The 57,671-nt window shown below is 72.9% G+C and carries 49 protein-coding genes, 2 tRNA genes and 1 pseudogene (1 of these 52 only partly in view); 25 read left to right on the top strand and 27 right to left on the bottom strand.

Annotated features, from left to right (window positions below; translation table 11 throughout):
* Positions 1-95 precede the first annotated feature (95 nt).
* Both LBW97_RS19100 and LBW97_RS19105 read left to right on the top strand, forming a co-directional pair.
* Positions 96-320 carry an AlpA family transcriptional regulator gene (locus tag LBW97_RS19100; RefSeq protein WP_224500960.1) on the top strand — a complete coding sequence of 75 codons (225 nt, stop codon included), beginning with the start codon at positions 96-98 and terminating at the stop codon, positions 318-320.
* 162 nt (positions 321-482) lie between these two features.
* Positions 483-1,430: pseudogene (locus LBW97_RS19105) on the top strand (tyrosine-type recombinase/integrase); the annotation flags it as partial.
* A gap of 205 nt (positions 1,431-1,635) precedes the next feature.
* On the opposite strand, the gene LBW97_RS19110 reads toward LBW97_RS19105, so the two are convergent.
* The 6 genes from LBW97_RS19110 to gyrB all read right to left on the bottom strand — a co-directional run bounded on the left by LBW97_RS19110 (position 1,636) and on the right by gyrB (position 7,485).
* A tRNA-Ala gene (locus tag LBW97_RS19110) sits at positions 1,636-1,708 on the bottom strand.
* 26 nt (positions 1,709-1,734) lie between these two features.
* Complete coding sequence (locus LBW97_RS19115) at positions 1,735-1,875, bottom strand: DLW-39 family protein (RefSeq protein WP_224500961.1); 141 nt, start codon at positions 1,873-1,875, stop codon at positions 1,735-1,737.
* 83 nt (positions 1,876-1,958) lie between these two features.
* Positions 1,959-2,032: transfer RNA gene (locus LBW97_RS19120), tRNA-Ile, on the bottom strand.
* 60 nt (positions 2,033-2,092) lie between these two features.
* Positions 2,093-2,758, bottom strand: coding sequence for a DUF3566 domain-containing protein (locus LBW97_RS19125; protein ID WP_224500962.1), 666 nt, complete (start codon positions 2,756-2,758; stop codon positions 2,093-2,095).
* Positions 2,759-2,863: 105 nt separating this feature from the next.
* A complete protein-coding gene (gene gyrA, locus LBW97_RS19130) occupies positions 2,864-5,332 on the bottom strand; it encodes a DNA gyrase subunit A (protein ID WP_224500963.1) in 2,469 nt (822 codons plus the stop codon).
* A 122-nt stretch (positions 5,333-5,454) separates the two neighbouring features.
* Positions 5,455-7,485, bottom strand: coding sequence for a DNA topoisomerase (ATP-hydrolyzing) subunit B (gyrB, locus tag LBW97_RS19135; protein WP_224500964.1), 2,031 nt, complete (start codon positions 7,483-7,485; stop codon positions 5,455-5,457).
* A gap of 283 nt (positions 7,486-7,768) precedes the next feature.
* Between gyrB and LBW97_RS19140 the strand changes: the two genes are divergently transcribed.
* Positions 7,769-9,283, top strand: a complete 1,515-nt coding sequence (locus tag LBW97_RS19140; protein ID WP_224500965.1) for an SDR family oxidoreductase — start codon at positions 7,769-7,771, stop codon at positions 9,281-9,283.
* Positions 9,284-9,374: 91 nt separating this feature from the next.
* Here LBW97_RS19140 and LBW97_RS19145 read toward each other — a convergent pair whose 3' ends face one another.
* The 7 genes from LBW97_RS19145 to dnaA all read right to left on the bottom strand — a co-directional run bounded on the left by LBW97_RS19145 (position 9,375) and on the right by dnaA (position 18,847).
* On the bottom strand, positions 9,375-11,060 hold the full coding sequence (locus LBW97_RS19145) for an ABC transporter ATP-binding protein (RefSeq protein ID WP_224500966.1): 1,686 nt from the start codon (positions 11,058-11,060) through the stop codon (positions 9,375-9,377).
* Between the two features lie 86 nt (positions 11,061-11,146).
* Positions 11,147-12,103 (bottom strand): hypothetical protein, encoded by a 957-nt coding sequence (locus LBW97_RS19150; RefSeq protein WP_224500967.1) that lies wholly within the window; start codon positions 12,101-12,103, stop codon positions 11,147-11,149.
* A gap of 43 nt (positions 12,104-12,146) precedes the next feature.
* On the bottom strand, positions 12,147-12,647 hold the full coding sequence (locus LBW97_RS19155; RefSeq protein WP_224500968.1) for a DUF721 domain-containing protein: 501 nt from the start codon (positions 12,645-12,647) through the stop codon (positions 12,147-12,149).
* A complete protein-coding gene (gene recF / locus LBW97_RS19160) occupies positions 12,644-13,816 on the bottom strand; it encodes a DNA replication/repair protein RecF (RefSeq protein WP_308010511.1) in 1,173 nt (390 codons plus the stop codon). The genes LBW97_RS19155 and recF overlap by 4 nt, the downstream gene beginning before the upstream one ends.
* Before the next feature lie 13 nt (positions 13,817-13,829).
* Positions 13,830-14,849, bottom strand: a complete 1,020-nt coding sequence (gene gnd / locus LBW97_RS19165; protein WP_224500970.1) for a phosphogluconate dehydrogenase (NAD(+)-dependent, decarboxylating) — start codon at positions 14,847-14,849, stop codon at positions 13,830-13,832.
* The gene (dnaN, locus tag LBW97_RS19170; protein ID WP_308010512.1) at positions 14,849-15,994 is read right to left on the bottom strand and encodes a DNA polymerase III subunit beta; all 1,146 of its coding nucleotides are present in this window, start codon (positions 15,992-15,994) and stop codon (positions 14,849-14,851) included. The genes gnd and dnaN overlap by 1 nt, the downstream gene beginning before the upstream one ends.
* 1,095 nt (positions 15,995-17,089) lie before the next feature.
* Positions 17,090-18,847: a chromosomal replication initiator protein DnaA gene (gene dnaA / locus LBW97_RS19175; RefSeq protein ID WP_304505476.1), complete on the bottom strand. Its 1,758-nt coding sequence runs from the start codon at positions 18,845-18,847 to the stop codon at positions 17,090-17,092.
* 667 nt (positions 18,848-19,514) lie between these two features.
* On the opposite strand from dnaA, the gene rpmH reads away from it, so the two are divergent.
* From rpmH to LBW97_RS19215, 8 genes are all read left to right on the top strand, one after another.
* On the top strand, positions 19,515-19,652 hold the full coding sequence (gene rpmH, locus LBW97_RS19180; RefSeq protein ID WP_091930872.1) for a 50S ribosomal protein L34: 138 nt from the start codon (positions 19,515-19,517) through the stop codon (positions 19,650-19,652).
* 1 nt (position 19,653) lies between these two features.
* Positions 19,654-20,034 carry a ribonuclease P protein component gene (gene rnpA / locus LBW97_RS19185; protein ID WP_224500972.1) on the top strand — a complete coding sequence of 127 codons (381 nt, stop codon included), beginning with the start codon at positions 19,654-19,656 and terminating at the stop codon, positions 20,032-20,034.
* Positions 20,031-20,417 carry a membrane protein insertion efficiency factor YidD gene (yidD, locus tag LBW97_RS20640; protein ID WP_224500973.1) on the top strand — a complete coding sequence of 129 codons (387 nt, stop codon included), beginning with the start codon at positions 20,031-20,033 and terminating at the stop codon, positions 20,415-20,417. The genes rnpA and yidD overlap by 4 nt, the downstream gene beginning before the upstream one ends.
* The gene (gene yidC / locus LBW97_RS19195; protein ID WP_224500974.1) at positions 20,410-21,483 is read left to right on the top strand and encodes a membrane protein insertase YidC; all 1,074 of its coding nucleotides are present in this window, start codon (positions 20,410-20,412) and stop codon (positions 21,481-21,483) included. Before yidD ends, yidC begins: the two co-directional genes overlap by 8 nt.
* Positions 21,484-21,568: 85 nt before the next feature.
* A complete protein-coding gene (locus tag LBW97_RS19200) occupies positions 21,569-22,183 on the top strand; it encodes a protein jag (protein ID WP_224500975.1) in 615 nt (204 codons plus the stop codon).
* Positions 22,180-22,872, top strand: a complete 693-nt coding sequence (gene rsmG, locus LBW97_RS19205; RefSeq protein ID WP_224500976.1) for a 16S rRNA (guanine(527)-N(7))-methyltransferase RsmG — start codon at positions 22,180-22,182, stop codon at positions 22,870-22,872. Before LBW97_RS19200 ends, rsmG begins: the two co-directional genes overlap by 4 nt.
* Positions 22,873-23,014: 142 nt before the next feature.
* Positions 23,015-24,067, top strand: a complete 1,053-nt coding sequence (locus LBW97_RS19210; RefSeq protein ID WP_255601565.1) for a ParA family protein — start codon at positions 23,015-23,017, stop codon at positions 24,065-24,067.
* A gap of 25 nt (positions 24,068-24,092) precedes the next feature.
* On the top strand, positions 24,093-25,145 hold the full coding sequence (locus LBW97_RS19215; protein ID WP_304505477.1) for a ParB/RepB/Spo0J family partition protein: 1,053 nt from the start codon (positions 24,093-24,095) through the stop codon (positions 25,143-25,145).
* 71 nt (positions 25,146-25,216) lie between these two features.
* Here the strand turns inward: LBW97_RS19215 and LBW97_RS19220 are convergent, their stop codons facing one another.
* The 9 genes from LBW97_RS19220 to LBW97_RS19260 form a co-directional block, all read right to left on the bottom strand.
* A complete protein-coding gene (locus tag LBW97_RS19220) occupies positions 25,217-26,212 on the bottom strand; it encodes a D-alanine--D-alanine ligase (protein ID WP_224500977.1) in 996 nt (331 codons plus the stop codon).
* Positions 26,209-27,633, bottom strand: coding sequence for a PLP-dependent aminotransferase family protein (locus LBW97_RS19225; RefSeq protein WP_224500978.1), 1,425 nt, complete (start codon positions 27,631-27,633; stop codon positions 26,209-26,211). The genes LBW97_RS19220 and LBW97_RS19225 overlap by 4 nt, the downstream gene beginning before the upstream one ends.
* Before the next feature lie 31 nt (positions 27,634-27,664).
* Positions 27,665-28,765 carry an N-acetylmuramoyl-L-alanine amidase gene (locus LBW97_RS19230; RefSeq protein ID WP_308010513.1) on the bottom strand — a complete coding sequence of 367 codons (1,101 nt, stop codon included), beginning with the start codon at positions 28,763-28,765 and terminating at the stop codon, positions 27,665-27,667.
* A gap of 200 nt (positions 28,766-28,965) precedes the next feature.
* Positions 28,966-29,292, bottom strand: a complete 327-nt coding sequence (gene trxA, locus LBW97_RS19235; RefSeq protein WP_224500980.1) for a thioredoxin — start codon at positions 29,290-29,292, stop codon at positions 28,966-28,968.
* A 93-nt stretch (positions 29,293-29,385) separates the two neighbouring features.
* Positions 29,386-30,366, bottom strand: coding sequence for a thioredoxin-disulfide reductase (gene trxB, locus LBW97_RS19240; RefSeq protein ID WP_308010517.1), 981 nt, complete (start codon positions 30,364-30,366; stop codon positions 29,386-29,388).
* A gap of 96 nt (positions 30,367-30,462) precedes the next feature.
* The gene (locus tag LBW97_RS19245) at positions 30,463-32,088 is read right to left on the bottom strand and encodes a hypothetical protein (protein ID WP_224500982.1); all 1,626 of its coding nucleotides are present in this window, start codon (positions 32,086-32,088) and stop codon (positions 30,463-30,465) included.
* A gap of 74 nt (positions 32,089-32,162) precedes the next feature.
* Entirely contained in the window at positions 32,163-34,274 is a 2,112-nt protein-coding gene (murJ, locus tag LBW97_RS19250) for a murein biosynthesis integral membrane protein MurJ (RefSeq protein WP_224500983.1), read from the bottom strand.
* The gene (locus LBW97_RS19255; RefSeq protein WP_224500984.1) at positions 34,271-36,640 is read right to left on the bottom strand and encodes a DUF6049 family protein; all 2,370 of its coding nucleotides are present in this window, start codon (positions 36,638-36,640) and stop codon (positions 34,271-34,273) included. The genes murJ and LBW97_RS19255 overlap by 4 nt, the downstream gene beginning before the upstream one ends.
* Entirely contained in the window at positions 36,637-37,113 is a 477-nt protein-coding gene (locus tag LBW97_RS19260; protein WP_224500985.1) for an NUDIX hydrolase, read from the bottom strand. Before LBW97_RS19260 ends, LBW97_RS19255 begins: the two co-directional genes overlap by 4 nt.
* A gap of 141 nt (positions 37,114-37,254) precedes the next feature.
* Here LBW97_RS19260 and LBW97_RS19265 point away from each other — a divergent pair, with 141 nt between their 5' ends.
* Both LBW97_RS19265 and LBW97_RS19270 read left to right on the top strand, forming a co-directional pair.
* Positions 37,255-38,703 (top strand): CCA tRNA nucleotidyltransferase, encoded by a 1,449-nt coding sequence (locus LBW97_RS19265; protein WP_224500986.1) that lies wholly within the window; start codon positions 37,255-37,257, stop codon positions 38,701-38,703.
* A gap of 59 nt (positions 38,704-38,762) precedes the next feature.
* Positions 38,763-39,722, top strand: coding sequence for a matrixin family metalloprotease (locus LBW97_RS19270; protein WP_224500987.1), 960 nt, complete (start codon positions 38,763-38,765; stop codon positions 39,720-39,722).
* On the opposite strand, the gene LBW97_RS19275 is transcribed toward LBW97_RS19270, so the two are convergent.
* Positions 39,719-41,026, bottom strand: coding sequence for an MFS transporter (locus LBW97_RS19275; protein WP_224500988.1), 1,308 nt, complete (start codon positions 41,024-41,026; stop codon positions 39,719-39,721). The two genes, LBW97_RS19270 and LBW97_RS19275, sit on opposite strands and share 4 nt — an antisense overlap.
* Positions 41,027-41,092: 66 nt before the next feature.
* On the opposite strand from LBW97_RS19275, the gene LBW97_RS19280 reads away from it, so the two are divergent.
* Complete coding sequence (locus LBW97_RS19280) at positions 41,093-41,755, top strand: YqgE/AlgH family protein (RefSeq protein WP_224500989.1); 663 nt, start codon at positions 41,093-41,095, stop codon at positions 41,753-41,755.
* Positions 41,756-41,881: 126 nt separating this feature from the next.
* On the opposite strand, the gene LBW97_RS19285 is transcribed toward LBW97_RS19280, so the two are convergent.
* From LBW97_RS19285 to LBW97_RS19295, 3 genes are all read right to left on the bottom strand, one after another.
* Positions 41,882-42,643, bottom strand: a complete 762-nt coding sequence (locus tag LBW97_RS19285) for a hypothetical protein (RefSeq protein WP_224500990.1) — start codon at positions 42,641-42,643, stop codon at positions 41,882-41,884.
* A 155-nt stretch (positions 42,644-42,798) separates the two neighbouring features.
* Entirely contained in the window at positions 42,799-43,878 is a 1,080-nt protein-coding gene (locus LBW97_RS19290; RefSeq protein ID WP_224500991.1) for an inositol-3-phosphate synthase, read from the bottom strand.
* Between the two features lie 93 nt (positions 43,879-43,971).
* Positions 43,972-44,559, bottom strand: a complete 588-nt coding sequence (locus tag LBW97_RS19295) for a PadR family transcriptional regulator (RefSeq protein ID WP_224500992.1) — start codon at positions 44,557-44,559, stop codon at positions 43,972-43,974.
* 158 nt (positions 44,560-44,717) lie between these two features.
* Here LBW97_RS19295 and LBW97_RS19300 point away from each other — a divergent pair, with 158 nt between their 5' ends.
* The 3 genes from LBW97_RS19300 to LBW97_RS19310 all read left to right on the top strand — a co-directional run bounded on the left by LBW97_RS19300 (position 44,718) and on the right by LBW97_RS19310 (position 49,454).
* On the top strand, positions 44,718-45,134 hold the full coding sequence (locus LBW97_RS19300; RefSeq protein ID WP_224500993.1) for a DUF5318 family protein: 417 nt from the start codon (positions 44,718-44,720) through the stop codon (positions 45,132-45,134).
* Positions 45,135-45,413: 279 nt separating this feature from the next.
* Positions 45,414-47,876: a transglycosylase domain-containing protein gene (locus LBW97_RS19305; RefSeq protein ID WP_224500994.1), complete on the top strand. Its 2,463-nt coding sequence runs from the start codon at positions 45,414-45,416 to the stop codon at positions 47,874-47,876.
* A gap of 21 nt (positions 47,877-47,897) precedes the next feature.
* On the top strand, positions 47,898-49,454 hold the full coding sequence (locus tag LBW97_RS19310; protein ID WP_224500995.1) for a glycosyltransferase family 87 protein: 1,557 nt from the start codon (positions 47,898-47,900) through the stop codon (positions 49,452-49,454).
* A gap of 11 nt (positions 49,455-49,465) precedes the next feature.
* On the opposite strand, the gene LBW97_RS19315 is transcribed toward LBW97_RS19310, so the two are convergent.
* The gene (locus LBW97_RS19315; protein ID WP_224500996.1) at positions 49,466-50,278 is read right to left on the bottom strand and encodes a deoxyribonuclease IV; all 813 of its coding nucleotides are present in this window, start codon (positions 50,276-50,278) and stop codon (positions 49,466-49,468) included.
* A gap of 122 nt (positions 50,279-50,400) precedes the next feature.
* Between LBW97_RS19315 and LBW97_RS19320 the strand changes: the two genes are divergently transcribed.
* The 8 genes from LBW97_RS19320 to LBW97_RS19355 all read left to right on the top strand — a co-directional run.
* Positions 50,401-51,456, top strand: coding sequence for a hypothetical protein (locus tag LBW97_RS19320; protein ID WP_224500997.1), 1,056 nt, complete (start codon positions 50,401-50,403; stop codon positions 51,454-51,456).
* A 223-nt stretch (positions 51,457-51,679) separates the two neighbouring features.
* Positions 51,680-51,967: a 30S ribosomal protein S6 gene (gene rpsF / locus LBW97_RS19325; RefSeq protein WP_224500998.1), complete on the top strand. Its 288-nt coding sequence runs from the start codon at positions 51,680-51,682 to the stop codon at positions 51,965-51,967.
* A 2-nt stretch (positions 51,968-51,969) separates the two neighbouring features.
* On the top strand, positions 51,970-52,467 hold the full coding sequence (locus LBW97_RS19330) for a single-stranded DNA-binding protein (protein WP_224500999.1): 498 nt from the start codon (positions 51,970-51,972) through the stop codon (positions 52,465-52,467).
* A gap of 27 nt (positions 52,468-52,494) precedes the next feature.
* Positions 52,495-52,731: a 30S ribosomal protein S18 gene (gene rpsR, locus LBW97_RS19335; protein ID WP_166526904.1), complete on the top strand. Its 237-nt coding sequence runs from the start codon at positions 52,495-52,497 to the stop codon at positions 52,729-52,731.
* A gap of 11 nt (positions 52,732-52,742) precedes the next feature.
* Positions 52,743-53,189, top strand: a complete 447-nt coding sequence (rplI, locus tag LBW97_RS19340; protein WP_224501000.1) for a 50S ribosomal protein L9 — start codon at positions 52,743-52,745, stop codon at positions 53,187-53,189.
* Between the two features lie 547 nt (positions 53,190-53,736).
* Positions 53,737-55,107, top strand: a complete 1,371-nt coding sequence (gene dnaB / locus LBW97_RS19345) for a replicative DNA helicase (protein ID WP_224501001.1) — start codon at positions 53,737-53,739, stop codon at positions 55,105-55,107.
* A 157-nt stretch (positions 55,108-55,264) separates the two neighbouring features.
* Positions 55,265-57,196: an Ig-like domain-containing protein gene (locus LBW97_RS19350; protein ID WP_224501002.1), complete on the top strand. Its 1,932-nt coding sequence runs from the start codon at positions 55,265-55,267 to the stop codon at positions 57,194-57,196.
* A 39-nt stretch (positions 57,197-57,235) separates the two neighbouring features.
* On the top strand, positions 57,236-57,671 hold the 5' end (the start) of the coding sequence (locus tag LBW97_RS19355) for a DUF2804 domain-containing protein (protein WP_224501003.1). The gene runs 551 nt beyond the window's last position; the window shows 436 of its 987 coding nt (coding positions 1-436); it begins with the start codon at positions 57,236-57,238; its stop codon lies beyond the right edge, outside the window.

The following is a 57,671-nucleotide window of genomic DNA, read 5'->3' on the forward strand; positions in this document are numbered from 1 at the left end:
TCGGCAGCATCTTGCGGTCGGCTGTCAGTACGAGCTCCGAATCGGCGCCTTCTCTGGTGACGGAGCCAGTCCACCCGACCAGACCGGAGCCAGCCATGCCCGACCATCCCGCCAGCCACGAGCCCGAACTGCTCACCATCACCGAGGCCGCCGAGCTCCTCCGCGCCCCGGTCGCCACCCTGCGGTACTGGCGCCACCTGGGCACCGGCCCCCGCAGCTTCCGCCTCGGCCGCCGCGTCCTCTACCGCCACGACGACCTCCGCAGCTGGATCGACGCCCAGCACGGCCAGGTCGCCCCTGGCCCACGGAACAGGCAGTGAGCTGCCACCACTCGGCGCCCACAGCAATCCACAGAATGCCGGTGCACCCACCGAAGGACAGGCGACCGACGGCAAGCTTGGCTCGGCAGATGCTCGCGTCAGCGGTAGAACCCCTCGTGCGCACGCCGTGGCCGGGGATCGAGGAGAGGCAGGTGGCCGGCGATGGTGTCGATCGCGAGAAGACCTGACGGTACGTACCGGCCGCGGTACCGCGACGAACAAGGCAAGGAGCACGCCCGCCACTTCAAGCGCAAGGTCGACGCCCAGCGGTGGCTCGACGAGGTCACCGCGGCCGTGCAGACGGGCACCTACGTCGACCCCAAACGGGCCAGGACGACCGTGGGCGAGCTGGCGCCCGTATGGCTCGCCGGGAAGATCAACCTCAAGCCCACCAGTCGGGCCCGCTACGCCGACGTCCTCAAGACCCACGTCCTGCCGCGCTGGGGGAACGTCCCGCTGATCCGGGTGACCCACGGCGACGTGCAGGCCTGGCTGTCCGAGCTGTCCGACCGGAGCTTGGCGGGGGCCTCTGTCCGCAAGGCGCAGGGCGTCCTGTCGGGCGTCCTCGGCCTCGCGGTGCGCGACCGGTGCCTGGCCGTCAACCCCGCGCTCGGCGTGGCCCTTCCCCCGATGCAGGAGAAGCGCCGCCGGTACCTGACCGCTGAGCAGCTCGACGCGCTCGCTGAGGCCGCCGGGCCCGGCCGGGTCGCCGTCTTGGTGCTCGGCTACTGCGGACTGCGCTGGTCAGAGCTGGCGGCGCTGAGGGTGCGGCACTTCGACTTGCTGCGGCGGCGGGTCCTGGTGGAGGAGGCCGTCACCGAGGTCGACGGCTCGCGCCTGGTATGGGGTACGCCCAAGACCCACGGCCGCCGCTCGGTGCCGCTGCCGCGGTTCCTCGTCGACGAGCTCGCCCGGGCGGTCGTGACCCGCCCTGCCGACGAGCTGGCCTTCCCCTCGCCGCAGGGCGCGGTGCTGCGCAACCGGAACGCCCGGTCCGCCTGGTTCGACGCCGCGGCCCGGGCCATCGGGGAGCCCGGGCTCACGCCGCACGAACTCCGGCACACCGCGGCCTCGCTGGCGATCAAGGCCGGGGCCAACGTCAAGGCTGTGCAGCGGATGCTCGGGCACGCCTCGGCGGCCATGACCCTGGACCGCTACGCCGACCTGTTCGACGACGACCTGGACGACGTGGCCGACCGGCTGGACGCGCTGCGGGCCGCATCCCGCGGACGAGTTGCGGACTTTTTGCGGACTGAGACCCCGTCGGAGGGCTCGCCCGAGCCCCCGACGGAGGTGAATACGCAGGTCAGACGAGTGGAGACGAGGGGAATCGAACCCCTAACCCCCGCCTTGCAAAGGCGGTGCTCTGCCAATTGAGCTACGTCCCCCGGAGTGGCCCCGAGGGGCCGGCCGCTCAGCGGGTGGGAGTGCTGACTGCCCCCGGTCCGCTCGTGGCCTCGTGCCAGAGATCGGCCTCGCCCTTGCCGGCCGACCGCTTGCGGACGGCGGCGAGAGCCCCGGCCGCGACGGCGGCGAGCGCCAGCTTCTTCAGCACGTGGAGAACCTCCTCGAGCGCCTCGCCCGCCGCGGAACGACGACCGGAGGAACCACGGAGCCGTGGGGCTCCGGGTACACGGGTGGGCCTGGGAGGACTTGAACCTCCGGCCTCATCCTTATCAGGGATGCGCTCTAACCGCCTGAGCTACAGGCCCGTGAACCTCGGAAAGCTTACCTGGCCCCCGAACCACACCGAACAGGGGGTGGGGCCTCCCTCAGTCGCGCTCGGAGAGCGTGACCTCGAGCCCGCCGACCAGGTCGGAGCAGAGGTTGTAGATGTAGGTGCCGACGGTGCACAGCGCAGTCAGGAGCACCACGTTGATGGCGCCGATGATCGCCGCGCCACCGAACACCACGCCCGGCGTGAGCACCTCGCCCCCGCCGCCGGACTCGGAACCACTGCCGAGCTGGCCGACCAGGCCGTTGATGGTGTCGAAGACGCCGAGGCCGTTCAGCACCAGGTACAGCAGTCCGACGGCCACCATCCAGATGAAGAACAGCGCGATCGACAGGACCAGCGAGATCTTGAGCGCCGACCAGGTGTCGATGTGGCGGAGCTGCAGCCGCGCCCGCCGGGGACCGCGGCCGGCGGACTTCGACGCCGGCCGGGCGGACGTGGAGGTGAGGGCGGGGCCGCTCCCGGTCGCCGGCCCAGTGGCGGACGGAGCGCCGGCGACGACCGCGTGCCCCTCGCCGGTGACCGGCTGCGGCACGACGGGGACCGCCGGCGCCGAACCCGTGGCCGGGCCGACCGCGTGGTGGGCGCCCGTCGTGGGGATGGCCTGCGTGGAGGAGGCCGATGCCTGACCCGCAGGGACAGCCGCGGGTTCCGCCTCGGCCCGGGAGTCGGTGCGCACCGAACCCTGCGTCCGGTCGCTCATGCCAGTCTCCCGTTCCGCAGCGGCCATACCGCTCCCTCAGTGCCTGGCCCCGCGGCGGCCAGGGGCCGCCGCGGGACGCATCTCGTGCGTGACTAGCTGCTCACACTAGGCCGCGGGCTCGTCGTTGTCCGTCGTACGCGCGATCGCCACGATCGACACGTCCTCAGGCAAGTTCATGAGCTTGACACCCATGGTGGCCCGGTCCTTGTTGTGCCGCACCCCGTTCACCGGCGTGCGGATCACGCCGCCGCCGGAGGTGATGGCGTAGAGCTCGTCGCCGAGCGTCACGGCCAGCGCCCCGACCAGTGCACCCTTGCGGGCCTTGGGGTCGGCGGTGAGCACGCCCTTGCCGCCGCGACCCTGGTTCGGGTAGTTCTCGATGCCGGTCCGCTTGGCGAAGCCGCGCTCGGTGGCGACCAGGACGTCGACACCCTCCTGGACGACCATCATCGACAGCAGCCGGTCGTCGTCGGACAGCGCGATGCCGCGCACGCCCTCGGTGGCCCGGCCCATCGGCCGCAGCGCCCCGTCGTCGGCGGTGAACCGGATCGACATGGACTTGCGGGTGACCAGCAGCAGGTCGGACTCGCTGTCGATGAGCGCGGCGCCGACCAGCTCGTCGCCGTCGCGCAGGTTGATCGCGATGACGCCGCCCTGGCGGGGGGAGTCGAAGTCGGTCAGCCGCGTCTTCTTGACCTGACCCTTGGCCGTGGCGAGGACCAGGTACGGCGCCACGCCGTAGTCCTTGATCTGCATGACCTGGGCGATCTTCTCGTCCGGCTGGAACGCCAGGATGTTCGCCACGTGCTGGCCGCGGGCGGTGCGGTTGGCCTCGGGCAGCTCGTAGGCCTTGGACCGGTAGACCCGGCCCTTGTTCGTGAAGAAGAGGATCCAGTCGTGGGTCGAACCCACGAAGAAGTGGTCGACGAGGTCGTCCTGCTTGAGCTGGGCCCCCATCACGCCCTTGCCGCCACGGCGCTGGGAGCGGTAGAGGTCGCTCTTCGTCCGCTTGGCGTACCCGGTGCGGGTGATGGTGACGACGACCTCCTCCTCCGCGATGAGGTCCTCCATCGAGACGTCGCCCTCGTTGGCGACGAACTGCGTACGACGGTCGTCGCCGTACTTCTCGACGATCTCGGCGAGCTCGTCCTTGATGATCTGCCGCTGGCGCGTGGGGGAGTCGAGGATCGCCTGAAGGTCGGCGATGCGGGCCTCGATCTCGGCCAGCTCGTCCATGATCCGCTGCCGCTCGAGGGCGGCCAGCCGGCGCAGCTGCAGGTCGAGGATCGAGACCGCCTGGATCTCGTCGACGTCCAGCAGCTCCATCAGGCCGGACCGGGCCTCGTCGGCCGACGGGCTGCTGCGGATGAGGGCGATGACCGCGTCCAGCTGGTCGAGGGCCTTGGCCCAGCCGCGCAGGATGTGCGCGCGCTCCTCCGCCTTGCGCAGCCGGTACCGGGTGCGCCGCTGGATGACCTCGATCTGGTGGTTGACGTACTCGCGGACGAGCTCGTCGAGGCGCAGCGTGCGCGGGACGCCGTCGACGATGGAGAGCATGTTGCAGCCGAAGGTGGTCTGCAGCTGCGTGTGCTTGTAGAGGTTGTTCAGCACGACCTTGGCGACGGCGTCGCGGCGCAGGGTGAAGACCAGGCGGCGGCCGACGCGGTCCGAGGACTCGTCGGCGATCTCGCTGATGCCCTGGAGCCGGCCTTCCTTGATCGACTCGGCGATCGACTCGGCCAGGTTGTCCGGGTTGACCTGGTACGGCAGCTCGGTGACGACGAGCTGGACCCGGCCCTTGGCGTCCTCCTCGACGGTGACGACGGCGCGCATGCGCACCGAGCCACGACCGGTGCGGTACGCGTCCTCGATGCCCTCGCGGCCGACGATCAGGCCCCGGGTCGGGAAGTCCGGGCCCTTGATCCGCTCCATGCACGCGGTGAGGGCCTCCTCGGCCTCCGCGTCGGGGTGGTCGAGGATCCAGAAGACCGCCTCGGCGACCTCGCGGAGGTTGTGCGGCGGCATGTTGGTGGCCATGCCGACCGCGATGCCGGCGGAGCCGTTGATCAGCAGGTTCGGGATGCGCCCGGGCAGGACCAGCGGCTCCTGGTTCTTGCCGTCGTAGTTGGGCTGGAAGTCGACGGTCTCCTCGTCGATGTCCCGCAGCATCTCCATGGCCAGCGGGGTCAGCCGCGCCTCGGTGTACCGCATGGCCGCGGCCGGGTCGTTGCCCGGCGAGCCGAAGTTGCCCTGGCCGTCGACCAGCGGGTAGCGCATCGACCAGGGCTGGGCCAGCCGCACGAGGGCGTCGTAGATCGAGCTGTCGCCGTGCGGGTGGTAGTTACCCATGACCTCACCGACGACGCGCGCGCACTTCACGTACGAGCGGTCGGGGCGGAAGCCCTGGTCGAACATCGCGTACAGCACGCGACGGTGCACCGGCTTGAGGCCGTCGCGGACCTCGGGCAGCGCACGGCCGACGATGACCGACATCGCGTAGTCGATGTAGCTGCGCTGCATCTCCTGCTGGAGGTCGACCGGCTCGACGCGGTCGCGGAAGGGGGTCTCGGTCACTGGTCAGATCTCCACAGGTGAGTGCACAGGAGTGGACGAACGCGCTGGTGACGTCCTGGAACGGCCCTGCTGCAGGGACCCACCGCGAGCGTGCGGGTGATGGGGTGCAGCGGGGTCCTTCATCAGACGTCGAGGAAGCGGACGTCCTTGGCGTTGCGGGTGATGAAGCTTCGGCGGGCCTCGACGTCCTCGCCCATGAGCACGCTGAACAGCTCGTCGGCGGTGGCGGCGTCCTCGAGGGTGACCTGCAGCAGGACCCGGGTCTCGGGGTTCATCGTGGTCTCCCACAGCTCGGTCGCGTTCATCTCGCCGAGGCCCTTGAACCGCTGGATCGCGTCGTCCTTGATCTTGCGACCGGCCTCGGCGCCGGCCTTGAGGACGGCTTCCTTCTCGCGGTCGGTGTAGACGTACTCGTCACCGACCTTGCCGCCCCACTTGATCTTGTACAGCGGCGGCTGCGCCAGGTAGACGTGCCCGGCCTCGACCAGCGGCCGCATGAAGCGGAACAGCAGGGTCAGCAGCAGCGTGCGGATGTGCTGGCCGTCGACGTCGGCGTCGGCCATCAGCACGATCTTGTGATAGCGGAGCTTCGTCAGGTCGAACTCGTCGTGGATGCCGGTGCCGAAGGCGGTGATCATCGACTGGACCTCGTTGTTCTTGAGGACCCGGTCGATGCGCGCCTTCTCGACGTTGATGATCTTGCCGCGGATCGGCAGGATCGCCTGGAACATCGAGTCGCGGCCGGACTTCGCCGAACCGCCGGCCGAGTCGCCCTCGACGATGTAGACCTCGGAGGCCCGCGGGTCGGTGGAGCGGCAGTCGGCCAGCTTCCCCGGGAGCGAGTTGTTGCTCAGCAGGCTCTTGCGGGCCAGCTTGCGCGCGTCCTGCGCGGCGCGGCGGGCACGGGCGGCCGAGGCGGCCTTGGTGATGATCGTCTTGGCCTCGGCCGGGTTCGCCTCGAACCAGTGCCCGATCTGCTCGTTGCAGATGCGCTGGACGAAGCCCTTGACCTCGGTGTTGCCGAGCTTGGTCTTCGTCTGGCCCTCGAACTGCGGGTCGCCGAGCTTGACCGAGACGATCGCGGCGAGACCCTCGCGGATGTCGTCACCGGTGAGCTTCTCGTCCTTCTCCTTGAGCAGCTTCTTCTCGACGGCGTACCGGTTCACGATCGAGGTGAGCGCCGCCCGGAAGCCCTCTTCGTGCGTGCCGCCCTCGTGGGTGTTGATGATGTTGGCGAAGGTGTGCACCGACTCGGAGTACGCGTCAGACCACTGCATCGCGACCTCGACCGACATCGCGGTGTCGTTCTTGCCGGTGCCCTCGGCGGAGAAGCCGAGGACCGTCTTGTGGATGGCCGTCTTGCGCCGGTTGATGTACGCGACGTAGTCGACCAGGCCGCCGTCGTACTTGTAGGTGACCTCGGTGGGCTCGAACGCCTCGTCCACGGCGGCCGGGTCGGTGGCCTCCAGGGCGACGGACTCCTCGCCCAGCCCGGTCTCGGCCTTGCCCTGACCCGGTCGCTCGTCGCGCAGGATGATCGTGAGGCCGGCGTTCAGGAAGGCCATCTCCTGGAGGCGCCGGTTGATCGTCTCGAACGAGTAGTGCGTCGTCTCGAAGATGCCGCCGTCGGCCCAGAAGGTGATCTGGGTGCCGCGCTTGTCGGTCGGGCCGATCTCCTGCAGCGGGCCCGGCTTGGCCTCGTTGTACTCCTGGTGCCACTCCTTGCCGCGGGTCCAGACGCGGACGTCGAGCCGAGTCGAGAGCGCGTTGACGACGGTGACGCCGACGCCGTGCAGACCACCGGAGACGCCGTAGCTCTTGCCGTCGAACTTGCCGCCCGCGTGCAGGACGGTCAGGACGACCTCGACCGTGGGCCGCTTCTCGACCGGGTGCATGTCCACCGGGATGCCGCGGCCGTTGTCCTCGACCCGCACGCCGCCGTCGGCCAGCAGGGTGACCCGGACGGTGTCGCAGTAGCCGGCCAACGCCTCGTCGACGGCGTTGTCCACGACCTCCCACACCATGTGGTGCAGACCGCGCTCACCGGTGGAGCCGATGTACATGCCCGGGCGCTTCCGGACCGCCTCGAGACCCTCGAGGACGGTGATGGAGCTGCCCGAGTACGAGGACTCGGTCTGGGGTGCTGCGACCACGTGGGGCCTTCCTCTCGAGCAACCGGCGACCTCTCGCCCCCGACACGGGACAGGGGGCGGATCGGCGCAGAAGCGCGCTGAGCCGGTTGCTGACGGTTTCCGTCGTCCACGATACCCCGAGGTCTGACAGGAACAGCGCCGCGCACGCCCTCACGTCGTGTCTGCGCCACTCTCGACACCTCCGCCACCATGGATGTTGCCCCCCGGGTACCGGCGACGTCCTCGACGCCGTGGGCGGCTCCGGCGTCGGGCGCGACCCCGCGGTGGGCCGCAGACTCGGCCCATGACCGTCCCCCACCCCGTCGCACCCCCGTCCCCGGAGCAGCCGCCGGCCGACCCGCTCGTCTGCCTCGTCACCGGCGCCACGGGCTACGTCGGGGGCCGCCTGGTCCCGGAACTCCTGGCCGCGGGGCACCGCGTCCGCGTGATGACCCGCTCCCCGGAGCGGCTGCGCGACCACCCGTGGGCCGCCGAGGTCGAGGTGGTGCGGGCCGACGCCGGCGACGCCGGGTCCGTCGCCGCGGCGTGCGAAGGGGTCGACGTCGTCTACTACCTGATCCACGCCCTGGGCAGCGGGCCCGGCTTCGAGGAGACCGACCGCCGCACGGCGCGGGTCATGGCCGGGGCCGCCCGCGACGCCGGGGTCGGCCGGCTGGTCTACCTGGGTGGTCTCGAGCCGCAGGACGAGGAGCTCTCCCCGCACCTGCGCTCGCGCGCGGAGGTCGCCGCGACCCTGCTCGACTCCGGGGTGCCGACCGTGGTGCTGCGCGCCGCCGTCGTCCTCGGCTCGGGCTCGGCGTCCTTCGAGATGCTGCGGTACCTCACCGAGCGGCTGCCGGTGATGGTGACGCCGCGCTGGGTGCACAGCCGGATCCAGCCGATCGCGATCCGCGACGTGCTGCGGTACCTGGTCGCCTGCGCCCGGCTGCCCGCCGACGTGCACCGCTGCTTCGACATCGGTGGCCCGGACCGCATGAGCTACGCCGAGATGATGCAGCGGTACGCCCGGGTCGCCGCCCTCCCGCGGCGCCGGATCCTGCCGGTGCCCCTGTTCAGCCCGTCGCTGTCCAGCCACTGGGTCGGGCTGATCACGCCGGTGCCGGCGGGGATCGCGCGCCCGCTGGTCGAGTCGCTGCGCAACACCGTCGTCTGCACCGAGCACGACATCGCCGCCTACGTGCCGGACCCGCCGGAGGGGCTGCTCGGCTTCGACGACGCCGTGGCCCTGGCGGTGCAGCGGGTCAAGGACTCCGCGGTCACCACCCGCTGGGCCTCGGCCTCCGTGCCCGGAGCCCCCTCCGACCCCCTCCCCACCGACCCGGACTGGGCCGGCGGAAGCCTGTACGTCGACGACCGGGCGCTCACCTCGACGGCGTCGCCCGACCGGCTCTGGCAGGTCGTCGAGGGCATCGGCGGGGACCGCGGCTGGTACTCGTGGCCGCTGGCCTGGCGGGTGCGCGGATGGCTGGACCGGGCTGTCGGGGGCGTGGGCCTGCGCCGCGGCCGGCGGGACCCCGACCGGCTCTACGCCGGCGACGCCCTGGACTTCTGGCGGGTGGAGGAGCGCGAGGCCGGCCGGCTGCTGCGGCTGCGGGCGGAGATGCGGGTGCCGGGCCTCGCCTGGCTCGAGTTCCACGTGGAACACGGGCCCGACGGGGGTGCCACGCTGCGGCAGCGGGCCACCTTCGCTCCGCGCGGCCTCTCCGGGCACGCCTACTGGTGGGCGGTCGCCGCGTTCCACGGCGTCGTCTTCGGCGGCATGCTGCGCGGCATCGTCCGGGCCGCGGAATCGGACTGACCGCCGTCCTGGCTCACCATGGGACGTCCTGGCTCACCACCGGTGCTGAGCCGGGACGCGGAACGATCAGGTGAGCTGATCATTCCGGGGCTCACACCAGGAGCTGCGCGGTGGCGAGCTCGCGGTAGAGCGGGCTGGTCTCGACCAGCTCGTCGTGCGTGCCACGGGCGACGACCTGCCCGCCGTCGAGGACCACGATGAGGTCGCTGTCCCGGACGGTGGACAGCCGGTGGGCGACGACGAGCAGCGCCCGGTCCGCGGAAGCCGCGGCGAGCGTGTCACGCAGCAGCCCCTCGTTGCGGGCGTCGAGGCTCGCGGTCGGCTCGTCGAGCAGCAGCAGCTCCGGGCGGGCCAGGAGCGAGCGTGCGATGGCCAGCCGCTGGCGCTCCCCGCCGGAGAGCAGCACGCCGTCGTCGCCGACCGGCACGTCCAGCCCCCGGGGTGACCGCTGCACGAGAGCGGTGAGCCCGACGTCGGCCAGCACCGCCCACAGCTCGGCGTCGCCGCTGCCGGGGGCGGCGAGCAGCAGGTTCTCCCGGATCGTGCCGGCCAGGACCGGCGCCTCCTGCTCGACGTAGCCGAGCCGGGCGCGCAGCGCCGCCCGGGGCAGGTCCCGCACGTCGGTCCCCGCCCACCGGATCGCACCGCCGGACAGCGGGTAGAAGCCCTCGATCAGCGCCAGGACCGTGGACTTGCCGGCACCCGACGGCCCGACCAGCGCCACCCGGCTGCCGGCCCGGACCGACAGCGAGACGCCGCGCAGCACCGGCGTCCCGTCCGGATAGCCGAACGAGACGTCGTCCAGCTCCAGCAGCGGCGCGGGGTCCCCCGCCGCGGGGCTGCGCGGGGCGACGACGGCGCCGCCGCGCTCGGGGCGGTCGTCGGCCTCCGGGGCGAGCCGGAGGATCTCCTGGATCCGGGCGAGCGCCCCGAGGCCGCTCTGCACCTCGGTCCAGGCGTGCACGAAGCGGCCCAGCGGCATGACCAGCAGGAACAGGTAGAGGATGAAGGCGACCAGGTCCGCGACGCCGATGGAGCCCTCCGCGACCCGGTAACCGCCGAGGCCCAGCACCGCCAGGAACGCGCCCTGCACCGCGATCGAGCTGGCCGGCGAGACGAGCGCCTGCAGCCGGGCGACCTGCACTCCCGCGGCGTACGAACGGCCCGCCGTCTCCCACACCGCCTCGACCTCACGCGCGGTCGCGCCGCTGGCCCGGATGGTGCGCACCGCCGACAGCGCCCGCTCCAGCGCCGCCGTCATGGCGCCGACCGCCTCCTGCGCCTGCCGGCTGAGCCGGCGGATGCCCCGGGAGACGCTGATCGCGACGGCCATCCCGACGCCGACGGCCAGCACGGTGACCAGCAGCAGCCAGACGTCGACCAGCGCCATGGCCACGAGCGCGCCGACGGCGATGACCACCGACCCGGCGATCTCCACGATCCCGGAGGTGACCGTGGCCCGCAGCAGCGTGGTGTCCGCGCCGACCCGCGACATCAGGTCGCCGGTGCGGCGCCGGTCGTACTCGGTCACGGGCAGCCGCAGCAGCCGGTCGGCCAGGGTGCGCCGGGTGGTGAGGACGACGCCCTCGCCGGTGCGCTGGAGGACGAACTGCTGGGCCGCTCCCAGCACGGCGCCGACGACCAGCACCGCCACCAGGGCGGCGACCGCGACGAGCACGGAGCGCCCGGCGCCCACGGCCTCGATGACCCGCGCGACCAGTGCCGGCTGCGCCAGCGCCGCGGCCGCGCCGACCAGCGACAGGCCTGCGGCCAACATGAGCGCCCGCCGGTGCGGGCGGAGCAGCGGCAGCAGGTCACGGACGCGGGCGGCGGGTGCCCGCTCCTCGTCGCCGGTCGGGGGCGTCAGCGCGATTCGCCTCCGAGAGCAGCGACGATCGCCGTCAACAGCCGGGCGTGGTGCTCGAGCAGCGGCGGTCGGTGCCCGTCGGGACGGATCGCTGAGACATGCCCGGCACCGGACCAGAACTCGTCGCCGTCGTCGCTGCCGAGCAGCACCGCGTGCACCGCCGGGTCCTGGGCGAGCCGGTGCAGCCGCGGGTCGTCCTCGCCGGCGAGGAGCAGCCAGCGCGCGTCGAACGCCGGATCGCCACTGGCCAGGGGCACCAGTCCGCCGGTCCGGTGCCGCCAGAACCGGGCCGGGCCGAGCCGGAACACCGGCACCTGTCCCAGCACCGGCGCAGCGGTGACCGCGTACTCCGGGACGACGTGCCGCCCGGATGCGTAGACCACGTCGAAGGCGACGAGCTCGAGGCCGCCGGCCCGGCCGCGCAGCACGTTGCCCGCGCGGTGGTCCTTGGTCGCCCGGACCGGGGAGCTCGCGATGACGTCGGCCAGCACGGCGTCCTGCGGAGTGGTGCCGTCGGTGACGGTCCACCCGTGCTGGAGCGCCCAGCCCTGGGAGCCGACGAGGTCGCCCTGATAGGCGAAGACCTGGTCCGCCGCGCCCCGGGCGCGGCTGCCGGTGCGCCGCTCCGGGGAGGCCACGGCCTCCGGCGGCGGGCCGGGCAGCGGGGGTTCCTGCGGCGGCGGCTTCTGCAACGGGACCGGTGCATCCGACGGCGGCGGGACCGGACGCCGGGGCTCGGCGGCCGGCAGGTCCCAGCCGGGTGGCTGCCAGGACGCGGAGCTCAGCGAGTCCGACTCGTCCCGCGGCGTGCGGCGGCGGTCGGCGAAGTTCGGCTTGTCCACGTCGTCGTCGGGCGTGCCGCCGGAGCCGAGGTGCGGGGGCTCCCGCCAGTCGCTGCCGTCGTCGGGCCCGCCGAAGCCGTCGCGGTCCTCAGGGTCGCGTGGACTGGTCATCCCTGCATCGTCCTCCCCGGCACCCTCCCGGTGGTCGGGCGCCTCATCCGTACGTGTCGCGGGGCCCCCGGCCGCGCACGGAGCGCGGGCCCTTCTTCCAGCTGGGAGCCGTCGGACCGACAACGCGCAGCTTGGTCACGACGTCCCCACCGACCTGCGCGCGCAGCTTCCCCAGGATGGTGGGCGCCAGCAGGCGCAGCTGCGTGGCCCACGCGGTCGACTCCGCGATGACGAGCAGCTCGCCCTCGCTCAGCGTCTCCGGCCGGCAGTGGGCGGCGATCTCCGGGCCGACGATGACCGACCAGCGCCCGAAGACCGAGCCCACGCGCGTGCGCTCGGACCAGTCCTGCTGGCTGATCAGGGAGTCCACCAGCCGGCCGAAGGGCTGCGGGTCGTCCGCCCCGGGGCCCGGCCCGCTCCAGCTGCGCCGAGGGCCGGCGATCCGTCTCCGGGTCGGCTTCGGGCGGGCGGCCGAGGCGGCGCGCGCCGCTTCCAGTGCCGCGCGGGCGATGTCGCTGGGCCGGGCGGGACGGTCCTCGGTCACGGGGCGCCTCCGTCGGTGGCCGCGACCGCATCCTTCACCACGACGGCGTACCCGTCCCCGACCTCGACCCGCGCGCCGCGCAGCTCGGGCGGGACGTCGTCGACCACCGCGGCGGTGATCAGCGTCTGCTCCGCCGAGCGGGCCACCGCCGACAGGGCAGCCCGCCGTTCGGCGTCGAGGGTGGCGAAGACGTCGTCCAGAACCAGGATCGGGTCCTCGCCCTCGGCCCTGAGCAGGGCGAAGGTCGCGAGCTTCAGCGCCAGCGCCAGGGACCAGGACTCGCCGTGGCTGGCGAACCCCTTGGCCGGAGCCGGTCCCAGATGGATCACCAGGTCGTCCCGGTGCGGCCCGACCAGGGTCATGCCGCGGTCCAGCTCGTCGCCCCGGCGCTCGGCGACCCGGGCAGCCATCGCCGCGGACAGCTCCTCGATGGTGGGGAGCTCCGCGCCGGGGGCCAGGGCGGTGCCGTCGCCGGCCAGCGGCACGGTCGAGCTGTAGCCCAGCCCTGCGACCGCGGCGCCCTCCCCGGCGACGCCGGCGTAGGACTCCGCGACGTGCGGGGCCAGGTCGGCGACCAGCCGGAGCCGGGCCGAGAGCAGCTGGCCGCCGAGGTCGGTGAGGTGGCCGTCCCAGACGTCGAGGGTCTCCATCGCCTTGCCGCGCGCCATGCGCGCCGTCTTCAGCAGGGCGTTGCGCTGCTTGAGGACCCGCTCGTAGTCGCTGCGGACGCCGGCCAGCCGGGGTGTGCGCGTGGCGAGCAGCTCGTCGAGGAACCGACGTCGCTCGGTCGGATCACCGCGCACCAGCGAGAGGTCCTCGGGCGCGAAGAGCACGGTGCGGACCATGCCGAGCACCTCGCGCGGGCGGGGCAGCGGCGCCCGGTTGACCCGCACCCGGTTCGCCTTGCCGGGGTTGATCTCGATCTCGACGAGCAGCTCGCGGTCCCCGCGACGGAGGGCGGCCCGCACCACCGCCTGCCCGGCACCGTGGCGGACCAGCGGAGCGTCACCGGAGACCCGGTGGCTGCTCATGGTCGCCAGGTAGCCGACGGCCTCGACGAGGTTGGTCTTGCCCTCCCCGTTGCGGCCGACGAACACCGTCGGACCCGGACCGAGGGCCAGGTCGACGCGCTCCCAGCTGCGGAAGTCGCCGACCTGCAGGTGCCTCACGTACACCGGGTGCTCATGCCGGCTTCTCGGCCTCCTGCGCCTGGACGGCACGGACGGCGTGCCCGCCGAACTGGTTCCGCAGCGCGGCGACGGCCTTCATCGTCGGGGAGTCGTCCTGCCGCGAGGAGAAGCGGGCGAACAGCGACGCTGCGATCGTGGGCATCGGAACCGCGTTCTCGATCGCCTGCTCGACCGTCCAGCGGCCCTCGCCCGAGTCCTCGGCGTAGCCCTTGACCTTGTCCAGGGCCGGGTCCTCGTCCAGCGCCCGGACCAGCAGGTCCAGCAGCCACGACCGGATCACCGTGCCCTGCGTCCAGGACCGGACGACGCCGGGCACGTCCTCGATGAGGTCGACGGCGGCCAGCAGCTCGTAGCCTTCGCCGTAGGCCTGCATCATCGCGTACTCGATGCCGTTGTGGACCATCTTGCTGAAGTGGCCGGCGCCCACCGGGCCGGCGTGCACGAAGCCCGCGGCCGGGAGCTCCTGGCCCGATTCGTCCACCGGCGCCGGAGGCTTCAGGGCGTCGAAGATCGGCTGGACCTTCGCGACGTCGTCCGCCGTGCCGCCGACCATGAGGGCGTAGCCGTTCTCCAGGCCCCAGACCCCGCCGGAGACGCCGGCGTCGACGTAGCCGATGCCCTTCTCGCGGCACAGCACGTCGTGCACCTGGTCGTCGGTGTACTTCGAGTTGCCGCCGTCGACGATCACGTCGCCGGCCTCGAGGAGACCGGCGAGCTCCTCGACCGTCTGCCGGGTCGGGTCACCCGCAGGCACCATCACCCAGACGACCCGGGGCGCGGACAACGCCTGCACCAGTTCCGGCAGCGTCTCGACGTCCCGCTTGCCCGGGGCGCGGTCGTAGCCGACCACCTCGTGACCGGCGCGACGCACGCGCTCGGCCATGTTGCCGCCCATCTTGCCCAGCCCGATCAGCCCCAGCTGCACGGTGGAAGTCCCCTCGTCGCGATCTCGGATCCAGTGCTCATCGTGCTGCTCCGGACCGCCGTGCGCGACGGCAGCCCGCTCCGGCATCAGCCAGGGAGGCGCACCGGCATGATCAGGTAGCGGTAGCTGCCCTTCCGCTCGGCGGGTGCGGCCGGGGCGTCGTCGGCCGGCGGCTCGTCCACGCCGGACAGGACCGCCGGCTTCAGCGGGCTGGTGAAGTCCATCCGCGCCCGGCCGGTGTGCACGGCGGCCAGGCCGTCGAGCAGGAACGTCGGGTTGAAGCCGATGGTCAGCGGGTCGCCGTCGAAATCGACGTCGCAACGCTCCTCGGCCTGGCCCTCCTCATCGGTGCCACCGGCGCGCAGGGTGACCTGCCCGGGGGTGAACTCGCAGCGCAGCGGCGTCCCCCGCTCGGCGACCAGCGCCACGCGCTTGGCCGCGGCGGTGAACAGCTCCACCGGCAGAATGGCGTGCGACAGGGACTCGTTCGGCATGATCGCGCGGTACTTCACGAACTCGGCGTCCAGCAGGCGGGTCGTGGTCTCCCGGTCCTTGCCGGACAGGCCCAGGATGCCCTCGCCCGAGCTGCCCGAGGACAGGGACAGCGTGATCTCCGGCCCGCTGGTCAGCGTCTTCGCGGCGTCGGCCAGCGTGCGCGCGGGCACCAGGACGGCGGCGGACAGGCCGGAGGTCTCCGGGCGCCAGGCGAACTCGCGGACGGCGAGGCGGTAGCGGTCGGTCGCCGCCAGGGTGATCAGGTCGTCCTCGATCTCCAGGCGGACGCCGGTCAGCATCGGGAGGGTGTCGTCCCTACCGGCGGCGATCGCGACCTGGCTGACCGCTTCGGCGAAGACGTCGCTGTCGACGAGGCCGGCCGTCGAGGGCATGGACGGCAGCGACGGGTAGTCGTCGACCGGCAGGGTGGGCAGGCTGAACCGCGCGTTGCCGCAGGTGATGGCCAGACGGGGACCCTCGGCGGTGATGTCGACGGGGTGCGGCGGCAGGGCGCGGGTGATCTCGGCCAGCAGACGGCCGGGCACCAGGACGCGACCGCTCTCGCTGGTCTGGACGTCGATCTCGGCACGGGCCGACACCTCGTAGTCGAAGCCGGAGACCGACAGCAGCGTCCCGTCGACCTCGAGCAGGATGCCGGCCAGCACGGGCACCGACGGCCGCGGCGGCAGGCTGCGCGCCGTCCAGGCGACGGCGTCGGCGAGCACCTCACGTGCCACCCGGAACTTCATCTCTCGACCCACCCATGTTCGGTCCGCCCACCGACCGCCGGGTCACGGCGCCCGGTGCTGGGCAGAGCTCGTCCTTCGTCGTGCACCGGGCACGAGGCCTGCGGTGCGGTGCTCATCGTGCCTGGTGCAGTGCCTCGTGGGGAAACCCCGTCCCTCGATGGGCTCCGACCCGTCCCACCGGTCCACTGCTCCTGGTCCAGCTGCTGCTTGTCGGAGCCGCTCGAGGCCCTGCCAGCGCAGCGTCCCCACCCAGAGTGTGGTTCAAGAATTCTCCGAGATAACTCCCTCATCCTCGTCATCACACGTGTGGAAGCTGGGGATCGGGCCCCTTTCCGCAGGTCAGGGGCTGTTCGGGGCTGTTGGCCGATTGTGGGTGGTCAGCGTCTTCCTGTTGTCGACACGTGGACAGATCGACGGTTGTGCACCGTCGTCGTCGCCCGTCCACCCCCTCTCCCCTGCCAGTCCCGGGTTCGTCCCCAGGCCGTACCCAGCCCCGGCGAGCGCCGACGACGACTCGATCGGCCGCATGGCCGGCTGTTCGGAGTTCCCGCAGGTCAGCGCCCTGTTCGGCGTCGGAACGGGCGGTGTCGCCGGCACGGGGCCGTGAGCGTGCGGCGGCCCCGGATCGAGGGAATCCGAAAGATCTCCCCAACCTGTGCACATTCCTGGGGACAACTTCTCGATCTGTCGACCGCGGCCGGTGACCGTCTGCCCGCGATGAGGCCGGAATGCAGGGCTTCCGTCATCCCCAGGGATCCACACAGGTGTGGACAACGACTTGTCGACCGCCCCGAGACGATGACCGGACCCGGTGGAAACGACGACCGTTCGACGCCCGCGTGACCGGGCAGAGACGCCCGTGAACGAGTCGAGAACGACCGAAGCAAGGACGGTGCCGAGGGGTCGCCGAAGGTCGGATACGGCACAGGAAGGGTCGCGCCGAGTCGGCCCGGAGGCTCCCGCGCAGGCACGACGAAACGGCTCAGCTCAACAGGGGGACGGCCATGGCCGCGGTGTCGTCCGGAGCGGCTCCGTCCGGAGGCTCACCGCGAGCGTGCGAGTGGTGAGAGGGACGGGGTCCTGCTACTGCCGGGCGCGGCTCTTGATGCGGGCGGTGAGCTCGGTGACCTGCGTGTACGTCGCGCGGCGCTCGCTCATCAGGTTGGTGATCTTCTTGACGGCGTGCATGACCGTGGTGTGGTCCTTGCCGCCGAAGGAGGCACCGATCCGGGGCAGCGAGAGCTCGGTGAGCTCACGGCACAGGTACATCGCGATCTGGCGGGCGTTCACCAGCGTGCGGCTGCGGTTGGTGCCCTGCAGCTCCTCCATCGTCACGGAGAAGTACTCGGCGGTGGCGGCCATGATGATCGCGGCGGTGATCTGCGGGCCCTGCTCGTCGCTGATCAGGTCCTTCAGCACCAGCTCGGCCAGGGGCAGGTCCACCTGCTGCTTGTTCAGCGACGCGAACGCCGTGACCCGGATCAGCGCGCCCTCGAGCTCGCGGATGTTGGTCTGCACCTTGCTGGCGATGAACTCCAGCACCGGGTCGGGCACCTGCAGCCGCTCGCCCCACGCCTTCTTGCGCAGGATCGCGATGCGGGTCTCGAGGTCCGGCGCCTGGACGTCGGTGATCAGGCCCCACTCGAACCGGGTGCGCAGCCGGTCCTCCAGCGTCGTCAGCTTCTTCGGCGGACGGTCGGAGGTGATCACGATCTGCTTGCTGGCGTTGTGCAGCGTGTTGAAGGTGTGGAAGAACTCCTCCTGCGTCCGCTCGGCGCGCTCCAGGAACTGGATGTCGTCGATGAGCAGGAAGTCGATGTCCCGGTAGCGACGGCGGAAGTCCTCGGCGCGGCCGGAGTGCACCAGGTTGATGAACTCGTTGGTGAACTCCTCGGTGCTGACGTAGCGCACCCGGACGTTCGGGAACATGCGGGCCGCGTAGTGCCCGATGGCGTGCAGCAGGTGGGTCTTGCCCAGGCCGGACTCGCCGTAGATGAACAACGGGTTGTAGGCGCGGGCCGGCGCCTCGGCGACGGCGACGGCCGCGGCGTGGGCGAACCGGTTGCTGTTGCCGATGACGAAGCTGTCGAAGACGTACTTGGCGTTGAGGCCGGGGTCGAGGCCGGCCGGCCGGCCGCCCTCGGGGCGCCGGCCGCGTCCGCCGGTGCCGCTCCCGTTGCCGCGGCGCTGGTCGGCGAACCCGGGGTCGACGTCGAAGGGCAGCACGTCGGCGCTCCGCTCGCCGTCGGAGGAGTCATTGGCGTCCGGGCCCCAGGGAGTGGTGCTCCAGTCCTCGGGAGCTCCCCGGTCGACCGGCGGACGCTGCGGACCGTCGGCCGGGTGCAGCTCCCTGACCTGGGAAAAGTCCACGGGGGCAGGGCGCTCGGCGGAGGTGTCACGGTCCCAGGGCGCCGGGCCGACGGCGTCGGTCCGCACCCCGAAGGCGCTGCGGCCGTCGTCGGCGCGGTCCCGGGTGGCCCGGTCCTCCTCGGCGCGCTGCACCTCGGCGGCCGACCACGGACGACGGGTGGGCTCCGGGGCGGCGGGCTCCTCGGCCTCGGCGGGCGCGTCCTCGAGCTGGACGGCGACGCGGATGTCCCGGTTGAACCGCTCGGACAGCGCCTCGGCGAGCACCCTGCGCATGCGGGACTCGAGCACCGTCTGCGTGAACTCGTTGGGGGCGGCCAGCACCGCGGTGTCCTCGACCAGCATCAGCGGTCGGGTGAGGTTCAGCATGGCGTTCTGCTGCGGAGAGAGGCTGGTGGCCAGCCGCTCCCGGATCTGGTCCCAGACCGTGGCCAGGTCCAGCGGGTCGTCGGCCATGCCGTCTCGTCCTCCCATGCAGTCGACCCCACGGCCGCTCCCGGTGCGCGGGGCACCTCCGTACCGGTCCTCGTCCCTCGCGCCGAGTCCTGTCGGGGACGCCGCTGTGGACACGCGGGAAGGCGTGTTCCACATCGGTGTCCACAGGCTGTGCACGGTCGGCGGCGCTAGGCGCCGGCCTCGCACGGGACAGCGGCCGGATCAGCATCCGTGCTGGTCAGCGGCCTGATCGGGCGGGTGGAGGAGCGGCTCGGCGGTCATTCGACCGACGGGGTCGGCCCGCGCATCGTGACCCTGACGTCCGACGCGGAGCGAGGCGACGCTAACAGCTTCGTCCACAGCCGGGCAACGACGGCGGGCGCCGTCCGGCGGGTGCCGGAGCGGTCGGACCCGATCTCCCGATCGGCGTGCCGTCGCACGCCGGAGGCTGCGAGGGAGGCATCATGGGCGGTCGGTCCTCGACCGGGTCCCGGCCGCCGCCGGTCCTCGGTTATGCTTGCCGGAGTCTGTGGACGGGTCTGCCCGTCCCCGGTCGGTGCAGCGTTCCTGCGCGATCGGGTCGGGGGTCGTCCGCAGTGCCAGCTTCCAGGGTGGTCGGGCGCGGTCTCCGCACCGGTCCAGCACCCTGCGCGCGTCCGTCCACCGACGGGGGCGCACCGCCGATGTCGTGTAGTGGGAGTACCTCGTGAGCAAGCGCACGTTCCAGCCGAACAACCGCCGCCGGTCCAAGACCCACGGCTTCCGGCTGCGTATGCGTACCCGCGCCGGCCGCGCCATCCTGGCGACCCGTCGGCGCAAGGGCCGCGAGAAGCTCTCCGCCTGACGTGCTGCCAGCGCAGGCACGCCTGCGCCGGCGCCCGGAGTTCAGTGCCGTCGTCCGATCCGGCCGGCGTGCCGGGCGGCCGACCATGGTGCTGCACTACCTCCCCGAACGGCCCGCGCAGCCGGCCGGTGACCTCGCGTCCCCGCCGGTTGCACGGGCCGGTTTCGTGGTCGGCAAGACCGTGGGCAACTCGGTCGTCCGGCATCGTGTGACCCGTCGGCTGCGAGCGGTCGTCCGCGACGAGCTCGATCGGCTCCCGTCCGGGTCGGACCTGGTGGTCCGGGCCCGGCCCGAGGCGGCCGATGCCGACTTCGCCGCGTTGCACCGAGACCTCGCGAAGGGCCTCGACCGGCTCCTCGGTGATCGGGTGCCGTCCCGATGACGTCTTCCGGAGCGCCCCGCCGGTCGGTGGCGGCGCGAGCCCTGCTGCGCGTAGTGGGTTTCTACTCCCGGGCGATCAGCCCGGCCTTCCCGCCGCGCTGCCGGTTCCACCCGACCTGCAGCGCCTACGCAGCCGAGGCGGTCGGGGTGCACGGCGCCGTCCGTGGCTCGTGGCTCTCGCTGGTGCGGCTGCTCAAGTGCGCGCCCTGGCACCCCGGCGGCGTGGACCTGGTCCCGTCCGCCGACCGGAGCGGAACCGCGCAGAGCGCCCGCTCGTCCAGTTCATCGGTGTCCGCGTCCCGGGCGCCGTCCGATCTTCCGGGCTCAGGCCCGGTCACCCCGCCGGTTGCCGGCCAGGCGTTCGAGGAGTCCTCCGTTGCTTGACTGGCTGTACACCGCCATCTCCTGGGTCATGGCCCGGTGGCACTCGCTCTGGAACCTGGCCTTCGGTGACCCGCCGGCCGAGTCCGGGCTGTCCGGTCTCTCCTGGGTACTGGCGATCGTCTTCCTGGTCGTCACGATCCGGCTGATCCTCTTCCCGCTGTTCGTCAAGCAGGTCAAGTCCCAGCGGGCGATGCAGGAGCTCCAGCCCGAGCTGGCCAAGCTGCGCAAGCAGTACGGCAGCGACCGCCAGGGCATGGCCGTGGCGCAGCAGGCGATGTTCAAGGAGCGCGGGGTCAACCCGCTGGCCGGCTGTCTGCCGATCCTTCCGCAGATCCCGGTCTTCCTGTCCCTGTTCCACGTCCTGCGCCGCCTCGCGCCCGACAAGCAGGGGCTCTACTCCTGGTCGAACGAGCTGACCGACCAGGCCGCACGGGCCAAGCTCTTCGGTGCGCCGATCTCCGCCTCGTTCAACATGGACGGCGCCAAGGAGCAGTCGATCCTCGAGATCGCCAGCTACGGCACGATCCGGACCGTCGCGTTCGTGCTGATCCTGGTCATGTGCGCCACGACCTACTTCACGCAGAAGCAGATCATGAGCCGCTCGGGCCCGGTCGAGGGTCAGGCCGCCATGGTGCAGAAGCTGATGCTCTACGGCGTGCCGCTGAGCCTCTTCGTCTCGGGCTTCATCTTCCCCATCGGTGTGCTCATCTACTGGATGACCAACAACCTGTGGACGCTGGGCCAGCAGTTCTTCATCCTGCGCAAGATGCCCCCGCCCGGGTCGGCTGCCGCCAAGGCGAAGGACGGTCCGGACAAGCCCGTGGACCCGCGCACGCTCGCCCCGAAGCCCGGCGCCAAGCCGGTGCGCACCAAGGGCGGCCGTCCCACCGCCGCGCCGGCGAGCACGACGTCCGCCGAGAACGCGGTGAGCCTGGACAAGGGCGGAAACGCAGCGGATGCCGCCCCACAGGCAGGCGGCTCGACGGCAGCGCCCCGCGGCGGCAGCGGCTCGCGCCCCGGCTCCGGCCAGGGGCCGGCGAACCGGGGCAAGCGCAAGCGCCGCTGACCACCGTCCGCTCCCCCGCCGGCTCCGCCGGCACACAGACCACCGGGCACGCCCCGGCACCCGCACCGAACTGGGAGGAACACCCGTGAGTGCTCCGCAGCAGCCTGCGACCGACATCCAGCCCGCCCTGCCCGACGCCGACGCCGGAAGCGACGACGCCGTCGTGGAGGACCTCGACGTCGACACGGACCTCGACACGGACGTGGCCGGAGGGACGGAAGGGGCCAAGGGGTCGGGCGACGACCTCCTGGTCCAGGAGGGCGACGTCGCCGGTGACTACCTCGAGCGGCTCCTGGACATCCTGGACGTCGACGGGGACATCGACCTGGACGTCGAGGGCGACCGGGCGTCGGTCGCCATCGTCGGCGGACGGTTGAACGACCTGATCGGCCCCGACGGCGCCACGCTCGAGGCGCTGCAGGAGCTCACCCGGCTGGCCGTGGCCCAGTCCACCGGTGTCCGCAGCCGGCTGATGCTCGACGTGGGCGGTTACCGGGCCAAGCGGCGCTCCGACCTCACCGCTCTGGCCGGCGACACCGCGGGACGGGTGGCCTCCAGTGGTCAGCCGGAGCGGATGAGCCCGATGAATCCGTTCGAGCGCAAGGTCGTCCACGACGTCATCGCCTCGGTGGCCGGCGTGCACAGCGAGTCGGAGGGCGAGGAGCCCAACCGTCGCGTCGTGGTCCTGCCGGACAAGTGAGCGAGGGTCCAACCGCCGGGGACCGCCCGAGCGGCGGCCCCGGCCTCCCGCCGGAGCCGCCCGCCGTAGCGGAGTCGGTGTTCGGGGACGCTCTTCCACTGGCCCGGCAGTACGTGGCCAGGCTCGCCACCGACGGGGTGACCCGGGGCCTCATCGGCCCGCGGGAGGTGTCTCGCCTCTGGGAGCGGCACGTCCTCAACAGCGCAGCCGTGGCCGAGGCCGTTCCGTCCGGTGCCCGCGTCGTCGACGTGGGCAGTGGCGCAGGCCTTCCGGGCATCCCGCTGGGGTTGGCACGTCCCGATCTCACACTGACGCTGGTGGAGCCGATGGCCCGCCGGGTGGAGTTCCTCGAGGAGGCCGTCGCCGAGCTCGGGGACGCCGTGTCGTCCTGGCGTGTGGTCCGAGGGCGTGCGGAGGACCGCTCGGTCATCTCCGCCGTGGGCCCCGTGGACGTCGTCACCGCGCGGGCCGTCGCACCGCTGCCCCGCCTCGTCGCGTGGTGCCGCGGTCTGCTGCGCCCGGGCGCCCAGCTGGTGGCCCTCGTCGGATCGCGGGCACTGGAGGAGCTCCCGCAGCTGCTCCCGGAGCTCCGTGCCGCGGGAATGCGGGACATCGAGCCGCGGGCCGTCGGTGCATCGCTGGGCGACGCTGCCACTACCGTGGTGGTCATGACGCGTGGAGACCGGTGACGTCAGGCTTCCGGCCGCCCGCAGGGCCCCGCAGCGAGCTCGCGAGCTGTGGGGGGCGGGGGGTCCCTAAGCTGTTCCACGTGGAACAGGACCAGATGCCCACCCCGTTCCACGTGAAACGCGCGCAGAGGAAGGACCCGCGATGAGCGACCCGGGCGAGCGGCTGCGCAGCAGCCTCGCCGCCGACCAGTCGTCCGCCTCCTCCTACGGCATGGGTGACTTCGACAGCCCCATCGCGATGGAGGCGCTGCGCGCCACCCGCGTGCTGCACGCGGCGCACCAGGAGCCCTTCCCGGCGCCGGGGCGGATCCGGGTCATCACCATCGCGAACCAGAAGGGCGGGGTCGGCAAGACCACGTCCACGGTGAACCTGGGCGTCGCGCTCGCCCTCTACGGCCTGCGCACGCTGGTCATCGACCTGGACCCCCAGGGGAACGCCAGCACCGCCCTCGGCGTCGAGCACACCGTGGGGACGGCGTCCATCTACGACGCCCTGGTCGGCGACAGCACCCTCTCCGAGGTCGTGCACCCGACGACGGCCAGCCCCAACCTCTTCTGCGTCCCGGCCACCATCGACCTGGCCGGCGCGGAGATCGAGCTCGTCTCCGTCGTCGCCCGCGAGCACCGCCTCCGCCGGGCGATCGAGTCCTACGTCGCGGCCCTCCCCCAGGAGAAGCGCCCGCACTACGTCCTCATCGACTGCCCGCCGTCGCTGGGTCTGCTCACGTTGAACGCGCTGGTGGCCGGCGACGAGGTGCTCATCCCGATCCAGTGCGAGTACTACGCGCTCGAGGGCCTCGGGCAGCTGCTCAACAACATCGACCTGGTCCGGCAGCACCTGAATCCCGGCATCGCGGTCCGCACCATCCTGCTGACCATGTACGACGGCCGAACCAAGCTCGCCGACCAGGTGGCCGACGAGGTGCGCAACCACTTCGGCGACGTCGTCCTCGAGGCGGTCATCCCGCGCAACGTCCGGGTGTCGGAGGCGCCGGGGTACGGCCAGTCCGTCCTCACCTACGACCCGGGCTCGCGCGGGTCGACCAGCTACGTGGAGGCGGCTCGCGAGCTCGCCCACCGCGGTGTCGAGCTGAAGCCGCTGGACGCCGCCACGGGTGGCCCGGGCGCCACCCCGGTCGGCGCGCTGGCGTTCGGCGAGACGGCCGAGCCGTTCCGCACCGAGAGTTCCCAGTGAGCACCACTCCCGACGAGGAGCAGTCATGACGAAGCGAGGCGGACTGGGACGCGGCCTGGCGGCGCTCATCCCGACGGGTCCCGCGCCGACCCCGGCACCGGTTCCCGCGCCGGAGCCGGCTGCCGACTCCCCCTCGACGCACTCCCCGTCGACGGAGTCCGCGCGGACCGCTGAGGGCTCTGCGGACTCCCCGGCACCGGCCCCGGCAGTCAGCCTGGTGCCGGCGCCCGCTCCCGAGTCGACGAACCAGGCGGTGGGAGTTCCTGGCGCCCAGCTCCGCGAGGTGGGTGTCGACGACGTCGTCCCCAACCCGAAGCAGCCGCGCCAGGTCTTCGACGACGAGGCGCTGGAGGAGCTGACCCACAGCGTCCGCGAGTTCGGCCTGCTGCAGCCGATCGTGGTCCGCGAGGCCGCGGACGGCCGGTACGAGCTCATCATGGGCGAGCGCCGGCTGCGGGCCTCGCGCGCTGCCGGGCTGGAGACCGTTCCGGCGATCGTCCGCGACACCACGGACGACGCGATGCTCCGCGACGCCCTCCTGGAGAACATCCACCGGGTCCAGCTGAACCCGCTGGAGGAGGCCGCGGCATACCAGCAGCTGCTGGAGGAGTTCGGCGCCACCCACGAGGAGCTGGCCAGCCGCATCGGCCGCAGCCGCTCGCAGGTCACCAACACCATCCGGCTGATGAAGCTGCCGGTGAAGGTGCAGACCCGCGTCGCCGCCGGGGTCATCTCCGCGGGGCACGCCCGCGCCCTCCTCGGGCTGCACGACCCGGCGGCGCAGGACGCACTGGCGACCCGGATCGTCGCGGAAGGGCTCTCCGTCCGGGCGACCGAGGAGGCGGTGGCCATGGCCGCCGCCGAGGAGCCGGCCTCCAAGCGGCGCACCCGACGGATCTCCGCGCCCGGTGTCGAGGAGCTGGGATCCCGGCTCTCCGACATGTTCGAGACCAAGGTCAAGATCCAGATCGGCCGCTCCAAGGGCAAGATCGTCGTCGAGTTCGGATCCGTCGACGACCTCCAGCGCATCATCGGTGTCATGGCTCCGGACATCACCGGGCGCCGAACCGAGGGCTGAGACCCCGTACACCGCAACGGGGGCCTTACGTCACTGACGCAAGGCCCCCGTTGCGTGTGGTGCTGATGCGGTTATCGGGCGCTCTCCGCGCGGCGGGCCAGGAGCTGGGCGAGCACGTCGCCGAGCTCGTGTCCGGCGGCCTCGACGGCCATCGGGAACATCGACGTCTCGGTCAGGCCCGGGGAGACGTTCACCTCGAGGAAGTGCACCTCGCCGTCGGGCGTGACGATGGCGTCCGTGCGGGAGAGGTCGGCGAGACCCAGCACCTCGTGCACCCGGACCGCCAGCGCCGCCGCGCGCTCGGCGACGGCGTCGTCGATCCGGGCCGGCGCGTGGTACTCGGTGATGCCGGGGGTGTACCGGGAGGTGTAGTCGAAGACGCCGGATGCCGGCTCGATCTCGACGGCCGGGAGCGCCTGCGGCCCCTCCCCCAGGTCGACGACCGCCAGCGCCAGCTCGACGCCGTCGACGTACCGCTCCACCATGACGGTGTCGCCGTAGGCGAAGCAGCTGACCATGGCGGCCGGGAGGTCCTCGACCCGGCTCACCTTCTGGACGCCGAGGGCGGAGCCACCGGACGCGGGCTTCACCATCAGCGGAAGACCCAGCCGGGCCACCATGAGGTCCAGCACCGCGCCCGCGCCGAGCTCGCGGAAGGTGCTGTGCGGCAGCGCCACCCAGTCAGGAGTCGTCACCCCGGCCGAGCGCACCACGGACTTGGCCGCGGGCTTGTCCCAGGCCAGCCGGCAGGCCGATGCGGGTGAGCCGACATAGGGGACGCCGGCCAGGTCGAGGACCGCACGCAGCGCGCCGTCCTCCCCCGTCGCGCCGTGCAGCGCGATGAAGACGGCGTCGGCCGGGGCCGCGGCCAGGCCGGGGAGCAGCTCGGCGTCGGCATCACGCAGTTCGGCGTCCAGCCCTGCCCGGGTGAGCTCCTCGACCACCTGCGTCCCGGAGGAGAGGCTGACCTCCCGTTCGAAGGTCAGCCCACCGGCCAGGACGACGGCGCGCAGCGGGTGCGACCTGGTCGCTGCTGCGGGCTCTGCTGCGGGCGCGCTCTCGCTCATCGGCCGTCCTCGAAGGTGTCGCTGTTCGCCGGGCCCACCATCGACTCCGCGTCGTGGCCGCTGCCCGGGGGGATGGCCCGGAACGTACCGGTGTCGACCCGGTCGAAGGTGGAATGCAGGTCCAGTTCGGCCTCGATGACGCGCGCCAGCCGGCGGACGCCCTCCCGGATCTTGTCGGGCTCCGGGTAGCAGTAGGACAGGCGCATGTACTCCTGGCCGTTGCCGTCGGCGAAGAAGCCGATGCCCGGAACGTAGGCGACGTGCGCCGCGACCGCGCGCGGCTGCATCAGCTTGGCGTCCAGGCCGTGCGGCAGCTTCAGCCAGACGTAGAAGCCGCCCTTCGGCTGGGTCCAGACCGTGCCGGCCGGCATGAGCGCGGAGAGTGACTCGAGGGTCGCGTCCCGCCGCTCCCGGTACAGCTCGGAGAAGACCTTGATCTGCTCGCGCCAGGGCTGGGTGTCGAGGTACCGGGCGACGGCGTACTGGGTCAGCGACGGCGGGCAGAGGACCTGCGCCTCGGTGGCCAGCACCAGCTTCTCGCGGACGGCGAGCGGCGCCAGCACCCAGCCGACGCGGAGCCCGGGGGAGAACGTCTTGGAGAACGAGCCGAGGTAGATGACCCGCTGGTTGTTGCGGGCCCGCAGGGCGCGCAGCGGCTCCTGCTCGAAGCCGAGGAGGCCGTAGGGGTTGTCCTCGATGATCAGCAGGTCGTGCTGCTCGGCGATGGCCATGACCCGCTCGCGGCGCTCCTCGGAGAGGGTGACGCCGGCCGGGTTGTGGAAGTTCGGCACCGTGTACAGGAACTTGACCCGCTCGCCGGCGGCGCGGCAGTCGGCCAGCGCCTCCTCCAGCGCCTCGGGGATGAGCCCGTCGTCGTCCATGGCGACGTGCCGGACCCGGGCCTGGGCGGCCTGGAAGACGCCGAGGGCGCCGACGTAGGACGGCCCCTCCGCCAGGATCGTGTCGCCCGGGTCGCAGAACACCCGCGTGATCAGATCCAGGCCCTGCTGGGAGCCGACGGTGACGACGACCTCGCTCGGGGAGGCGTCGGTGATGCCTTCGAGCGCCATGACGTCGCAGATCCGCTCGCGCAGCCGGGGGTCGCCCTGGCCGGAGCCGTACTGGAGGGTCTGCGCGCCCATCCCGGACACGAGCTCGCCGATCATCGAGCCGACGGCGTCCAGCGGCAGCGCGGTGACGGCGGGCATGCCTCCGGCCAGGGAGACGACCTCCGGCCTGCTCACGACGGAGAAGAGGGCGCGGATCTCCGAGGCCTGCATCCCGTGCGTGCGTGCTGCGTAGCGGTCGGCCAGCGGGTCCAGCCGCGGATGACGCGGAACGACGTGGGGCTGCGCACCAGTGCTCAGGTGCGTGCCCGGCTGACCGGGTCCGGCAGGCGTGCCGGGCGGGAGGGTGACCACCTTGAGGAGTGTATGCCCGCCCGGATCCGGCTCAGACGCCCGTGGGCAGCTGGAAGGTGCCGGTCGGCGGGTCCGCCTCGGCGGGGAGGTAGAGGCGCTGCACGGCGGCCAGGACGGCGTGCGCGATGGCACTGCGGACGCGGGCGTCCAGCAGCAGCAGCCGGTCCACCGGATGGGAGAGGTATCCGCAGTCCAGCCGCACGGCAGGCATCCGGGTCATGCGCAGCAGGTCCCAGGTCTTGGGGTGCGACCCGAGGTCGAGCAGACCGGTGCGCGCGACGACCTCCCGGCGCACGAGATCGGCGAACTCCTCCCCCACCGTCGAGGAGGCCCCGGACCCGGTGCCGTAGTAGTAGCCGGCGACGCCGCGCGCGTGCTCGGAGTCGTGCGCGTCCATGTGCAGCGAGATGAACAGGTCGGCGCGGGCGTCGTTGGCGAACCTGGTCCGCTCGGCGTGGTCGGGGTTCTGCGATCGTCCCCGGGTGAGGTAGACGGTGGCGCCGGCGGCGGCCAGCCGGCCCTCGATCCGGGAGGCGAGGTCGAAGACCAGGTCGGCCTCGGTGGTCTCCCCCGCGGCGAACCCGCTCTCGGGGCCGCCGTGGCCGGGGTCGACGACGATCCGCCGGCCGATGAGGTGCGGACCGCTCTCCACGAAGATGGCGCTCTGGCGGAGCAGCTGGGGACGGCCGCCGGTGACCTTGCGGCCGAGCTGGCGGAGCGCACGCAGCGTGGCCGGCCCGCAGGTGCCGTCGGAGGTCAGCCCGTAGTCGCGCTGGAAGGCGCGCAGCCCGGTCTCGGTCTCCGGTCCCAGGATGCCGTCGGCCCGCCCGGCGTCGTACCCGAGCTCGAGCAACCGCTCCTGCAGGTTGGTGACGTCGTCGCCGCGCATGGGGCGCTCCGGGTCGAACCGCAGCAGCCGGTCACCCAGCGACCAGCGGGCCTCGCTCAGCGCGCGGTAGGTCTCCTCGCCGACCCGGCCGTCCACCGACAGCCCGCGGACCTGCTGGAAGTGGCGGACGGCGAGTTCGGTGGGGGCGTCGTACTCAGCGGCCTCCAGGGGCGCCTCGACGCCGTCGGAAGCGGCCGGCGGCAGGAGGCCCAGGCTGCGCAAGGCGGCGTGGACATCAGCCACCGCTGGACCACGGTCTCCCCGCCTGAGGATCTGCATGCGGCTGTCGGTTCCCATCGTGTCACCGATTGTCGTCCCTCCATCTGCGAGCGGCCCACCGGGGGCCGTGTCGCTCCCTCCATCACGACGAAGGCCCCACCCGTCCGGAGGACGGGTGGGGCCTGGGAACTACTCAGCGTGAGCGGCCCGCGAGGGGCCGCGGCTCACAGGTAGTCGGCGAGGTCGTTGAGGATCGCGCCCTTGGGCTTGGCGCCGATGATGCTCTTGACCGGCTTGCCGCCCTGGAAGACCGTCATGGTCGGGATCGACATGACCTGGTAGTCGCGGGCGATCTGCGGGTTCTCGTCGATGTTCAGCTTGGCGATGGTGAGCTTCTCGCCGTGCTCGGAGGCGATCTCCTCCAGCACGGGGGCGACCATCTTGCACGGGCCGCACCACTCCGCCCAGAAGTCGACGAGCACGGGCTTGTCGCTGCCCAGCACGTCGGTGGCGAAGCTGGCGTCGGTGACCGTCACGGTGTTGCCTGCCATGGTGGTTCTCCCTCAGATCGAGTGGCTCGTGGTGCCCACCGGTCCAACCGGGGGCGGGGCGGATCTATGCCCGGGGCGTACCCGGGCGGGGCTTCAGCGCTCGTCGAAGGTGTCGGCGAGCCAGCGCTCGGCGTCGATCGCGGCGGCGGCACCGGTGCCGGCCGAGGTGATGGCCTGGCGGTAGATGTGGTCGACGACGTCACCGCAGGCGAAGACGCCGTCGATGTTCGTGCGCGTGCTGGGGTGCTCGACCTGCACGTAGCCCTCGTCGTCCAGCTTCAGCTGGCCCGCGAACATCTCGCTGCGGGGATCGTGGCCGATCGCCACGAACAGCCCCGTCACCGGAACGGTCTCGGTGCTGCCGCTCGTGGTGTCGGTCAGCTGGACGGCGGAGACGGTGTTCTCGCCGATGACGTCGGTGACCTGCTTGCCCAGCGCCCAGCGGATCTTCTCGTTGTCCTGCGCGCGCTTGACCATGATCTTGGAGGCCCGGAGCTCCTCGCGGCGGTGCACCACGGTCACGCTCTTGGCGAAGCGGGTGAGGAAGGTGGCCTCCTCCATCGCGGAGTCGCCACCGCCGACGACCACGATGTCCTGGTCGCGGAAGAAGAAGCCATCGCAGGTGGCGCAGGCGGAGACGCCGCGGCCGAGCAGGCGCTGCTCGTTGTCCAGGCCGAGGTACCTGTACTTGGACCCCGTGGCGACGATGACGGCGTGCGCGAGGTGCACCTGGTCGCCGACCTTCACGACCTTCGGGTTCGCGGTGAGGTCGACCTCGGTGACGTCGGAGGGCACCAGCTCGGCGCCGAACTTCTCCGCCTGCGTGCGCATGTCGTCCATGAGCTGCGGGCCCTGGATGCCCTCGGGGAAACCGGGGAAGTTCTCGACCTCGGTCGTCGTCATCAGCGCGCCGCCGAACTGCGAGCCCTCGAACACCAGGGGGTGCAGGTTGGCGCGCGCGGCGTAGGTGGCGGCCGTGTAGCCGGCCGGGCCGGAGCCGATGATGATCAGGTCGCGGATGCCGTCGTGCTCCGCCGGCGGGATGACCGGGTCGACGATCTCTTCGGTCGTCACGGCGGGGCCCGGGCTCGGGTTGCTCTCGGTGCTCACGGGGTCCACAACGAGGATCGTAGGGGCGGCATTCCCCGTGTCCACCCGCCGGGGAGCGGGTCAGCCGGCGGTGCGCACCGAGACCTCGGCGAGCCCGGCGGAGAAGCCGTCGGCGGCGTCGACCAGGCCGGTGACCCACACCAGCACGTACCGGGCGGTGACCGGCCCGTCGAAGGTCACCTCGCTCTCGGCCTCGAGGGTGGCGTCGGCGGCGACCTCGAAGTCGTCGAGGGACGCGCCCTCGTTCTCGCCGGTACGCACCTCCACGGTCGCACCGGGAACGGGCGAGGAGAGCGTCACGCCGGAGAGCGACTGGCTGCTCCCGAGGTCGTAGAGGATGCCGACGCCGGGCTTCAGGTTCCCGAAGGCCGGGGAGCCGCGGTAGGAGAGGGTGGACCAGGACGTCGCCGGGTCGCCGTCGTAGGTCAGCGGGACCTCGTCGTCGTTCTCCGGCTCCCCGTCGCCGAAGGGGTCGAAGACCGAGGCGGCGGTGATCTCCGCGGTCGGTCCCGCGGCGGGCGCCGGCTCCTCGGAGCCCCCGGCCGGCGCGGAGGCGGAGGGGAGGGAGCCCTCGGTGTCGTCGACGGAGCCGGTCACGGACAGCACGCTCGAGCCGAACCAGAACGCCAGACCGATGACGACGGCCAGGGCGAGCAGCGGGAGGCCGACGACGACCAGCCGGTGCCGGCGGGCGCCGTCCTCGTCGTCGTCCGTGTCGTCGCCGGCGGCCCGGGTGTCGGCCGGCAGCATGCCGAACGACTCGTCCTCCCGGGGCGGGATGGCCGAGGCGTCGATGGTGTCCCCGCCGAGCGATCCGGCCGGCAGGGGGCCTCCGCTGGTGACGGGTCGGACGGCCGGCATCGGCGGGACCGGGGGCAGGGCGCCGGGCTCCAGCCGGACCGGGGCGTCGGCGTCGGACTCGGGCCGACGCGTGCGCCGGCGCCGTCCGTCGCCGTCCTCGGTGCGGTTCGAGCCCGACGGCGTGGAGGAGCCGCGGGGCCGCTCGGCCAGCAGCGCCGCCATGGCGGCCACGCTGGAGAGCGCCTGGCCGGGCTCGGACGAGCGTGCCCGCCGGGCGAGGGCGACCAGGTCGGAGGGGCCGCTGAGCTTCTGCGCGGCGGCGCCGGTTCCGGTGAGGCACGCCTCGAGCAGCTCGCCCAGCGCGGCGACGTCGCCGTCGAAGGTGCCGGCGGCGGCGGGCACCGCCCGCAGGCCGACCAGGCCGTTGGGGCGCAGCACGACGTTGTCGAGGCTGAGGCCGCCGACGGCCAGCCCGGCCTTGTGCGCCTCCGCGACGCCCTCGGCGAGCCGGCGCAGGACCAGCCGCACCTCGCGCTCGGGCATGGGGCCGGATCGGAGCCGGTCGGTCAGCGTCTCGCCGTCGATCCACTCGTTGACCACGTAGGCGGCGCCACCGGGGGCGTCGTCCTGGCCCTCGCGGCCCTCGGAGGCGTCGTAGACCATCGCGAGGGCGGGGGTGGCCAGACCGCCGGCGGTCAGCGCCCGGGTGATCCAGGCGTGCGCCGCGGGCCCGGCGGGGGTGTGCACCCGCACCGCGACGTCGCGGTTGAGTACCCGGTCCTTGGCCCGCCAACACTGGATGGTCCCGGTGGGGGTGGTCTCGTCGGGGCCGATCTGGTCGATCGGGCGGTAGCGGTCGGGCAGGCCGGTGGTCGTGGACGCCATCGACACTGTCGACTCCCTGTGCTGCTCCGGCCGCCGGGGCGGCTGCTCCGGCACGGTCGGCTCCGGCGGGCGGCTCATGACCGGCCCCGCCCCAGCCGGGCCCTGACCGCAGTCAGGGGCTCCCGGACCTCCGGAACACGGGCCACCACGAGTCCGATCACCGTGACGCCACCGATGACCACGGTACCGATCAGCACCTGCAGGAGCGACCCTGTGGCGGAGCGTCCGCCCAGGTCGGAGGTCACGATCCGGACAAGGAGGCCGGCCAGGCCCGCCGCGAGAGCCACCAGGGCCACCTTGAGGACCGGCAGGAAGGTCTCGCGCGTGCGCAGTCCGCCGAGCCTGCGGCGCAGGGCCAGGTCACCGAGCACCCAGCCGGCGACGTAGGTGATGCTCGTGACGAGCATCAGGCCGGCGACGACCTGCTCGGGCTCCACGACGGCGGGCACGACGAACAGCAGCGGCACCCGGACGGCGACCATCCCGATCTGGATGAGCGTCGGGGTGCGGGCGTCCTTCATCGCGTAGAAGACCCGCAGCTGCAGCAGGGTGACCGCCATCGGCAGCAGCCCGAAGGCGCCCACGGCCAGCGCGGTGCCGATGCCCTCCGCCTGCTCGACCGAGGTCTCGCCGCGCGCGAAGGCGAGGATGCCCAGCGCCGGCCCGAGCACGGTGAGGGCGGCGGTGACCGGCAGCAGGCCGAGCGCGGAGAGCCGAGTGCCCAGCGAGAGGTCGTTGATGACGCCGTCGACGTCGGAGCGGGCCGCGGCCCGGCTCATGCGGGGCAGCAGGGCGGTCAGCAGGGCGACGCCGATGATCCCGTAGGGCATCTGGAACAGCAGGCTGGCGTTCGCGAAGGCCAGCGACCCCAGGCCGCCCTCGCGCCGGGCCTCGTTGGCGATGCGCATCGCGACGGCGACGCCGATCGCGCTGACCCCCGAGTAGGCGATGACCCAGACGCCGAGGCTGCCCGCCTCGCGCAGGCCGGTGTTCCTGAGGCCCCAGCGGGGGCGCAGCGGCACGCCGACGCCGCGGAGCAGCGGCAGCAGGACGCAGGCCTGCAGCGCGATCCCCAGGGTGGTGCCGACGCCGAGCAGCCACACCTGGCCGGGGGTGATCGTGGCCGGCGTGAGGTCCCCGGGGCCGCTCGCGGCCAGGAAGAGCACGCCGGTGGCGATGACGACGACGTTGTTCAGCACCGGCGCCCAGGCGGGCGCCCCGAAGACCCCGCGGGAGTTGAGGATCGCCTGGGCCAGGGCGCCGATGCCGTAGAACACGATCTCGATCAGCAGGATCCGCGCCAGCCAGTTCGCCAGCTCCACCTGCTCGGGGTCGTCGACGATCCCGTAGAGCCGGGTGAGCAGCGGCGCGGCGAGCACCGCGAGCGCCGTCACGACCAGGAGCCCGCTGATGGCGATGGTGCTGAGCCGCTGGGCGTAGGCGGTGCCGCCGTCACGGTCGCGCTCCTGGGCGTGCACGAGCAGCGGCACGACGACGGAGGCGAGCACGCCGCCGAGCAGCAGCTCGTAGACGATGTTGGGCAGCGTGTTCGCGGTGTTGTAGGCGTCGCCCACCGCGGCGACGCCGAGCGCCGCGGCGAGCACCATCGTGCGCAGCAGGCCGGTGATGCGGGAGACCAGCGTCGCGACCGCCATGGTGCCGGCGGCCCGCAGGATCCCGCCGCTCGCGCCCGGGGTGCCCTCGCGGTCCTCGACGTCCTGATCGGTGTCGGAGGCCGCCCGGGGCACCGGGGGCAGCACGGTGATCGGGAAGATCTGGGTCTCGTCCGCCGCCGGGACCCAGCGGTGCCGCATCGGGGGCATCGGCGGCAGCGGGGGGGCCGGACGCTGGGCCCGTGCGGGCACATCCGGGCGCGGCGCCGCCTGGGCGGGGGACGGGGGCGGGGGCAGCACCCGGTCAGGGCCCTGCGCGCCCGGGAGACGGCGGACGTCGTCGGCCGGCTGCGACTCCGCCTGCGGGTGCGGCGCGATGGCGGCGTCCTGCGGCGGGGTCGCCAGGTAGGGCGCCGGCGGCAGCGGCGCGCCGCTCCGGCGGGCGGGAGCCGGCCGGGCGGGTGGGGGCGGGGGCATGCGGACCGACCGGGGACGCCGCTCCTCGCGGGCCGGCGGCTCCTCGGCCCCGCCGCCCGTCGCCGGGCGGTCGCTCACGTCGGGGCGGTCGGTCACACCGGGCTCCGGGTGGGCGGCGCCGACAGACCCGGCGGCGGGATCTCCGCGGGGCCGGCGACGGCGCCCCGTCGCCGGCGGCGGACCAGGTTCACGAAACGGCGCAGGAAGAGCAGGCCCAGCAGGGAGGCCGCACCGATGGTGATGGACAGCGAGATCGGGCCGTAGGCGGTGCTCTTCACCTGCATGTCCACCCGTTGGCCGAGCGGCCCACCCGACGGCGTGGTCACCTCGGCGGTGACGGCGAAGCCGCCGGACGAACGGACCTCCGTGGGCACGGAGAGGGTCGTCCGTTCCCGGGGGGCCAGGGTCTGGAGGCCGATGTCGGCGATGGAGAGCCCGCGGCTGCCCCGGGTGCGGACCTGCAGCAGCACCTCGACGGCGAAGGGCAGGTCGTTGTCGACGGTGAGCACCAGGGGGGCGGTGCTGGAGGCCAGGCTGTAGGTGCCGTCGGCGGGGGCGACGACCGTGACCCGCTCCCGGAGCCGCTCCACGGCGGTGCGCGCCGTTCCGGCGACGGCCAGGAAGGCAGCCGGATCGTCGGTGCGCAGGGTCGACGCGCTGCGGGCGATCCCGGCGTCGTAGGCCTGGAGGGCGACCCCGGCGTCTCCCACGACGGCGTCGGCCAGCTCGTTGCGGACCTGCACGGCCTCGGCCAGCGTGGCGACGCCCTGGGGGTCGAGGCGGCGCTCGCCGGCCGGGATCGTCACGGTGCCGGCGTCCGCGGCGGGGACGTCACCGAGCGCGGTGACAGTCGAGGGCCGCAGCCACGGCAGGCCGGCGGTGTCGGCCATCATCGCGCCGGCGCCGTCGGGGCCGGCGCGCACGTCCCGCGGGGGGGCGACGAGGAGGGTCTGCTCGCTCCCGGGCGGCGACTGCAGCGTGAGCGCCGCCAGCTCCGCCAGGTAGCGCTGCTCCGCGAGGCGGGGGCCGCCCGGGATGTCCTCGGCACCGCCGACGACCGCCGTGAGCGTGGGGTCGGCGACCAGGACGTCGAGCGTGCCGTCGGCGACGGGCACGGTGGTGTGCGCGACGGCGTCGGAGGCGTCGCGGCCGACCGCGGACGCGCCGTCGGTCAGGGCGTCGCCGGCGAGCACCACGCGCTCGATCCCACCCTCGTGCAGCGTGTCCAGCGTCGCCGGCTCGAAGGTGCCGTCCGCGGCCCAGGCCAGGTCGGTGGCGGGCGTGACGTCCAGGACCTCGTCGAGGACGACCGAGCCCGCGCCGGTGGTGCGCGCCGGCTCCTCGTCCGCGGGAGCCGCTCCGTCGGCGGTCGGCGTCGCCGGCTCGGGAGCAGCGCCCGGAGGGTCCTGCGCCGATCCGTCGGGCGAGCCCGGGAGGCTGCGGGTGATCACGCCGGCCAGGCCCGCGAGCTGGAGGCTGTCGGGCTCGACGTCGCCGTAGGGCAGCGCGACCACCGGATGGGCATCGGCCACCTTCCGCAGCCGTTCGAGGAAGGCCCGCGCCTCCTCGGTGCCGGTTCCGGCGTCCTCCTCGCCGTCCACGGCGTAGGGGCCGTCGGCCATGATCGACAGCTCCTCCACCAGGGCGGGGTCGATGGCCAGCGTCACCGACAGCGTGGGCGCCGCCGGCTCTCCCGGAGCCGCCGCAGCCGGGAGCCGCTCGACCACGGCGAGCGCGCGGTCGAGCCGGCCGCCCTCGGCGATGACCTCTGCCAGCCCGTCGTCGGCGAAGCCCCCCGACGCGGTGCGGTGGCTGGGCTCCGACAGCGGCCAGAGCCAGGCCACCGCCGCGCGGGCGGTGGGCTCGATCGGCTGCTGGACGACGAAGGTCGAGAGCTCGCCGACCCGGCGCTGCTCGTCGCCGTCGACGGTGCCGTTGACGTTCAGCAGCGCGGGGTACACGCCGTCGCGCTCCAGCCGGAGCTCGTCGGAGGGCACCGTGTAGCTGAAGCCGGCGCTGTCGCCGGGGGCCAGGTCCTCGGGCCCGTCCCGGAAGGACGCCAGGACCGTGGTGGCCGGGTCCGGGTCGTCGATCGACGCCGCGAGCTGGGCCCGGTTCGTGCGGACGTCGCCGCGCTGCAGGCGCACGGAGAGGTCGGTGATCGGGACCGGGCCGGTGTTGGTGAGGGTTCCGGTCACGGTGATCAGCGAGCCGGGGGTCACGGTGCGGGGCTCGAACCGGCCCACCTCGATGCGCACCGGCCGCTCGGGGTCGACGACGCCGTCGCCCGGTGCGGCGGGCGCGGGCGGCGCGGCTCCCGCCGACGGGGGCAGCGGAGCCGTGAGCACCAGCGCACCGGCCACCAGCGGGGCGAGCGCGGCAGCGCGCCGGACCGCGCCCGGCCGGGCGGGAGCGTCGGCGGCGGGGCGGCCGCCGACGCGGGCGGCAGCCGGCCGCGTCACGCGCTGTCGGCCAGGAGGCCGGGCGCGCGCTCCACGAGCGCCCGCTCGTCGGCATAGGCCAGCCGGGTGCTCAGCTCCTCGAGCGGCACCCAGGCGACCTCGGTGACCTCGATGTCGGCGTCGGAGAGCGCGCCACCGATCGCCCGCAGCAGGAAGTGGTGGACCGTCTTGTGCACGCGGCGGCCCTCGGCGACGAACCAGAAGTCGATGATGCCGAGGGGAGCGACGACCTCGCCGATGATCCCGGTCTCCTCGGCGACCTCGCGGACGGCGGTGTCGGCGGGCGTCTCACCGGCCTCGATGTGCCCCTTGGGCAGGGACCACAGCAGGCGTCCGCGGCGGTCGGTCCGGCCGATGAGGGCGGCACGCGGCCCGGTCACTCCGTCGTCCGCGACCACCAGGCCCCCGGCCGAGGTCTCGTCGACCCGCCGCAGCCGGCGGCCCGGGCGCCCTCGCCCGCCCGTACCAGCCATGCCAGGAGGGTACCGGTAACAGCTCCGGGAGCAGCGCAGCACGACCTCCGGGCTCGGAGTCAGCTCCGGGGCCGGGACGCTCGCGCACTACTCTGGCTCGTCGTGTCCGTGCAGTCGTCGAGTCGTCCTGAGCCCGAGCCCGTGCCCGGAGCCGTCCAGGAGACCGTCCGCCGGCTCGTGGAGCTGACCCCCGTGCTGACCGAACTCGGCGAGCGGTTCGCCGCCGCCGGGTTCGAGGCGCACCTCGTCGGCGGTTCGGTCCGCGACGCCCTCCTGGCCGCCGGCACGGGCGCCGACCGGGCTCCCGGCGACATCGACGTCACCACGGACGCCCGGCCGGAGCAGGTGCTCGAGCTCCTCCGGGGCTGGGCGCGTTCCACGTGGAACACCGGGATCGCGTTCGGCACGGTCGGCGCGGACATCGGCGGGGACCGGGTGGAGATCACCACCTTCCGGGCCGACCGGTACGACCGCGAGTCCCGCAACCCCGAGGTGGCCTGGGGGAACTCGCTGGCCGACGACCTGGCCCGGCGGGACTTCACGGTCAACGCCATGGCGGTGAGCCTGGGCCCGGACCGCACCGTGACCGACCCGTTCGGCGGCCTCGGGGACCTCCTCTCGCGGCGGCTGCGCACGCCCGGCACCCCGGAGGAGTCCTTCGCGGACGACCCCTTGCGGATGCTCCGCGCCGTCCGGTTCGTGGCCCAGCTCGGCCTGACCCCGGCCGACGAGGTGGTCACGGCGATGACGGCGCTCTCCGGTGAGCTGGCCCGCATCACGCCCGAGCGGGTGCAGGCGGAGCTGTCGAAGACCCTGCTGCAGGACTCCCCGCGCGCCGCCCTGGAGCTGTTCGTCTCCACCGGCCTCGCCGAGTTCGTCCTGCCCGAGCTCTCCGCCCTGCGCATGGAGATCGACGAGCACCACCAGCACAAGGACGTCTACACGCACTCGCTGACCGTGCTGGACCAGGCGATCGACCTGGAGAAGGCCGACCCCGACAGCGGGTCCCCCGACCTCGTGCTCCGCCTGGCCGCGCTGCTGCACGACATCGGCAAGCCGGCCACCCGCCGGCACGAGCCGCGTGGGCGGGTCTCCTTCCACCACCACGAGGTGGTGGGCGCGAAGCTCGTGCGCAAGCGGCTGCAGGCGCTGAAGTACTCCAAGGAGATCGTCGAGGCCGTCTCCCGGCTCACCTTCCTGCACCTGCGCTTCCACGGGTACGGGCGCGGTGAGTGGACCGACTCGGCGGTGCGCCGGTACGTGACCGACGCCGGGGACCTGCTCCCCCGCCTGCACAAGCTCGTGCGGTCGGACTCCACGACCCGCAACAAGCGCCGCGCGACGGCGCTGGCCGCGACGTACGACTCCCTCGAGCAGCGGATCACCGAGCTGGCCGCCCAGGAGGACCTCGCCCGCGTCCGGCCGGACCTCGACGGCAACGCGATCATGGAGATCCTGGGGGTCGGTCCCGGCCCCGAGGTCGGAGCCGCCTGGCGCTTCCTCAAGGACCTCCGCCTGGAGCGCGGGCCGCTGGATCCCGACGTGGCGGAGGCAGCGCTGCGCGCCTGGTGGGCGGAGCGCGCCGACTGACCGAGGAGTCCGACCGCCGTCGGCTGCAGGAGCCGGCTCCGGGTGCCGAAGTACCTCCCGTGGACCCGCAGGACCCCTCGGCCGGCCGCCCCGGCCTGCCCTCGTCGCCGTCCGGGCGGGTTCCGCAGTGGATCGTCGACGAGGCCCTGGGGCTGGCTGCGCCTGCGGAGCCCTGGCGGAGCCCCGGACCACCACCGCGGCGCCGTCGCCGGTGGGGTCTGTGGAGCGGCCTGCTCGTCGTGGCCGCCGTGGCGGGTGCCGCCACGCTGGTCGATCCCGCCGACCTCCCGTGGGCCCCGCCGCTGCCGCAGGCCTCCCCCGGGGCCCCGCCCCCGCCGGCCAGGCCGACGGACCGCCCCACACCGAACGGAGAGGTCGTACGGCTCGCGCCCCTCCCCCTCCCGCCCCCGGTCGGGGGCACCTACGGCTTCACCACGCTCCAGGACGACGGCGTCACGCCGGTCGCCTACGACCCGTGCCGCACCATCCACTACGTGCTGCGCCCCGACGCGGCGCCGCCGGGCGGGGAGCAGCTGATCGGCGAGGCGGTGCAGCGGATCTCCGCGGTCACCGGCCTGACCTTCGCCTTCGACGGCTACACCGACGAGCCGCTCACGACCGAGCGCGCCGTCTTCCAGCCCGAGCGCTACGGCGACCAGTGGGCGCCGGTGCTGATCGGCTGGCAGAGCGATGCGGAGAACCCGGCGCTGGCCGGCGACGTCGTCGGCGAGGCAGGGAGCGCCGCGGTCTCGCTCGGGGACGGGCCCAAGGTGTTCGTGAGCGGCACGGTGGCCCTCGACGCCGTGCAGCTGCCGGAGATCCTCGGCGAGCGCGACGGCGCGGCCACCGTCCGGGGCATCGTCCTGCACGAGCTCGGCCACCTGGTCGGGCTGGCGCACGTCGACGACGACGACGAGCTGATGTACCCCGAGGCCCGGCGGGCGGTGACCGACTTCGCCCCCGGCGACCTCACCGGTCTGACCGCGCTCGGCAGCGGCCCCTGCGTGCCCGACCTCTAGCTCCGGAGCCTCCGGCCGGCGTCGCTCCCGGCCGCGCGGCCGGTCATGCGGACGTGCAGCACCGCCGCGAGCACGTACCCGGCCCCCACCACTGCCAGCACCGGCCGGGAGACGCCGGAGGCCGGCAGCACGAGCGCGGCGGCGGCGACCGCCGCGACGTAGCCGACGTTGGCGACCGTGTCGTACACGGAGAACACCCGACCGCGGTGGGCGTCGTCGACGCGCTCCTGGAGCGTGCTGTCGACGCAGATCTTCACGCCCTGGCCCAGGAAGCCGAGCAGGAAGCCGGCCGCGACGGCGGCGCCGGGGTGGAAGAGCAGCCCGAGTCCGAGCTGGGAGAGCCCGCCGACGACCAGCAGGGCGACGGTCCAGGCCTGCCGGCCGAACCGGTCGACCACGACGGGGGTCAGCACCGCCGCGCTCACCGTGCCCACGGCACCGGCGGCGACCACCTGGCTGAGGCCGGTCAGCCCGCCGGGGAAGAGCCCGCTACCCGCGGTGAAGGTGCCGCGGTGCAGCAGCAGGGTCATCAGCGTCAGGATCCCGAACAGGCACCGGTGCAGGCCGATGACCGTGAGGGCGGCCCGGGCCGGGAGATCGCGCCAGACGTGCCGGGCTCCCGAGACCATGCCGGCGGCCACCTGGCCCACCGTCAGCCGGGCCGTGCGGACGACGTCGTCCGGGCCGAGGTACGCGCGGTCGAACCCGGACACCACCGCCGCCGCGCCGAGGTAGGGCAGCGCGGCGGCCAGCGCCATCGCGGCGTACCCGGCGTCGCCCGAGCCGGTCAGCGGCAGCAGGACCAGGGCCGCGGCGCCGCCGACGACCGTGGCGGCGGAGCCCGACGTCGTCGAGAGCGCGTTGGCCGGCACGAGGGAGGCCTGGTCGGTCGTGTGCGGCAGCCCCGCGGACAGCGCGGAGAGGATGAACCGGTTGACGGAGAAGACCGCCAGCCCGGCCGCGTAGAAGGCGGGTCCGTCGATGCCGGCCAGGATCGTCGCGGCGACCACCGCCACGAGCACCGCACGCAGCAGGTTCGCCCGCAGCAGCACCTGGCGCCGGCTCCAGCGGTCCAGCCACACCCCGGCGAACGGCCCGACCAGCGAGTAGGGCAGGAGCAGCACCGCGAACGCGGCGGCGACATCGGCCGGCTCGGCGGCACGCTGCGGGTTGAACAGCACGGTGCCGGCCAGGGCCGCCTGGAGGACGCCGTCGCCGAACTGGGAGAGCAGGCGGGTGCCCAGCAGCCGGCGGAAGTCCCGGCGGGCCAGCAGCGAGCGCACCGCCGTCCCCGCCCTGGCCACCCGGGCAGCCTATGGCCGCGCGCTCGGGCCGTACCCGGGGCCGTTCGGTGGGGCACACTGGGGAAGATGTCCCCGGTGCCCGCGACGCCCGATCCCGACTCCGGTCCGCCGCCTCGGCCCGTGACCGGCCGCCGCCGCGTGCGTGCCGTTCCGGCGCTGTCGATCGGCTGCCTCGACGACGTCAGCGCGGGCAGTCTCCTGGTGGCCATGCCCTCGCTGCAGGACCCGACGTTCGCCGGCACCGTCGTCTACGTCCTGGACCACTCCGACACCGGGACGCTGGGCGTCGTCCTCGGCCGTCCCAGTCAGGTGCAGATCCGGGACGTCCTGCCCGGCTGGTGCGACCTCGCGGTGGAACCGGGGGTCTTCCACGTCGGCGGCCCGTGCGAGACCGACACCGCGCTGTGCCTGGCCACCGCCGGGGAGCCGGACCCGGCGGCCGGGCTCCGGCCGGTGGCCGGTGACGTGCACCTGGTCGACCTCGACGGGGACCCCGAGGCCCTGGCCGGCCGGCTCACCGGGCTGCGGGTGTTCGCCGGCTACGCGGGCTGGTCCCCCGGTCAGCTGGCCGGGGAGATCGCCGAGGGCGCCTGGGCGTGCGTGCCCAGCTCCTCCGGGGACGTGCTCAGCCAGTTGTCCGGCCCGGAGCTGTGGCGCGACGTGATGGGCCGCCAGACCGGCCGTCTCGCGGTGCTCTCCACCGCGCCCGCGGACCCCGCCGCGAACTGATCGTCCGACGCGCCCGCGAAGGGCTGCGCGACCGCGGCGGGTCTGGTAAGAAGGACGTCGGGAAGGGCGGTCTGGGGAAGAGACCGCCCTTCCCACTTTTTCGGCCCCTCCTCGGAGGGGCCTTTTTCACACGCCGAACGCCTTCGCCACCTTCGGGTGGTCCGCCGCGGCCGCCGTCTCCGCCGCTGTCGGCAGGGTCACCTGCCGGGTCCCGTGGTCGGCGAGCGTGAGCGTCACGTCCAGGCCGCTGTCCGGGAGCGTGGCGCGGTACTGCACCAGCGTCTGGTCCCCCGCGTCGACCGCGACGCTGCGTCCCTCGCGGAGCCGGTAGACGACCGTCGGGCGGCCGTCGATCGGCTCCTCGGCCTGCCAGCGGTAGGGACCGTCGAGGAAGAGGGCGGGGTCGTCGGCCTCGGGCTGCGCGAGGTTGAGCAGCATCGCCACCAGGACGTCGAGGAGTTCGGGGTCCTCCGGGTCGGCGGGGAGCTCGCGGCGGAGGTAGGCGGCGTCCGGTGCGCCGTCGGCGGCCAGGGCGTCGGCCAGCCCGGGGACGTCGCCGCACCACAGCTCGTCGCGGTCGAAGAAGAGGGTGCGGGAGTCGCGCTCCTCGTCGTCGACCACGGTCACGGCCTGGGCCCGGCCGACCCCCCGTTCGAAGTCGACCTCGCCGGTCAGCTCGAGCAGGGCGTCGTCGCCGAAGGGCACCGAGACGACGAAGTCGGCGCCGCCCTCTTCGTGGTTGCGGTGCAGCAGCTCGGCCAGTGTCGCGGCCTCGTCCTCGGTGATCGCCTCCCCCGGCGAGCGCTCGTCGGCGGAGCACCCGGCGAGGAGGAGCAGCGCGAGCGCCGCCGTCCCTGCCCGGGTGGCGAGCGGACGGCGGGCGGGCATGCCCGGGAGCCTAGGGAGCGCAGCTCCCTCCGCCGGGCAGGAAACGCAGCAGGGCCCGCATCCCCTGAGAGATGCGGGCCCCGGTGACTGTCTGGAACGGCCGGCCTTCAGGGTCCCGCGCCGAGCGTGCGAGGCGTGGGGGGGAGGCCGGTCCTTTAACGCTCGATGGTGCCGGCGATGAAGGCCTCGACGGCGTCGCGGGCCTCGCTGTCGTCGTACTGCACCGGCGGGCTCTTCATGAAGTACGACGACGCCGACAGGATCGGGCCGCCGATCCCGCGGTCCTTGGCGATCTTCGCGGCGCGGACGGCGTCGATGATGATGCCGGCCGAGTTCGGGGAGTCCCAGACCTCGAGCTTGTACTCGAGGCTCAGCGGGACGTCACCGAACGCGCGGCCCTCGAGGCGGACGTAGGCCCACTTGCGGTCCGAGAGCCACGGCACGTGGTCCGACGGGCCGATGTGCACGTTGTCCTTGCCCATGTCCCGGTCCACCTGGCTGGTGACGGCCTGGGTCTTGGAGATCTTCTTGGACTCCAGGCGCTCGCGCTCGAGCATGTTCTTGAAGTCCATGTTGCCACCGACGTTCAGCTGCATCGTGCGGTCGAGCTGCACGCCGCGGTCCTCGAACAGCTTGGCGAGCACACGGTGGGTGATGGTGGCGCCGACCTGGCTCTTGATGTCGTCACCGACGATCGGCACACCGGCGGCGGTGAACTTGTCCGCCCACTCCTTGGTGCCGGCGATGAAGACCGGCAGCGCGTTCACGAAGGCGACGCCGGCGTCGATCGCGGCCTGCGCGTAGAACTCGGCGGCCTGCTGCGATCCGACGGGGAGGTAGCAGACGAGGACGTCGGCGCCGGACTCGCGCAGGGCGGTGACCATGTCGGCCGGAGAATCGTCGGACTCCTCGATCGTCTCGCGGTAGTACTTGCCGAGACCGTCGAGCGTGGTGCCGCGCTGCACGGTCACGCCCAGCGGCGGGACGTCGCAGATCTTGATCGTGTTGTTCTCGCTGGCCACGATGGCCTCGGAGAGGTCACGCCCGACCTTCTTGGCATCCACGTCGAACGCGGCGACGAACTCGATGTCGGAGACGTGGTACTCGCCGAACCGGACGTGCATCAGCCCCGGCACGGACGCCGTCTCGTCGGCGTCCTTGTAGTACTCGACGCCCTGCACGAGCGAGGCGGCGCAGTTACCGACGCCGACGATGGCGACCTTGACTGACCCCATGACTCTCCTTCTCCCTGGACCGTTGGTCCGGTGTACGTGAACCGCGAGCGGTCCGGTGATGACTGACGGAGGGGCCTGGCCCCGCCGCCTGGTTCAGGTCGTGCCGGGGGGCTCGTGCGAACCGCCCTCGCCCTCCCGGCGTTCGGAATCGATCAGCTCCGACAGCCAGCGGACCTCCCGGTCCACCGAGTCCAGGCCGTGCCGCTGCAGCTCGAGGGTGTAGCGGTCGAGCCGCTCGCGGGTCCGGCTCAGCGAGGCTCGCAGCCCTTCCCGCTGCTGCTCGACCGTGCGCCGGCGGCCCTCGAGGATCCGCAGCCGCGCGTCCCGGGCCGTGTGCCGGAAGAAGGCCAGGCGGACCCCGAAGAGCCCGTCGTCGTCGTAGGCCTCCGGGCCGGTCTGGCCGACGAGCTCGTGGAAGCGTTCCTTGCCTTCCGCGGTGATCGTGTAGACCACCTTCCCGCGCCGTCCGGTGAGCGGCGGTGCGTCGGCCGGCAGCAGGGCACGCGGGGTGGGCTCATCGGTGGTGATGAGCCCGGCCGCCTGCATCCGCCGCAGCGCGGGGTACAGCGAGCCGTAGGAGATGCTGCGCAGCCCGCCGAGGACGGCCGCGAGCTGCTTGCGCAGCTCGTACCCGTGCATCGGGGACTGGTGCAGCAGACCGAGGATGGCGAACTCGAGCATCTCGCCCTCCCGTCGTCTCCGTGTCGATGTATCGCCACGATACATCGGCCCGTATGCGCCCGTCGTCGCGGGACGGTCGGGGCGCATGGTGCGCAGCGCGGCGTATGTCGCCGCATGGGAGACCCCATCCGCGACGCGCCGTGCGTACATTGGCGCCCGTGCCCGGACGTCGATCCGTCGTGGACTACTCGCTGCAGCGGCGAGCCGTCCTCGCCGACGTGCACGCAGGGCGCGCCGGTCTGTTCGAGGTCTGCGACGCCAGTCCGTACCTCTCCCGGGCCGCGAAGTACCACGGGCAGCAGACGGACGTGACCTGTCCGGTCTGCCGCCGGGACCGCGTGACACTGGTGAGCTACGTGTACGGCGACCGCCTCGGGCCGGTGGCAGGTCAGGCCAAGACGGAGGCCGAGCTCGCCCGCATGGACGCCGCCCAGGAGGAGTTCTCCGTGTACCGCGTCGAGGTGTGCCGCAGCTGCGGCTGGAACCACCTCGACTGCTCCTACGTCCTCGGTGCCGAGCCCGAGCCGGGGCGCCAGTCCCGGCGGGGGCGCCGCCGGGTGGCCACGGAGAAGTAGTCGGTCGGCCGGTCTCCGGCCCGCGCACGCGGGACGGGACCGGCGGCCTCGCGGGTCCGACCCGCTCCACAGCTGAAGACGCTCCACCGCGTCCGGGCAGGTGCCCGGCGCCCATGACAGTCAGGAAGGGGTGTGCTCGTGCCCAGTCACGACGAGACCTCGCCCGTCGCGCCGCGGTCCGGGTCGGTCCGCCGACCGTCGGCCACGCGTACCCGCAGCACCGGCGGAGGAGGCGGCGGCGCAGGCCGGCCGCCGGCCGGTGGCCGCGGGCGTCCGCCCGTGCCGCCCCGTGCCGGCACCACGGCCTCCCGCGGGGGCACGACCGCGTCCCGCGGCGGCACGACCGCCGCGCGCTCCGGGGCCGCGGGGTCGGGTCGTCCGCCGGCCCGCCCGGGGACGAAGGGCCCGGCCACGAAGGGCAAGGCCGCGCGCAGCAAGAAGCAGAAGCGCAAGCGCCGGCTGAAGATCGCCGCCGCGGTGATGGGCGGGATGCTCGCGCTGCTCTGCGTGTTCGTCGGCGTCGTCTACGCCAGCACCGAGGTGCCGAGCCCCGACTCGGTCTCCACCAAGCAGACGACGATCATGTACTACTCCGACGGCGTCACCGAGATGGCCCGGCTGGGCGACGAGAACCGCACGAACGTGCCGCTGGCCCAGATCTCCGAGCCGGCGCAGCGGGCGGTGCTCGCCGCGGAGAACCGCAGCTTCTACACCGATCCCGGCATCTCCTTCACCGGCATCGTGCGCGCCGCCTGGAACAACGTCAGCGGCGGCTCGACCCAGGGTGGCTCCACGATCACCCAGCAGTACGTCAAGAACGCGTTCCTGACGTCGGAGCAGACGTTCAGCCGCAAGTTCCAGGAGCTCTTCCTGGCGATCAAGCTGGACAACAACTTCTCGAAGGAGCAGATCCTCGAGAACTACCTCAACACCATCTACTACGGCCGCGGCGCCTACGGCATCGAGGCCGCGGCGAACACCTACTTCGGCGTGCCCGCGGCACAGCTCACCGCGCAGCAGGGCGCCGTGCTCGCCGTCCTGGTGCGCAGCCCGTCGGCCTACGACCCGGAGGTCAACCCGGAGGGCGCCCAGGACCGCTGGGGCCTGGTCCTCGACGCGATGGTCGAGGAGGGCTGGCTCACCGACGGCGAGCGCGAGGCCTCGGTCTACCCGCCGGTGCTGCCCAAGGGCGGTGCCACCCTTGGCATGCCGACGGGTCCCGAGGGCCACATCGTCAGTCAGGTCCGCAGCGAGCTCGAAGCGCTCGAGTACCCCGAGCAGCAGATCAACGCCGGCGGCCTGCGGATCACCACCACGATCAGCAAGCCGGCGCAGGACGCCGCCGCCGCCAGCGTCCAGGCGGTCATGGAGGGGGAGCCGGAAGGTCTGCGGGAGGCGCTGGTCGCCATCGATCCCCGCACCGGCGGCATCGTGGCCTACTACGGCGGCCAGGACGGCGTCGGCACCGACTACGCGCAAGCCCAGCGCCAGCCGGGCTCGTCGGTGAAGCCCTACGTGCTGGCCACGGCGCTGGACCAGGGCATCGGCATCCAGGCTCGTCGGGACGGCAGCAACAACCAGGAGTTCGAGGACCGCCCGGGCCTGCCGGTCGTCAACTCCGGCGGCGCCAGCTGCCCGGCCTGCACCCTGACCGAGGCCATGACCCGCTCGCTGAACACCACGTACTACGGCCTGGCCTACGAGGTCGGCCCGGAGAACGTGCGGGAGACCATCCGTGCGGCCACCGGGCTGCCGGACACGTGGCAGGGCGGCAACCTCAAGGGGGACCGGACCCTGGCCAGCGGGGAGAGCGGGACCACCGGCTCCTCGATCGGCATCGGCGAGTACGAGATGCGCCCGATCGACCAGGCCCAGGGCTTCGCGACCCTGGCCGCGGGCGGGATCTACCGGCCGGCGCACTTCATCGCCAAGGTCACCGACAGCGCCGGCACGGTGCTGGTGGACAACCCCGGTGAGCCCGGGGACCAGGTGCTGCAGAGCGACGTCGTCAACGACGTGACCGTGGCGACGAAGGGTGTGGCGGCCTACTCGAAGCGGTCGCTGGACGGCGGCCGCGAGGTGGCCAGCAAGACCGGTACGCAGGGCCAGGGCGAGAACAACTCCGATGCCTGGATGGTGGGCTACACGCCGTCGATCTCGGCCGCGGTGTGGATGGGCAACGACTCACCCAGCGACCCGATCGAGACCGTCGACGGGCGGATCATCTACGGCTCGGGGCTGCCCGGTGCCATCTGGCAGCGGTTCATGAACGCCGTGCTGTCCGGGACCCCCAAGGAGGACCTCCCGGACAAGGCGCTCATCCGCGGGGACAGCGGCGAGGGCGTGGCCGCACCCACGACCGAGGCCCCGGCCCCCCGGCCGACGCAGCCGGTGGTCGTGGACAGCGACGGGGACGGCGTCCCGGACAGCCAGGACTTCGCCCCGAACGACCGCACGGTGACCACGCGGCCGACGCAGCCGAGGGACAGCGACGGGGACGGCGTCCCGGACAGCCAGGACTACGCCCCGAACGACCCCTCGGTGACCACGCGGCCGGCCGACACCGGCAATCCGGGCGGGGGCACGGGAACGGGTGACGGCACGGGGGGTGGTGGCACGGGCGACGGCACGGGCGACGGCGGCACGGGCGACGGCACCGGCACGAACCCGGGCGGCGGTGGCGGGAGCGCCCCGGGCCAGCCGGCACCCGGCCAGCCGGTCCTGCCCCCCGGGAACCGCTGAGCCATCCCGCACACTGCTCGCATGAGCACCGCACCCACGGGCCCGTCCGCCACCGCGGACGGGCCCGTGGTCGTTCCACGTGGAACGCCGTCCCCCGACCGGGTGGTGCCGTCCTGGACCGATCCGGTCGTCCGCCAGGCCAGCGAGGCCGTGGGCGGGCCGTGGGGACGGTTCGCCGTCACGGGGCGGGCGCTGTTCTGGACGCCGCTGCGGATCTGCCTGCTGTTCGCCGTGCTGGCGCTCGCCGTCGCGTGGGTGAAGCAGGCGCCGTGCGCCGACGGGGACTGGACCGGGCAGGTCCAGTACACGCACTTCTGCTACTCCGACACCGTGCCGCTGTTCGGCCTGCACGGCCTCGACGACGGCGCGCTCCCCTACCTGGAGAGCGACGTCGAGTACCCGGTGCTGACGGGCGGCTTCATGGCCGCCGCCGCGGCGGTCTCGGGGACCTACGACCGGATGGCCGCCGTCTCGGCGGCGCTCCCGTCGGTGCCGCCGGTGCAGAGCTACTACGTGGTCACCTGCCTGCTGCTCACCGCCTGCGCCTTCCTCGTCGTCCGGGCGGTGCTGGCCCTGGCGGGGCGGCGACCCTGGGACGCGGCGATGATCGGGCTCTCGCCCCTGCTCGTCGTGCACGCCTTCACCAACTGGGACCTGTTCGCGGTGGCGCTCGCGACCCTCGGGATGTGGGCGTGGGCGCGGAACCGTCCCGTGCTGGCCGGGGTCCTGATCGGGCTCGGCGTGGCGGCGAAGCTCTACCCGGCCTTCCTCCTGGGCGCGCTCTTCCTGCTCTGCCTGCGGGCAGGGCTGCTCCGCGTGTGGCTGCGCACCGCGCTGGCGGCGGCCGGGGCCTGGGCGCTGGTCAACGTGCCCGTCGCGTGGCTGGCGACGGAGAACTGGGGACGCTTCTTCCGGCTCAACAGCGTCCGCCCCGCGGATCCGGACTCGCTGTGGAACCTGGCGCTGCACCTCACCGACGACGGGATCCTCGACGGCCCGCTGGCCGAGGGGCAGACGCCGGTCGTGCTCAACGCGCTGGTTGCGGTGGCGCTGCTCGCCGGGGTGGCGGCGGTCGGGTGGCTGACGCTCGCGGCGCCCGTCCGGCCCCGCGTGGCCCAGATCGCCTTCCTCCTCGTGGCGGTCTTCCTGCTCACCAACAAGGTCTGGAGCCCGCAGTACTCGCTGTGGCTGCTCCCCCTGGCCGTGCTGGCACGGCCGCGCTGGCGGTCGCTGCTGCTCTGGCAGGCGACCGAGGCGCTCCTGTGGGTTCCCCGGCTGCTCTGGTACCTGGGGCCGGACGCCCGCGGCGTGGACGTCGAGTGGTTCCTGCTCGCCGTGGTGCTCCGCGACGTCGCCGTCGTCGCGCTCATGGCGCTCGTGGTGCGGGACGTGCTGGACCCCGACCGCGACGTCGTCCGCACCAGCTGGCCGGGCGTGGACGACCCCGCCGGCGGTCCGCTCGAGCGGAGTGGCGACGTCGTCGTCCTCGCCGCCGGCCGCCTCCCGGAACGATCAGGTCTCCTGATCACCAGGCGTCCTGGCTCACGATCGACGGTGAGCCAGGACGACACCAGGTGAGCCAGGAGAGGTCAGCCCAGGACTGACCTCAAGGAGGCGATCTCCTCCGCGTGGCTCGCGGCGTCCCCGGGGGTCTCGAGCACCACCGGGCAGTCGGCGGCGCGGGCCACCTCGACGAGGAGCTCGGTCGGGATCTCGCCGGCGGCCAGGGGGGCGTGCCGGTCACGGCTGGACCCGGCGGCGTCCCGGCTGTTGTTGAGGTGGACCAGGTCGATCCGGCCGGTGATCGCCCGGACGTCGGCCACCGCGGTGGTGAGATCCCAGCCGGCGGCCCAGGCATGACAGGTGTCGAGCACGAAGCCGGCGCCGAACTCGCCCACGGCGTCCCAGAGCCGGGCCAGGGCGTCGAGGTCGCGCGCCATCGCGTTGCCGCCGCCCGCGGTGTTCTCGATCAGGACGGGGAGCGGAAAGCCACCCTCGTCCGCCTGCCGGGCGAAGGTCTTGCGCCAGTTGTCGACGCCTGCGGCGGGGTCGTCGGCGGCGAGGACGTGGCCGCCGTGCACCACCAGGCCCCGGGCGCCCACGGCGGCCGCGGCCTCCGCGTGCTTGCCCAGGAGCTTGCGACTCGGGATGCGGATGCGGTTGTTCGTCGTCGCCACGTTCAGCACGTAGGGCGCGTGCACCACGACGGCGAGCCCCGAGTCGCGCAGCTGCTCGGCGTCGGGCCGCGGTCCCGGTGCCGTCCAGCCCTGCGGATCGGCCAGGAAGATCTGGACGCCGTCGGCATCCATCTCGGCCGCTCGGGCGAGCGGACCGCCGGCGGCGAGCTCGTCACCGCCGGCCGGATCGGTGCCGACGTGTACGCCGATCGGGTGCGATCCCATGCGTGCTCCTCGAATCTCCGACTACTTGCAGGTTTACCCGTATCGCTTGCGTCACATCTTCGTTGAAGGGCGTGACGGGGGTTACTCGCCAGTAATGGTGTGACGACGTGGAGGAGCAGAAGATGGCAACGGGTCGCATCCGTCGTACAGCCCGGCGGGGTATCGCCGCGGCGGTCCTCGCGTGGATGGGTGTCGTCACCGCATCGGTCGCCGCAGCACCCGAGGCCCAGGCCGCGCCGGCCGCGACGGTGGAGATCCGGAACGTCACGCCGCCGCTGGCCAGCATCGACCCGGGCGGCACGGTCACCTTCGTGAACAAGATCCCCGCGGAGAACCGTGGCGGCATCTCGATCCCGCTCCCGCTCGGCAACATCTCGGTCGGGGCGACGGTGTACACCGACGTCGCCGTCTCCTTCTTCGGGGAGACGCGCAAGCTGCAGCCCGAGCAGAGCGCGGCCTGGAGGTTCGACGCCCCCGCCACGGCCGGCGCGATCACCTACACGTACCGCGTCGTCCCGCAGGCGTCCCTGCCGCTCGGCGTCAGCGTCCAGCAGGTCGTCGACCGGGTGCTGGGCTCCCTGCCGCCGCTGCCGGCGCCCGTTCCGTACGTCGTGCAGACGATCGCCCCCGTCCTGCCGAACCTGCCGGGTGTCAACCTGCCGCAGCTGCCCCAGGTGACGCTGCCGCAGGTGCCGGGGCTCACCGAGCCGAACCCGCCGGGCGCCCCCGTTCCCACGCCGCCGCCCGCGGGTGACCCGGCCCCGACGGAGCGTCCGGACGTCAACGGCCCCGGCGACCAGTACCAGTACCCGATGGGCGGCTCCGTGCCCATGTCGGCCGGCAGCCGGGGCGCCATCGCGGCGTTCGACCCCGCCCGGTTCTCCTTCCCGGGTGCGAGCGCGGATGCGGCCGGCCGCTTCGGCTCCGGTTCCGGTGCCGGGTCCGGGTCCGGCGGTGTCGCCGGCTCCTACGACGGTGCGTCGGTGCCGGTCTTCGGTCAGCTGGCCGGCCTGGACGGCGCGACGCTCGACGAGGAGAGCGCCGAGAGCGAGACGGTGAACGCCTCGTCGTCCGAGCCCGTGGCGCTGCCCGCCGCGGCCCTCGCCGCCGTGGTCGCGCTCGCCGCCGTCACCGCGGCCCTGGTCCGCACCCACCAGGCGTCCCGCGAGACGCGCTGACCAACCACTCACACCGGCCGTGGCCGTCGTCCCTCCGGGGGCGGCGGCCACGGCCGTTCCCGGGGCCCTCGGGACGGCGGGGGAGGACCACCCGCCCATCGCTGGTAGCCTGGACTCGCGCGTTCCGGCTCTCTCGTGAGGCCGCCGGGGCGCGCGACGCATGTACGACCCTCCTGCTGCAGATCCCCTGCAGCCGCTGAGACCAGAGGAGGTGGGGTTCTCCGTGCGCAATTACGAACTGATGGTCATCCTCGACCCCGATCTCGAGGAGCGCACCATCGCTCCCTCGCTCGACCGGTTCCTGACCGTCGTCACCAACTCCGGTGGCACCGTCAAGACCGAGATCTGGGGCCGCCGTCGGATGGCCTACGAGATCAACAAGCAGGCCGAGGGCATCTACGCCGTCATCGACATCCAGGCCGAGCCGGCCGCCGTGCAGGAGCTGGACCGCCAGCTGAACCTGAACGAGTCGGTGCTCCGCACGAAGCTGATGCGCCCCGAGGTCCACTGACCATGGCCGGCGAAACCGTCATCACCGTCATCGGCAACCTCACCGCCGATCCGGAGCTGCGCTTCACGCCGTCCGGCGCTGCCGTCGCCAACTTCACCGTGGCGTCCACGCCCCGGACCTTCGACCGTCAGTCGCAGGAGTGGAAGGACGGCGAAGCGCTGTTCCTCCGCTGCAACGTGTGGCGTCAGGCGGCCGAGAACGTGGCCGAGTCGCTCACCCGTGGCTCCCGCGTGATCGTCAGCGGCCGCCTCAAGCAGCGCTCCTTCGACACGAAGGAGGGCGAGAAGCGCACCGTCATCGAGCTCGAGGTCGACGAGATCGGCCCCTCGCTGCGCTACGCCACCGCGAAGGTCACCAAGGCCTCCCGCGGTGAGGGTGGCGGTGGCGGCGGCGGTTTCGGCGGCGGCGGTGGTGGCGGCGGCTTCGGTGGCGGCGGTGGCGGCGGTGCGAGCGACCCCTGGTCGACGCCGGCCGGCCCGTCCGACGAGCCTCCTTTCTGATCCCCCTCACTTTTTCTGGAGAACCAGGTGCCCAAGCCTCCTGTTCGCAAGCCCAAGAAGAAGGTCTGCCAGTTCTGCAAGGACAAGGCGACCTACGTCGACTACAAGGACACGACCCTGCTGCGGAAGTTCATCTCCGACCGCGGCAAGATCCGTGCCCGCCGCGTCAGCGGCAACTGCAGCCAGCACCAGCGTGACGTCGCCGTGGCCGTGAAGAACAGCCGCGAGATGGCGCTGCTGCCCTACACCTCCACGGCGCGCTGATCATGAGCACCATGAAGCTGATCCTCACGCAGGAGGTCACCGGTCTCGGTTCCTCCGGCGACTCCGTCGAGGTCAAGGGCGGCTACGGCCGCAACTACCTCCTGCCCCGCGGTCTGGCCATCCTGGCCACCCGCGGTGCCGAGAAGCAGGTCGAGTCCCTGCGCCGGGCGCGTGCCACCCGCGACGTGCGGTCCCTCGAGGAGGCGCAGGCCGTGGCCGGTCGCCTCACCGGTCTGACCGTCCGTGTGCCGGCTCGCGCCGGCGACGGCGGCCGCCTGTTCGGCCGGGTCACCACCGCCGACGTCGCCGCTGCGGTCACCGCTGCCGGCGGCCCGGAGCTGGACCGTCGCCGGATCGAGCTGCCCAGCAGCATCAAGACCACGGGCCAGCACACCGTCACCGTGCGGGTGCACCCCGAGGTCGTCTCTCAGCTGACCATCGAGGTCGTCGCCGGCTGATGCCGGTGAGCCGCTGAGTGGCTCTGTACCGCCCGCGAGGGGCGTCGGACAACCGTCCGGCGCCCCTCGCGGCATTCGTGGACCAGGTAGCTCCTGAGGCCGCTGCGCGCGGTGTCGCCACAGTGGCCCAGCGGTGGACGCGCGCCGTCCCGTCGGTGTCCGCGCGCCCGTGTGACTCGTGGTGCGCGTCGCGAAAAAAAGTTGGGGCCAATTTCCCGTCCACAGCAGTGGGACGGTGTTCGCGCAGGTCGGCGCGGTGTTCGGGGAACAGGTGCCCCGGCTGTCCCCCGCTTTCTCCACATGTCGACACGCCTCCGTCCACCGACTTGTCCACAAGTTGTGCAGATCGGCGTGCACACCGGTGGTGGACTGCGGCGGCTCGCCTTCCCTAACGTCCTCCGTGGCCGCCGGATCCCGGGACTGTCAGTCCCCTCCGGTAGGCAGTGACCGAACGTCTGTTCGGTCCGGCGCAGCCCGTCGAACTCGCGTACTTCCCCTGCGCGCAGTGGTGTCGCGGGCGCGCCCGCAAGGAGATGGAGGTACCCCCGTGGCGGTGGCCGACGAGTTCAGCCGACCGACTGCGACGGCGCCGGCGTACGACCGGCAGCCGCCCCAGGACGTCGCGGCGGAGCAGTCGGTGCTCGGCGGCATGCTGCTGAGCAAGGACGCGATCGCCGACGTCGTCGAGGTCCTGCACGGCGCCGACTTCTACCGGCCGGCCCACCAGGTGATCTTCGACTGCATCATCGACCTCTACGGCCGGGGCGAGCCCGCCGACGCCATCACCGTGGCCGCGGAGCTCAACCGCACCGACCAGCTGTCGAAGATGGGCGGCGCGGTCTACCTGCACACCCTCATCGCCTCGACGCCCACGGCGGCCAACGCCGGCTACTACGCCGCGATCGTGGCCGAGCAGGCCGTGCTGCGCCGGCTCGTTGAGGCGGGCACCCGCGTGGTCCAGCTGGGCTACGGCGCGGCCGGCGGCAAGGGCGACGTCGACGACATCGTCGACCGCGCCCAGCAGGAGATCTACGACGTCACCGAGAAGCGGATGAGCGAGGACTACTCGCGCCTCGAGGACGTCCTGCAGCCCACGATGGACGAGCTCGACGCGATCGCCTCCCGCGGTGGCACCGCACGCGGTGTGCCCACCGGCATCCGCGACCTGGACGAGCTGACCAACGGTCTGCAGGCCGGTCAGATGGTCGTCATCGCGGCGCGACCCGGTGTCGGCAAGAGCACGCTGGGGCTGGACATCGCCCGGTCGGCGACGGTCAAGCACGGGATGCCGGCCTGCATCTTCTCGCTCGAGATGAGCAAGCACGAGATCACCATGCGTCTGCTCTCGGCCGAGGCGAAGGTGCCGCTGCACCACATGCGCGCCGGCACGCTGTCCGACGAGGACTGGGCGAAGCTCGCCCGCCGCATGGGCGAGGTGGCCGATGCGCCGCTGTACATCGACGACTCCCCGAACATGACGATGATGGAGATCCGGGCCAAGGCGCGGCGGCTCAAGCAGCGCAACGACCTCAAGCTGATCGTCATCGACTACCTCCAGCTGATGACCTCCGGCAAGAAGGTCGAGAGCCGCCAGCAGGAGGTCTCGGAGTTCTCCCGTGCGCTGAAGCTGCTGGCCAAGGAGCTCGAGCTCCCGGTCATCGCGATGTCGCAGCTGAACCGTGGCTCGGAGCAGCGTCAGGACAAGAAGCCGATGCTCTCCGACCTCCGTGAGTCCGGCTCGATCGAGCAGGACGCCGACATGGTCATGATGATCCACCGCGAGGACATGTACGAGAAGGAGTCCCCGCGGGCCGGCGAGGCCGACATCATGCTGGTCAAGCACCGCAACGGCCCCACGGCCAACGTCACCGTCGCCTTCCAGGGGCACTACAGCCGCTTCGTGGACATGGCCAACTAGCCCTCCGATCCGCACCGACCGCCCGCCTCTCGCCTCGCGAGCGGCGGGCGGACGCGTTTCACGGGAAACAGTCATCAAGATCGATTCGACGACCGATCGGTTGTGCCCCACGTCACTCTCGGCTAGGAACAGGGTCCCCTCAGTATTTGGAGCCCCCGTGTCCTACCGCTCATGGCGCCGGACGACCGCGTCGGTCGTCGGCACCCTGGCCGTGACGTTCGCCGTCACGGCCACCGCAACACCCGCCCTGGCGACCCCGCCGAGGGCCAACCCCGTGTCCGTCTTTCCCTCCGACACCCTCACCGTCGCCGACAAGGGCCAGCTCACCGGCCGCCGGGTGAACCTGCCGGCCGGCAACTGCGGCGCCGAGGTCACCTGCGGTCTCGTGCAGCGGCTCAACCAGCTCGACGGTTTCGACCTGGACCCTCGCCTGGCAATCCGGTTCAACAGCGCCGTCGACCCCGTGGCCGCGGCTCGGCTGGTCACCGTGCGGCCTGCGTCCGGCGGAGCGAGCATCGGCGTGGACCGCGTCGTCTGGGACCCGGCTGGCAAGACGCTCTACGCGCACCCGGCGAAGCAGCTGGCTCCTGGCACCCGGTACACCATCCGGGTCGCGGAGAGCGCGACCACGAAGGGCCGCCAGGACACCTTCACGACGATGAGCGCGACCGACGGTCTCCTGGACCTGACCCGGCAGATCCAGTCCGGCAGCAAGGCGCTGAAGGCGGTCGGCGTCACCCCGGGCCTGCGCGTCGAGGGGGTCTTCCCGGCCGCGGGGACCACCGTCGGCTTCTCGGCCGACCTGGATTCCGCGCCCGGACTGCAGCCCGCCCCCGAGCCGGCGCCGGCGGTGACGCCGGTCGTGCAGCCGGTGGCCAACGGCACTCTCGTCTTCGGTTCCTACCTCGCTCCGAACTGGCTCGGACCCGACGTCACGATCCGGCAGACGCCGACGCGCGATCTCGGTCCGGCGCCGGTCAGCGCCGCCCGCCTTCCGTTCGTCGCCGTTCTCCCGGCGGGCACGGCCCCGGCCGGTGGCTGGCCGGTCGCGGTCTCCGGCCACGGCTTCACCCGGTCGACGGCGGACGTCTTCCTGGCCGCCGCCACCAACGCGCCGAGCGGCATCGCCACGATCGGCACGAACGTCGTGGGCCACGGTGCCGGCCCGGCCAGTGAATGGGTCATCGACAGCGGCGGCAAGCAGACCCGGCTGCCCTCCTACGGTCGCGGTGTCGACCAGGACGACCCGGGGACGGCGATCGGCAGCACCGAGGGCTCGTCGGCCACCGGTGGCGCCGCAGCGCTCTCGTCGCGGGACGCCCTGCGGCAGACGTCACTGGACATCTCCACGCTGATCCGGACCCTCGGCGGCACCGACGTCGACAAGGACCGGGCGGCCGACCTCTCCGGCGCGAACGTCACGTACTTCGGTCAGAGCTTCGGCGGCATCTACGGCACCATGCTCACCGGTGCCGACAAGGCCGTCACCCGCTCGGCGCTGAACGTGCCCGGCGGTCCGGTCACCGAGATCGCGCGGACGTCGCCGTCCTTCCGGCTGCTGACCACCCAGGCGCTGCAGGCGGCGGGGCTGCTCAACAGCACCGATCCGACGAGGAACTTCTTCCAGGAGCAGATGCCGCTCCGCGGCGAGAGGCCGGTGACCGCGACGGTTCCGGGGGCTCTGGCCATCCAGGACTACCTGGCGAAGTCCACCTGGCTGACCCGTCCGGGCAGCCCCGAGACCTTCTCGCCGGTGATCGAGCCGAAGCGGGTCCTCGTCCAGGTCGCCTTCGGTGACGAGACCGTCCCCAACCCGACGTCGTACACGCTCGTCGACGCCGGGAACCTGTGGTCCCGCACGAGCCTGTTCCGCAACGACAAGGCGATGCCCGAGCTGCCGAACCCGCACGGGTTCCTGCTGAACCTGCTGCACCCCGCGGGACGGCAGGGGCAGGCGCAGATCGCGGCCTTCCTCAAGGGCGGGCAGGTCATCGACCCGGACGGCGCCGAGGCGGTCTGGGAGGTGCCGGTGGCCGACCCCACCGTGCTGCTGGGGCTGAACTTCGCGCAGCCCGCCCTGCGCCCGTAGCCCGACGGGTGCGCACGGCGGGACCGATACGGTCCCGCCGTGCGCACTCCCGAACGCGAGATCACCGCGCCCGTCGACCTGTGCCGGCCCGACGGCGGCGTGAATCCCGACGCGGTGGGCTGGACCCGCCGCCCGCTGCACCGGGCGAACCTGCGCGGCTGGGGCCGCACCAAGCGCTGGGAGTACTGGGGAATCGTCTCCCCCACCCACGTCATCGGGCTGACGCTCTCCTCGCTGGACTACGCCGGGGTGCACGGCGTCTACGTGCTGGACCGCCGCAGCGGCCGCGAGAGCGTCCAGGACGCCGTCGTGCCCCTCGCCCGAGGTGTGGCCCTCCCCGACCGGAGCGGCGTCGGCACGGCCGCGGCAGGCACCCGATCGACGAGCCTCGAGTTCGCGACGGTGGACGCCGGCACCCGCCTGCGGGTCACCGCGCCGGGGATCTCCCTCGACGTCGTGGCGCACCGGCCGGCGG

It is taken from the genome of Blastococcus sp. LR1 (assembly GCF_020166105.1).
GTDB lineage: Bacteria > Actinomycetota > Actinomycetes > Mycobacteriales > Geodermatophilaceae > Blastococcus.

Bases quoted from the DNA above. Each gene is read 5' to 3' on its own strand.
- LBW97_RS19100 (WP_224500960.1), top strand. From the start codon at position 96: ATGCCCGACCATCCCGCCAGCCACGAGCCCGAACTGCTCACCATCACC.
- LBW97_RS19125 (WP_224500962.1), bottom strand. From the start codon at position 2,758: ATGAGCGACCGGACGCAGGGTTCGGTGCGCACCGACTCCCGGGCCGAG.
- LBW97_RS19140 (WP_224500965.1), top strand. From the start codon at position 7,769: ATGACCGTCCCCCACCCCGTCGCACCCCCGTCCCCGGAGCAGCCGCCG.
- LBW97_RS19145 (WP_224500966.1), bottom strand. From the start codon at position 11,060: ATGTTGGCCGCAGGCCTGTCGCTGGTCGGCGCGGCCGCGGCGCTGGCG.
- LBW97_RS19150 (WP_224500967.1), bottom strand. From the start codon at position 12,103: ATGACCAGTCCACGCGACCCTGAGGACCGCGACGGCTTCGGCGGGCCC.
- gnd (WP_224500970.1), bottom strand. From the start codon at position 14,849: ATGCCGGAGCGGGCTGCCGTCGCGCACGGCGGTCCGGAGCAGCACGAT.
- dnaA (WP_304505476.1), bottom strand. From the start codon at position 18,847: ATGGGAGGACGAGACGGCATGGCCGACGACCCGCTGGACCTGGCCACG.
- yidD (WP_224500973.1), top strand. From the start codon at position 20,031: ATGACGTCTTCCGGAGCGCCCCGCCGGTCGGTGGCGGCGCGAGCCCTG.
- LBW97_RS19210 (WP_255601565.1), top strand. From the start codon at position 23,015: ATGAGCGACCCGGGCGAGCGGCTGCGCAGCAGCCTCGCCGCCGACCAG.
- LBW97_RS19215 (WP_304505477.1), top strand. From the start codon at position 24,093: ATGACGAAGCGAGGCGGACTGGGACGCGGCCTGGCGGCGCTCATCCCG.
- LBW97_RS19220 (WP_224500977.1), bottom strand. From the start codon at position 26,212: ATGAGCGAGAGCGCGCCCGCAGCAGAGCCCGCAGCAGCGACCAGGTCG.
- trxA (WP_224500980.1), bottom strand. From the start codon at position 29,292: ATGGCAGGCAACACCGTGACGGTCACCGACGCCAGCTTCGCCACCGAC.
- LBW97_RS19245 (WP_224500982.1), bottom strand. From the start codon at position 32,088: ATGGCGTCCACGACCACCGGCCTGCCCGACCGCTACCGCCCGATCGAC.
- LBW97_RS19260 (WP_224500985.1), bottom strand. From the start codon at position 37,113: ATGGCTGGTACGGGCGGGCGAGGGCGCCCGGGCCGCCGGCTGCGGCGG.
- LBW97_RS19280 (WP_224500989.1), top strand. From the start codon at position 41,093: ATGTCCCCGGTGCCCGCGACGCCCGATCCCGACTCCGGTCCGCCGCCT.
- LBW97_RS19285 (WP_224500990.1), bottom strand. From the start codon at position 42,643: ATGCCCGCCCGCCGTCCGCTCGCCACCCGGGCAGGGACGGCGGCGCTC.
- LBW97_RS19290 (WP_224500991.1), bottom strand. From the start codon at position 43,878: ATGGGGTCAGTCAAGGTCGCCATCGTCGGCGTCGGTAACTGCGCCGCC.
- LBW97_RS19295 (WP_224500992.1), bottom strand. From the start codon at position 44,559: ATGCTCGAGTTCGCCATCCTCGGTCTGCTGCACCAGTCCCCGATGCAC.
- LBW97_RS19310 (WP_224500995.1), top strand. From the start codon at position 47,898: ATGAGCACCGCACCCACGGGCCCGTCCGCCACCGCGGACGGGCCCGTG.
- LBW97_RS19315 (WP_224500996.1), bottom strand. From the start codon at position 50,278: ATGGGATCGCACCCGATCGGCGTACACGTCGGCACCGATCCGGCCGGC.
- LBW97_RS19320 (WP_224500997.1), top strand. From the start codon at position 50,401: ATGGCAACGGGTCGCATCCGTCGTACAGCCCGGCGGGGTATCGCCGCG.
- LBW97_RS19330 (WP_224500999.1), top strand. From the start codon at position 51,970: ATGGCCGGCGAAACCGTCATCACCGTCATCGGCAACCTCACCGCCGAT.
- rplI (WP_224501000.1), top strand. From the start codon at position 52,743: ATGAAGCTGATCCTCACGCAGGAGGTCACCGGTCTCGGTTCCTCCGGC.